This is a genomic window from Priestia sp. FSL W8-0524 (assembly GCF_038005965.1).
GTDB classification, from domain to species: Bacteria; Bacillota; Bacilli; order Bacillales; family Bacillaceae_H; genus Priestia; species Priestia zanthoxyli.
Genome location: NZ_JBBOUG010000001.1, coordinates 3,844,566 through 3,902,236 on the forward strand (window position 1 = coordinate 3,844,566; position 57,671 = coordinate 3,902,236).

The 57,671-nt window shown below is 39.4% G+C and carries 61 protein-coding genes (2 of these 61 cut by a window edge); 1 reads left to right on the forward strand and 60 read right to left on the reverse strand.

Annotation, left to right across the window (positions count from 1 at the left end; translation table 11 throughout):
- From NST66_RS20110 to NST66_RS20405, 60 genes are all read right to left on the reverse strand, one after another.
- Positions 1–227, reverse strand: partial view of a protein-glutamate methylesterase/protein-glutamine glutaminase gene (locus NST66_RS20110; protein WP_033579791.1) — the 5' portion only. The gene continues 817 nt to the left of window position 1, outside the view; the window shows 227 of its 1,044 coding nt (coding positions 1–227); the start codon lies at positions 225–227; its stop codon lies off the left edge, out of view.
- A 9-nt stretch (positions 228–236) separates the two neighbouring features.
- On the reverse strand, positions 237–1,106 hold the full coding sequence (locus tag NST66_RS20115; RefSeq protein WP_028411415.1) for a MinD/ParA family protein: 870 nt from the start codon (positions 1,104–1,106) through the stop codon (positions 237–239).
- The gene (flhF, locus tag NST66_RS20120; protein ID WP_310877783.1) at positions 1,099–2,196 is read right to left on the reverse strand and encodes a flagellar biosynthesis protein FlhF; all 1,098 of its coding nucleotides are present in this window, start codon (positions 2,194–2,196) and stop codon (positions 1,099–1,101) included. The genes NST66_RS20115 and flhF overlap by 8 nt, the downstream gene beginning before the upstream one ends.
- A complete protein-coding gene (gene flhA / locus NST66_RS20125; RefSeq protein WP_310877784.1) occupies positions 2,196–4,232 on the reverse strand; it encodes a flagellar biosynthesis protein FlhA in 2,037 nt (678 codons plus the stop codon). The genes flhF and flhA overlap by 1 nt, the downstream gene beginning before the upstream one ends.
- A 30-nt stretch (positions 4,233–4,262) precedes the next feature.
- Positions 4,263–5,345, reverse strand: coding sequence for a flagellar biosynthesis protein FlhB (gene flhB / locus NST66_RS20130; RefSeq protein WP_310877785.1), 1,083 nt, complete (start codon positions 5,343–5,345; stop codon positions 4,263–4,265).
- A 2-nt stretch (positions 5,346–5,347) separates the two neighbouring features.
- Positions 5,348–6,124, reverse strand: a complete 777-nt coding sequence (gene fliR, locus NST66_RS20135) for a flagellar biosynthetic protein FliR (protein WP_221779294.1) — start codon at positions 6,122–6,124, stop codon at positions 5,348–5,350.
- Between the two features lie 2 nt (positions 6,125–6,126).
- A complete protein-coding gene (fliQ, locus tag NST66_RS20140) occupies positions 6,127–6,396 on the reverse strand; it encodes a flagellar biosynthesis protein FliQ (RefSeq protein WP_221779295.1) in 270 nt (89 codons plus the stop codon).
- 10 nt (positions 6,397–6,406) lie between these two features.
- A complete protein-coding gene (gene fliP, locus NST66_RS20145) occupies positions 6,407–7,075 on the reverse strand; it encodes a flagellar type III secretion system pore protein FliP (RefSeq protein ID WP_221779296.1) in 669 nt (222 codons plus the stop codon).
- Positions 7,068–7,709 carry a flagellar biosynthetic protein FliO gene (locus NST66_RS20150; protein WP_340843665.1) on the reverse strand — a complete coding sequence of 214 codons (642 nt, stop codon included), beginning with the start codon at positions 7,707–7,709 and terminating at the stop codon, positions 7,068–7,070. Before NST66_RS20150 ends, fliP begins: the two co-directional genes overlap by 8 nt.
- Positions 7,710–7,772: 63 nt before the next feature.
- Positions 7,773–8,135 (reverse strand): response regulator, encoded by a 363-nt coding sequence (locus NST66_RS20155; protein ID WP_310877788.1) that lies wholly within the window; start codon positions 8,133–8,135, stop codon positions 7,773–7,775.
- A 19-nt stretch (positions 8,136–8,154) separates the two neighbouring features.
- On the reverse strand, positions 8,155–9,285 hold the full coding sequence (gene fliY, locus NST66_RS20160) for a flagellar motor switch phosphatase FliY (RefSeq protein ID WP_340843666.1): 1,131 nt from the start codon (positions 9,283–9,285) through the stop codon (positions 8,155–8,157).
- Positions 9,286–9,289: 4 nt separating this feature from the next.
- Positions 9,290–10,276, reverse strand: coding sequence for a flagellar motor switch protein FliM (fliM, locus tag NST66_RS20165; protein ID WP_221779299.1), 987 nt, complete (start codon positions 10,274–10,276; stop codon positions 9,290–9,292).
- Positions 10,277–10,296: 20 nt separating this feature from the next.
- Entirely contained in the window at positions 10,297–10,728 is a 432-nt protein-coding gene (fliL, locus tag NST66_RS20170) for a flagellar basal body-associated protein FliL (RefSeq protein ID WP_221779300.1), read from the reverse strand.
- A gap of 3 nt (positions 10,729–10,731) precedes the next feature.
- Positions 10,732–10,941 carry a flagellar FlbD family protein gene (locus NST66_RS20175; RefSeq protein ID WP_221779301.1) on the reverse strand — a complete coding sequence of 70 codons (210 nt, stop codon included), beginning with the start codon at positions 10,939–10,941 and terminating at the stop codon, positions 10,732–10,734.
- Positions 10,942–10,976: 35 nt separating this feature from the next.
- Positions 10,977–11,771 carry a flagellar basal body rod protein FlgG gene (gene flgG, locus NST66_RS20180; RefSeq protein WP_340843667.1) on the reverse strand — a complete coding sequence of 265 codons (795 nt, stop codon included), beginning with the start codon at positions 11,769–11,771 and terminating at the stop codon, positions 10,977–10,979.
- A gap of 25 nt (positions 11,772–11,796) precedes the next feature.
- The gene (flgD, locus tag NST66_RS20185; RefSeq protein ID WP_340843668.1) at positions 11,797–12,225 is read right to left on the reverse strand and encodes a flagellar hook assembly protein FlgD; all 429 of its coding nucleotides are present in this window, start codon (positions 12,223–12,225) and stop codon (positions 11,797–11,799) included.
- Between the two features lie 9 nt (positions 12,226–12,234).
- Entirely contained in the window at positions 12,235–14,853 is a 2,619-nt protein-coding gene (locus NST66_RS20190) for a flagellar hook-length control protein FliK (protein ID WP_340843669.1), read from the reverse strand.
- Between the two features lie 17 nt (positions 14,854–14,870).
- On the reverse strand, positions 14,871–15,503 hold the full coding sequence (locus NST66_RS20195) for a MotE family protein (protein WP_033579781.1): 633 nt from the start codon (positions 15,501–15,503) through the stop codon (positions 14,871–14,873).
- Between the two features lie 9 nt (positions 15,504–15,512).
- On the reverse strand, positions 15,513–15,956 hold the full coding sequence (gene fliJ / locus NST66_RS20200) for a flagellar export protein FliJ (protein ID WP_013058874.1): 444 nt from the start codon (positions 15,954–15,956) through the stop codon (positions 15,513–15,515).
- 2 nt (positions 15,957–15,958) lie between these two features.
- Positions 15,959–17,272, reverse strand: coding sequence for a flagellar protein export ATPase FliI (fliI, locus tag NST66_RS20205; protein WP_340843670.1), 1,314 nt, complete (start codon positions 17,270–17,272; stop codon positions 15,959–15,961).
- A complete protein-coding gene (fliH, locus tag NST66_RS20210) occupies positions 17,247–18,035 on the reverse strand; it encodes a flagellar assembly protein FliH (RefSeq protein ID WP_340843671.1) in 789 nt (262 codons plus the stop codon). Before fliH ends, fliI begins: the two co-directional genes overlap by 26 nt.
- Positions 18,028–19,035 carry a flagellar motor switch protein FliG gene (gene fliG, locus NST66_RS20215; RefSeq protein WP_340843778.1) on the reverse strand — a complete coding sequence of 336 codons (1,008 nt, stop codon included), beginning with the start codon at positions 19,033–19,035 and terminating at the stop codon, positions 18,028–18,030. Before fliG ends, fliH begins: the two co-directional genes overlap by 8 nt.
- A 23-nt stretch (positions 19,036–19,058) precedes the next feature.
- Positions 19,059–20,651: a flagellar basal-body MS-ring/collar protein FliF gene (gene fliF / locus NST66_RS20220; protein ID WP_340843672.1), complete on the reverse strand. Its 1,593-nt coding sequence runs from the start codon at positions 20,649–20,651 to the stop codon at positions 19,059–19,061.
- 49 nt (positions 20,652–20,700) lie between these two features.
- On the reverse strand, positions 20,701–20,991 hold the full coding sequence (gene fliE / locus NST66_RS20225; protein WP_221779310.1) for a flagellar hook-basal body complex protein FliE: 291 nt from the start codon (positions 20,989–20,991) through the stop codon (positions 20,701–20,703).
- Positions 20,992–21,003: 12 nt separating this feature from the next.
- Positions 21,004–21,453: a flagellar basal body rod protein FlgC gene (gene flgC / locus NST66_RS20230; RefSeq protein ID WP_221779311.1), complete on the reverse strand. Its 450-nt coding sequence runs from the start codon at positions 21,451–21,453 to the stop codon at positions 21,004–21,006.
- A gap of 2 nt (positions 21,454–21,455) precedes the next feature.
- Positions 21,456–21,845, reverse strand: a complete 390-nt coding sequence (gene flgB, locus NST66_RS20235; RefSeq protein ID WP_340843673.1) for a flagellar basal body rod protein FlgB — start codon at positions 21,843–21,845, stop codon at positions 21,456–21,458.
- Positions 21,846–22,288: 443 nt separating this feature from the next.
- Complete coding sequence (gene codY, locus NST66_RS20240; RefSeq protein ID WP_013058882.1) at positions 22,289–23,068, reverse strand: GTP-sensing pleiotropic transcriptional regulator CodY; 780 nt, start codon at positions 23,066–23,068, stop codon at positions 22,289–22,291.
- Between the two features lie 28 nt (positions 23,069–23,096).
- Positions 23,097–24,497, reverse strand: coding sequence for an HslU--HslV peptidase ATPase subunit (hslU, locus tag NST66_RS20245; protein ID WP_013084801.1), 1,401 nt, complete (start codon positions 24,495–24,497; stop codon positions 23,097–23,099).
- A gap of 16 nt (positions 24,498–24,513) precedes the next feature.
- Positions 24,514–25,056, reverse strand: coding sequence for an ATP-dependent protease subunit HslV (gene hslV / locus NST66_RS20250; protein WP_013058884.1), 543 nt, complete (start codon positions 25,054–25,056; stop codon positions 24,514–24,516).
- Positions 25,057–25,070: 14 nt separating this feature from the next.
- Positions 25,071–25,973: a tyrosine recombinase XerC gene (gene xerC, locus NST66_RS20255; RefSeq protein ID WP_014458427.1), complete on the reverse strand. Its 903-nt coding sequence runs from the start codon at positions 25,971–25,973 to the stop codon at positions 25,071–25,073.
- Between the two features lie 65 nt (positions 25,974–26,038).
- Positions 26,039–27,343 carry an FADH(2)-oxidizing methylenetetrahydrofolate--tRNA-(uracil(54)-C(5))-methyltransferase TrmFO gene (gene trmFO / locus NST66_RS20260; RefSeq protein ID WP_028411436.1) on the reverse strand — a complete coding sequence of 435 codons (1,305 nt, stop codon included), beginning with the start codon at positions 27,341–27,343 and terminating at the stop codon, positions 26,039–26,041.
- Between the two features lie 206 nt (positions 27,344–27,549).
- A complete protein-coding gene (topA, locus tag NST66_RS20265) occupies positions 27,550–29,625 on the reverse strand; it encodes a type I DNA topoisomerase (protein WP_340843674.1) in 2,076 nt (691 codons plus the stop codon).
- Between the two features lie 154 nt (positions 29,626–29,779).
- Positions 29,780–30,661: a DNA-processing protein DprA gene (dprA, locus tag NST66_RS20270; RefSeq protein ID WP_033579776.1), complete on the reverse strand. Its 882-nt coding sequence runs from the start codon at positions 30,659–30,661 to the stop codon at positions 29,780–29,782.
- A 63-nt stretch (positions 30,662–30,724) separates the two neighbouring features.
- Entirely contained in the window at positions 30,725–31,627 is a 903-nt protein-coding gene (gene sucD, locus NST66_RS20275; RefSeq protein ID WP_013058889.1) for a succinate--CoA ligase subunit alpha, read from the reverse strand.
- 18 nt (positions 31,628–31,645) lie between these two features.
- A complete protein-coding gene (gene sucC / locus NST66_RS20280) occupies positions 31,646–32,806 on the reverse strand; it encodes an ADP-forming succinate--CoA ligase subunit beta (protein ID WP_013058890.1) in 1,161 nt (386 codons plus the stop codon).
- 368 nt (positions 32,807–33,174) lie between these two features.
- Positions 33,175–33,942, reverse strand: a complete 768-nt coding sequence (locus tag NST66_RS20285) for a ribonuclease HII (protein ID WP_033579775.1) — start codon at positions 33,940–33,942, stop codon at positions 33,175–33,177.
- 107 nt (positions 33,943–34,049) lie between these two features.
- A complete protein-coding gene (gene ylqF, locus NST66_RS20290) occupies positions 34,050–34,916 on the reverse strand; it encodes a ribosome biogenesis GTPase YlqF (RefSeq protein ID WP_340843675.1) in 867 nt (288 codons plus the stop codon).
- A gap of 21 nt (positions 34,917–34,937) precedes the next feature.
- Positions 34,938–35,489, reverse strand: coding sequence for a signal peptidase I (lepB, locus tag NST66_RS20295; protein ID WP_013058893.1), 552 nt, complete (start codon positions 35,487–35,489; stop codon positions 34,938–34,940).
- A 180-nt stretch (positions 35,490–35,669) separates the two neighbouring features.
- Positions 35,670–36,014 (reverse strand): 50S ribosomal protein L19, encoded by a 345-nt coding sequence (gene rplS / locus NST66_RS20300; RefSeq protein WP_013084808.1) that lies wholly within the window; start codon positions 36,012–36,014, stop codon positions 35,670–35,672.
- Between the two features lie 161 nt (positions 36,015–36,175).
- Positions 36,176–36,916 carry a tRNA (guanosine(37)-N1)-methyltransferase TrmD gene (trmD, locus tag NST66_RS20305; RefSeq protein WP_014458419.1) on the reverse strand — a complete coding sequence of 247 codons (741 nt, stop codon included), beginning with the start codon at positions 36,914–36,916 and terminating at the stop codon, positions 36,176–36,178.
- The gene (gene rimM / locus NST66_RS20310; RefSeq protein ID WP_028411442.1) at positions 36,916–37,428 is read right to left on the reverse strand and encodes a ribosome maturation factor RimM; all 513 of its coding nucleotides are present in this window, start codon (positions 37,426–37,428) and stop codon (positions 36,916–36,918) included. The genes trmD and rimM overlap by 1 nt, the downstream gene beginning before the upstream one ends.
- 12 nt (positions 37,429–37,440) lie before the next feature.
- Positions 37,441–37,824 carry a YlqD family protein gene (locus tag NST66_RS20315; RefSeq protein ID WP_340843676.1) on the reverse strand — a complete coding sequence of 128 codons (384 nt, stop codon included), beginning with the start codon at positions 37,822–37,824 and terminating at the stop codon, positions 37,441–37,443.
- A gap of 151 nt (positions 37,825–37,975) precedes the next feature.
- Positions 37,976–38,206 (reverse strand): KH domain-containing protein, encoded by a 231-nt coding sequence (locus tag NST66_RS20320; protein ID WP_013058898.1) that lies wholly within the window; start codon positions 38,204–38,206, stop codon positions 37,976–37,978.
- An 11-nt stretch (positions 38,207–38,217) separates the two neighbouring features.
- Positions 38,218–38,490 carry a 30S ribosomal protein S16 gene (rpsP, locus tag NST66_RS20325; RefSeq protein ID WP_013058899.1) on the reverse strand — a complete coding sequence of 91 codons (273 nt, stop codon included), beginning with the start codon at positions 38,488–38,490 and terminating at the stop codon, positions 38,218–38,220.
- A gap of 137 nt (positions 38,491–38,627) precedes the next feature.
- Positions 38,628–39,971: a signal recognition particle protein gene (gene ffh, locus NST66_RS20330; RefSeq protein WP_028411443.1), complete on the reverse strand. Its 1,344-nt coding sequence runs from the start codon at positions 39,969–39,971 to the stop codon at positions 38,628–38,630.
- Between the two features lie 12 nt (positions 39,972–39,983).
- Positions 39,984–40,316, reverse strand: a complete 333-nt coding sequence (locus tag NST66_RS20335) for a putative DNA-binding protein (RefSeq protein WP_025750337.1) — start codon at positions 40,314–40,316, stop codon at positions 39,984–39,986.
- Positions 40,317–40,589: 273 nt separating this feature from the next.
- Positions 40,590–41,588, reverse strand: a complete 999-nt coding sequence (ftsY, locus tag NST66_RS20340) for a signal recognition particle-docking protein FtsY (protein WP_013058902.1) — start codon at positions 41,586–41,588, stop codon at positions 40,590–40,592.
- A 25-nt stretch (positions 41,589–41,613) separates the two neighbouring features.
- A complete protein-coding gene (gene smc / locus NST66_RS20345; protein ID WP_328173617.1) occupies positions 41,614–45,174 on the reverse strand; it encodes a chromosome segregation protein SMC in 3,561 nt (1,186 codons plus the stop codon).
- Positions 45,175–45,251: 77 nt separating this feature from the next.
- Positions 45,252–45,998: a ribonuclease III gene (gene rnc, locus NST66_RS20350; RefSeq protein WP_013058904.1), complete on the reverse strand. Its 747-nt coding sequence runs from the start codon at positions 45,996–45,998 to the stop codon at positions 45,252–45,254.
- 181 nt (positions 45,999–46,179) lie between these two features.
- Positions 46,180–46,413 (reverse strand): acyl carrier protein, encoded by a 234-nt coding sequence (gene acpP, locus NST66_RS20355; RefSeq protein WP_013058905.1) that lies wholly within the window; start codon positions 46,411–46,413, stop codon positions 46,180–46,182.
- 138 nt (positions 46,414–46,551) lie between these two features.
- Positions 46,552–47,292 (reverse strand): 3-oxoacyl-[acyl-carrier-protein] reductase, encoded by a 741-nt coding sequence (gene fabG, locus NST66_RS20360; RefSeq protein WP_013058906.1) that lies wholly within the window; start codon positions 47,290–47,292, stop codon positions 46,552–46,554.
- Between the two features lies 1 nt (position 47,293).
- Complete coding sequence (fabD, locus tag NST66_RS20365; protein WP_034265275.1) at positions 47,294–48,238, reverse strand: ACP S-malonyltransferase; 945 nt, start codon at positions 48,236–48,238, stop codon at positions 47,294–47,296.
- A 3-nt stretch (positions 48,239–48,241) separates the two neighbouring features.
- A complete protein-coding gene (plsX, locus tag NST66_RS20370; protein ID WP_028410795.1) occupies positions 48,242–49,246 on the reverse strand; it encodes a phosphate acyltransferase PlsX in 1,005 nt (334 codons plus the stop codon).
- Between the two features lie 20 nt (positions 49,247–49,266).
- The gene (gene fapR / locus NST66_RS20375; protein WP_013058909.1) at positions 49,267–49,830 is read right to left on the reverse strand and encodes a transcription factor FapR; all 564 of its coding nucleotides are present in this window, start codon (positions 49,828–49,830) and stop codon (positions 49,267–49,269) included.
- 263 nt (positions 49,831–50,093) lie between these two features.
- On the reverse strand, positions 50,094–52,142 hold the full coding sequence (gene recG / locus NST66_RS20380; RefSeq protein ID WP_033579773.1) for an ATP-dependent DNA helicase RecG: 2,049 nt from the start codon (positions 52,140–52,142) through the stop codon (positions 50,094–50,096).
- Entirely contained in the window at positions 52,135–53,022 is an 888-nt protein-coding gene (gene sdaAA, locus NST66_RS20385; RefSeq protein WP_013084817.1) for an L-serine ammonia-lyase, iron-sulfur-dependent, subunit alpha, read from the reverse strand. Before sdaAA ends, recG begins: the two co-directional genes overlap by 8 nt.
- A 79-nt stretch (positions 53,023–53,101) precedes the next feature.
- Positions 53,102–53,764 carry an L-serine ammonia-lyase, iron-sulfur-dependent subunit beta gene (gene sdaAB / locus NST66_RS20390; RefSeq protein ID WP_028411448.1) on the reverse strand — a complete coding sequence of 221 codons (663 nt, stop codon included), beginning with the start codon at positions 53,762–53,764 and terminating at the stop codon, positions 53,102–53,104.
- Positions 53,765–53,976: 212 nt separating this feature from the next.
- Positions 53,977–55,005 (reverse strand): PTS sugar transporter subunit IIC, encoded by a 1,029-nt coding sequence (locus NST66_RS20395; protein ID WP_016765419.1) that lies wholly within the window; start codon positions 55,003–55,005, stop codon positions 53,977–53,979.
- 196 nt (positions 55,006–55,201) lie between these two features.
- A complete protein-coding gene (locus NST66_RS20400; protein WP_340843677.1) occupies positions 55,202–56,869 on the reverse strand; it encodes a DAK2 domain-containing protein in 1,668 nt (555 codons plus the stop codon).
- Positions 56,870–56,885: 16 nt separating this feature from the next.
- Positions 56,886–57,248 carry an Asp23/Gls24 family envelope stress response protein gene (locus NST66_RS20405; RefSeq protein WP_013058913.1) on the reverse strand — a complete coding sequence of 121 codons (363 nt, stop codon included), beginning with the start codon at positions 57,246–57,248 and terminating at the stop codon, positions 56,886–56,888.
- Between the two features lie 314 nt (positions 57,249–57,562).
- Here NST66_RS20405 and rpmB point away from each other — a divergent pair, with 314 nt between their 5' ends.
- On the forward strand, positions 57,563–57,671 hold the 5' portion of the coding sequence (gene rpmB / locus NST66_RS20410) for a 50S ribosomal protein L28 (protein ID WP_013058914.1). 80 nt of this gene lie beyond the right edge of the window; the window shows 109 of its 189 coding nt (coding positions 1–109); its start codon is at positions 57,563–57,565; its stop codon lies beyond the right edge, outside the window.

Consider the following 57,671-nt stretch of genomic DNA (forward strand, 5'->3'; position numbering starts at 1 on the left):
GGCTTCACACGCATAAGCTGCTTTAACATATCTAAGCCATTCATTTTAGGCATTTCGATATCAAGTGTCACAATGTCTGGCGACAGCTCGAGCGCTTTTTTCAACCCTTCTTCACCGTTACGTGCGGTACCCACAACGTGAAAACGACTGTCACATGCTAAAAAATCGCCGATTAGCTTTCGCATAAATGCAGAATCATCTACAATAAGCACCTTTATTTCATTCACTCTCATTTCCTACCTTTCAAGAAAAAATCGTTTGAGGCGCCGAATAAACATTCCCTCGTTTTTAGCCGTTATCCTATTGTCTTGAGGAATAAGAATATTCACCATTTCTATTAGTGATACACTTGCTTTAGATGTTGGGTTTTGAAGCAAAAAAGGCATTTGGCGATTGACCGCTTTCTGGACAGCTTGATCGTTTGGCACAATACCTAATAGAGAAATAGATATGTTCAAAAACTGCTGAACAGCTCGGTTAAATCGTTCATACGTCTCATTTCCTTCTTTGTCAGAAAGCGTTTTGTTAATAATAAGACGAACCGGTGCTGATACAGAATAGGAAGCTGCTAGCTTAATAGCAGCGTAAGCATCTGTGATAGATGTAGGTTCGGGTGTTGTGACCACGATCATTTCATCTACAGCTTTTAAAAACTTAAGCACACTCTCTGACATGCCCGCTCCCATATCAAAAATCATGTAATCGTATTGATTTGTCAAAGAACTCAATTCTTGTATTAAATGAGCAAGGTCCGATGGAGACCATTCAAATACAGAGGAAATTCCCGTTCCACCAGCCACATAAGCTAAATCTTCAGGACCTTTTTTAATAATTTGCTGGATGGAAAGCTTTTTTTCTAGCAAATCAACCATCGTATAGGAAGCAGTTTGTCCAATCAAAATATCAATATTTCCCATCCCTATATCCATGTCAAAAAGAAGAACTCTTTGCTTTTGCTTCGTTAGCGCAAGAGATAAGTTTAATGATAGATTCGACTTTCCAACTCCTCCTTTTCCGCTTAACACGGCTATCGTTTTACAATTTCTTAAAGAGTTTTGATGTTTCTTTAACACTTTTTCTCTTAAAACTGCTGCTTGATCATTCATCTTCCCAATCTCCAAACACATCGTCGATAAACTCTTCTATTTTAAATGACGAAACATCTTCTGGTACATCCTGCCCGTTTGTTGTAAAAGCAGCTCGTTGGCCGTAACGATACAACATATTTAAAAGCGAGCCTTTGTGAATTGTTTCATCTCGCTTCGTAAAAATCAGTTGATCAACAGGGAGACTAGCAAAACGTTCATATATAGCTTTCATATCTGATGCTTTTGACGTTAGTGCTAGAACAAGAAACGTTTGCAAATCTTCTTGAAACGTAATAATTTTCTTTAAATCATTTACATATTGCGGTTCTAAAAAGTTACGGCCTGCTGTGTCAATAAAAATCACATCGTATGCTTTTGTTTCCAGCAAAGCTTTTTTAAAATCTTCTCCGTTATAGCAAATCGTTAAAGGCGCATTTAAGATCGAAGCGTACGTCTTGAGCTGCTCAATCGCTGAAATTCTATAGGTGTCCGTTGTGATAAATGCTATTTTTTGATTTTGTTCTAGGACACACTTTGCAGCCAATTTAGCAAGAGTGGTTGTTTTACCGACACCTGTTGGCCCTACTACACTTACATATTTTTTGAAAGGACCGCTCCATTCACTTGCTTTAAACTGATTGGTAAACCAGTTTTTCGTCCACTTCATGAGTTGGTTTGAGTTAGGGCGATGTAAGTAGTAGTACTCTAGCATAGGAGCCTCCAAGTTTTCTAAAATAGCTTCGTCTATTTCTTGCAAACGCAAATAAGCAAGCACATCTTCCACTACTTTTGGATATGAACCTGAAGAAACCTTTGGCATTTGACTCATTTGTGAGACAAGAGTATTTAACTCACTGAGCTGCTGCTTCATAAAAGATTGATTATCTTCCATACTGGGTTCTGGCGGCGCTGAGTTCTTCTTTACGCTCAGCTTTTCTACGGGATCGACAGCTGCCAATACTTCTATTTTCGCCTTAGTAAATAAGCCAAGAAAACCTCCTGTTCGAATTTGTTTCGAATGTAAAATAACCGCTTCCTCACCTAAATCTGAACGAATGGCTTTCATAGCTTGCGGCATAGATTCTACTACATATTTTTTTACTTTCATCAGATATCCACCACTCCAACACTTTGAACTTCAACATTTGCTTCTAACTCGTTATATGATAAAACCGCCATATGAGGAAAATACCGCTCAGTGATTTGACGCACGTACATCCTCACTGCAGGAGAACATAACACAATTGGAGACTGTTCTTGAAAAGAAAGTGTTTCTATTTGCTTAGCTATACTTTCCACAATAGCTTGTGAAACGTTAGGGTCTAGTGATAAATAGTTCCCATGCTCCGTTTGTTGAACAGCTTCCGCCATCGTTTTTTCAACTTTTCCTGAAAGGGTAAGAACTCGAAGCAGACCTTCTTGGACCGTATATTGACTGGTAATTTGCCTTGCAAGTCCTTGCCTGACATATTCAGTTAACAAATCGGTGTCTGACGTCATTTTTCCGTAGTCGGCCAGCACCTCAAAAATAATGGGTAAATTTCGAATTGAGACGCTCTCTTTTAAAAGTTTTGCCAGTACCCTTTGAATGTCTCCAACGGAAAGCGGATTAGGCGTTACTTCCTCAATTAAAATAGGATACGTTTCTTTTGTGTGATCAATTAGTTGCTTTGTCTCCTGCCTTCCAATCAGCTCATGCGCATACGATTTTATAACTTCTGTTATGTGCGTAGACACAACCGACGGTGGGTCCACAACGGTATACCCAAACATCTCAGCCTGCTCCTTCACCGACTCGCTAATCCATTTCGCAGGCATTTTAAAAGCTGGTTCTAACGTATCAATTCCTTCAATCAACTCATCATCCATTCCGGGACTGATTGCTAAGTAGTGATCGAGCAGCAGCTCCCCTTTCGCCACTTCATTGCCCTTTATTTTAAGACAGTATTCGTTGGGCTGAAGCTGAATGTTATCTCTGATACGAACAACTGGAATGACTAATCCTAGCTCAAGTGCCAGCTGGCGCCTAATCATAACAATTCGATCGAGTAAATCGCCTCCTTGATTCGTATCAGCAAGCGGAATTAATGCATACCCAAATTCAAATTCAATCGGATCAACGCTTAATAGATTGACAACACTCTCTGGACTTTTCATTTCATTGTCTTCTAGCTCTTCTTCAGTAGGGGCCATTTCTTCACGAACCGCCTGATTTTTAGCCTGAGACAAATAATAGCCTCCCACACCTAATAAAATAGCAATAGGCATTGTAATGACATCATTAATTGGCGTGATTAAACCAAGAGCGGCAATTGTTCCTCCAGTTACATAAAGCATAACGGGAAAAGCAAACAGCTGCCGTGTAATATCTTCGCTCAAATTGCCTGTTGAAGCAGCTCTCGTGACGATAATTCCCGTCGCTGTTGAAATCATGAGGGCTGGAATTTGACTCACTAATCCATCGCCTACTGTTAACAAAGTAAACGTTTGGGATGCTTCAGTGATGGACATTCCCATTTGCAGCATGCCGATAATAATTCCAAACAAGATGTTAATAAGGGTAATGACAATCCCTGCAATGGCATCACCTTTGACAAATTTACTAGCTCCATCCATTGCTCCGTAAAAATCTGCTTCGCGCTGAATTTTTTCACGGCGGTCAATTGCTTGTTTTTCTGAAATCATACCTGCATTTAAGTCTGCATCAATGCTCATTTGCTTACCCGGCATCGCATCCAATGTGAAACGTGCGGCTACTTCAGACACACGCTCCGCTCCTTTTGTAATCACGATAAACTGAATGATAATTAAAATAGCGAAGACAACAAAGCCTACTAAAGGGTTGCCTCCAATAACGAAATGTCCAAATGTTTCAACCACTCCGCCTGCTTCTCCTGTTCCTAAAATTGAACGTGTTGTCGAAACGTTCAAACCTAATCGAAACAGTGTAAGCACCAGTAGCAAAGATGGAAACACCGATAGCTCTAAAGGTTCTTTCATATTCATGGAAACAAGAAGGACAAGCAGCGCAAGAGAAATGTTTATCATGATTAAAATACTTAATAACCATGAGGGTAAAGGAATCACAAGCATAACGATAATAAGTACAACACCTATAACAACGGGCAGTTCTCTTGCAGACATTAATTTTTCTCTCCTTACAATAGCGTAACGTTACATTTTATTTTGAATGCGGTATACGTAAGCTAATATTTCAGCGACCGCTTTAAAAAATTCTTCCGGCACCGCATCTCCTACTTTGGTTTGATCAAAAAGTGCTCTTGCTAGCGGGCGATTTTCTACCATGATGATTTCATGACTTTTGGCAATTCCTTTAATCTTCTGAGCAATGAAATCTACGCCACTAGCTACAACATAGGGAGCATCCATTTTTTCTTCATCGTATTTTAGAGCAATGGCATAATGAGTTGGGTTTGTAATAACAACATCTGCTTTTGGAACTTCTTGCATCATGCGAGACATTGCCATCTCTCGTTGCTTTTGCTTGATTTTTGATTTAATTAGAGGATCTCCTTCAATGTTTTTATGCTCATCTTTGATATCTTGCTTTGACATTCGAATATTTTTTTCAAAATCAAATTTTTGGTACAAATAATCAAGCAGCGATAAAAATAAAAGCATAAGCGAGGCTGCAAGTCCCATTTGAAAAACCAGTTTAGATAAAACAACCAGCGAGTCCCCTATACTTTTTTGAGATAAATTTAATACATCTTCTATGTGAATCCATAAAATAAAAAACGTTACGGCTCCGATACACATAATTTTCAGCGTTGACTTGATTAGTTCTACCAGCGCTCTCATGGCAAAAATTCGTTTGGCTCCGCTAATAGGGTTAATCTTTTCTAACTTAGGCTGAAGTGATTCCGTAGAAAAAAGAATGCCAACCTGCATATAATTCGCTCCGAGCGCAGCAACAAATGCTGCAAGCATAACAGGACCTGCTGCAAGAGCTATTGAAGGAAGAAGATGTGTAAACATTGCAAATACGCGTTCTGTCGTCACTTCTTCAAGCATATACGTTTGAAAAGCTTCTCTTAACAATTTCATCATTTGCTGTAAAAATTGTTTGGCTCCAAATAAAAAATAAAGAAAAACCATTAAAAGGATGAGCGAAGTTGTAACGTCTTGACTTTTAGCTACTTGACCTTTTTTTCTAGAGTCTTGTCTTTTTTTCGGTGTAGCTTTTTCCGTTTTTTCTCCTGCGAAAAATTGCAAATCGACTTTTACTAAAAACAAAGCTACACCCCTCCTAATACGCGAATCATTGTGCGCATCGCTTCTATCATTTGTTCAAATATGATTTGCATCATATAAAACATGCTCCCCATCACAACAATCAGCAAAATAAAGGCGACAATGATTTTCACTGGAAATCCCACTACGAAAATATTTAACTGCGGAACAGTTCTTGCAACGACTCCAAGTGCGATATCCACTAAAAATAGTGAACCAACCAAGGGTAAAGACATTTGAACAGCAATTAAAAACATCGTTGTAAAAACAGTCATGACGTGTGTAGCAAATGCTTGGCTTCCCACGGGAAATACGACTTTGTCTAACGGAATAATTAAATAACTATTATAAATGCCGTCTATTAATAAATGATGTCCGTTGGTCGATAATAAAAATAGAAGAGCAAATACATATAAATATTGACCTAGTATTGGGCTTTGGGCACCTGTCTGTGGATCGATTACGTTAGCAATAGCAAATCCAATTTGAAAATCAATAAGGCCTCCGGCAATTTGAATAGCCATAATAAATAGATACGCAGTCAAACCAATAAACAAGCCAACAGCACATTCTTTTAATACTAAAAGTAAAAACTGTGCATCCAGCGAAACGACGGGTAAATCAATCGTTGTCGCAATAACGACGGATAGAGCGGCAGATAAACCTACCTTATGAACTGTCGGAATCGTTTTATATGAAAATAGCGGAACCGTGACAAAAAAAGACGTTACCCTCACTAGTACTAATAAAAACGCTGGATAAGATAAAATTAACTGACTCATAGCTATCCTACGTACCGATACAGATTTGAAAGAATTTCATATGTAAATGAAATCATTTTTGATAACATCCACGGACCAAAAAATACAATTCCGACTAACACCGCCACAATCTTAGGAACAAACGCAAGAGTTTGCTCTTGAATTTGAGTAGTTGCTTGAAAAATACTAATAATGAGCCCAACTACCAGGGCCAGCAGTAACAAAGGACCGGATACAATCAAGATCGTATACACGCCTTTTTCTGCTAACGAAATGACAAATTCTCCATTCATTGTCTATCACCTATTGAAAACTTATTAATAACGATTTAATAACTAAATTCCAACCGTCCACTAGCACAAACAGTAAAATTTTAAACGGGAGGGAAATCATAACGGGAGGAAGCATCATCATCCCCATAGACATCAGCACGCTTGCTATAATCATATCGATAATGAGAAAAGGAATAAAAATCATAAATCCAATTTGAAATGCTGTCTTTAGCTCACTGATCGCATAGGCTGGTACGAGCGCTGTTAAGGGAATATCTTTAACAGATGATGGTTTATCGATATCCGCATATTCTAAAAAAAGAGCTAAATCTTTTTGTCTTGTATGAGCACTCATAAATTCTTTCATCGGCTCCGCTGCTTTTTCATAGGCTTGATTTAACGTAATTTTTTCTTTTAACAGCGGCTGAAGAGCCTGGTCATTTACCTGAGAAAAAGTTGGTGCCATAATAAAAAACGTTAAAAACAGCGATAAACCAACTAATACTTGGTTAGGAGGCATTTGCTGTGTCCCGAGCGATGTACGTACAAACGAAAGCACAATGACGATACGTGTAAAGCAAGTCATCATGATTAAAATTCCCGGAGCGACCGAAAACACCGTCAGCAGCAACAAAAGCTGGACAGACGTTGAAATATTTGTAGGACTGCTCGAGTTAAAGAGATTCATCACTTCATTCATCGTTCTTTTTGTTCCTTTCTAACTCTTTGAGTACGTTTTGCCTTTTTGTTTTCATTTCATTCATTTCTCTCTGAAAAAGCTGTTGAAAAGAATGACTAGATTTCTCTTCTTTTTTAGAAGTTAATTTTTCTAAAAAGGACGGTAGTACCACTTTGTATTCGCCTTCGTGTCTTTGTTGTTCCTCATACTGCGTGAGCAGCTGCTGTTTCTCCTGCCCCGTAATTTCTGAAAGAAGCTGCACATTTTCGCCGACTCCAATGACAAAAAGCTGTTCTCCAACTTTTACCACTTGCACCGACTTGCTGCTCCCAACATTTGTACCGCCTAAGTTTTGTACTACTTTATTTTTTTGAAGCATTCTTCCTTTTTTATTTACAAATTTCAAGAGCGCAAAAAGCAGCCCAATTACCAGTAAAAACGCCAGTACCATCTTTACAATATCCCCAGCGGAAAGGGTGGGCGTCTCTTGAAGTTCCTTTTTTTCTTTTGATTTAGTACTCTCACCCTTCGAACACTTTGCCTTGTTCTCCAAACATTCTTTTACTGATGGAGATCCACTTTCTGCATAGGCGATTTGATTTAATCCTGTTAATATGCTTGCCACCAGTGCGGCAATTACAAACTTTCGCAGCAATGTCTGCCACCTCTTACTTCTACGTAGTGTAAGATTAGCGGGAAAGACCCGCCAATCTGTTGTTTATCCAATTGCTTTTGAAATTGCCTCTAATACACGATCTGCTTGAAACGGCTTAACGATAAAATCTTTTGCCCCTGCTTGAATAGCATCAATGACCATCGCCTGCTGGCCCATCGCTGAACACATAATCACTTTAGCATCATTTTTTATGCTTTTAATTTCTTTTAAAGCCGTAATTCCATCCATTTCAGGCATGGTAATATCCATTGTGACAAGATCTGGTGCATGCTCTTTAAATAACTCCACAGCCTGCTGGCCGTCTGCAGCTTCCGCCACCACTTCATATCCATTTTTTGTTAAAATATCTTTGATCATCATGCGCATAAACGCAGCATCATCTACAATTAAAATTCGGTTTCCCATCTCTACTCCTCCAAAATCATTATTTTAGTTTATGAATACGATCTCTTTGACTGATAATATCCGTTACGCGAACGCCGAAGTTCTCGTCAATCACGACCACTTCACCTTTTGCAATTAATTTGCTATTAATTAAAATATCTACCGGTTCACCTGCCAGTTTATCAAGTTCAATAATTGAACCAGAAGATAAAGCTAAAATCTCTTGGACCGTTCGCTTCGTTCTTCCAAGCTCCACGGTAACTTGAAGCGGTATATCAAGCAGCATTTCTAAATTTCGCGAATCCCCTTTAGCAGAGGTCATATGCTCAAACTCCGCAAACGATGCGGGCTGCACATCGACGGGTGTATGAACAGATTCTGCCTGCTGCGTTTCTTGGTGCTGTACATATTCAGCTGCTTGCGATTGTGTTTGCTTCTCATTAAAATCTGGTTCTTTGTCAATCGAAGCTGCCGTATTTTCAGCGCTTGGAACTAAGAGCTCTTCAACCAAACTCTTGGCAAAAGGCAAAGATAGAAGCTGCATAATGTTCGAATCAATTAATGTGCCTACCTTTAAATTAAAAGAAACTTTCACAAAAATATCATCTTGTGGAATCAGCTCTGTTCCTTCCCCTTTTTCCATATTTAAAATATCTAGGCTCGGCGGAGAAATATCTATTTTCTTTTGAAATACCGTAGACATAGATGTCGCTGCAGACCCCATCATTTGATTCATTGCTTCCTGCACTGCACTCAGCTTAATTTCATCCATGATTTCCGTCGGATTCTCTCCAGTTCCGCCAAGCATTAAATCTGAAATAACAGCTGCATCTTCATGTTTAATGACCAACAAGTTCGTACCAGAAAAACCTTCTGTATACTGAACTTGGACAGCGACATGAGGGTTGGGAAATTCGTCCGTCAGCTCTTCTTTATGTACAAGCGATACAAATGGCGTTGTGATATCGACTTTTTGATTTAATAAAGCCGATAGCGCTGTTGCTGAACTTCCAAACGAAATATTTCCAATTTCGCCGAGCGCGTCTTTTTCCATTTCCGTAAAGTAATCGTCTACTTCACTTGACTTGTTCGTCTCCGAAGGCTCGTCAAGTGAAGAAGTTCCTTTTAACAACGCATCAATTTCATCTTGCGAAAGCATGTCATCGTTCATTCCTTTAGTTCCTCCTCTTAACATCATCTAGAATTTGCACAGCGACTTTTCGACTGACTCTTCCAGGCTGTGCAACAAATTTAGGTTGTTCTCCGACGTAAATACTTAACGGGTCTTGAACGCTTGTCTGCAGTCGGATGACATCTCCTACATCCAATGCTAGGAAATCTTCAATAGAAATATCTGCCTTTCCTAGCTCAGCTACAACCTGCAGCTCCGCATCATTAATTTGGTTCTTCAGCTGCTCAATCTCTTCTACATTAGGTTCTTTTTTCGAAGATTGCATCCAATAATGAACGGACAGTTTGGAGACAATAGGCTCAAGCGTAACGTGCGGAATACACAGATTAATCATGCCTGTTTCATCTCCAATTTGAACGTTTAATGAAATGACAATGACAATTTCATTTGGTGAAATCACCTGTAAAAACTGAGGATTCACTTCAAACTCTGATGTTTCAGGCTCAATTTCCGCAATAGAGCTCCAAGCTTCTCTCATACTTTCTAACGTTTTATCTAAAAAGTTTCGAATCAAGCTCGTTTCAATTTCCGTTAAGTTACTAATTTTCTCACTGCTCTCGCCTTGTCCTCCAAGCAAGCGGTCAAGCATCGCATAGGCAATGTTCGGATTGACTTCCATAATGATATGCCCCTCTAAAGGAGGGACAGCTATCACATTTAAGATGGTTACTTTCGGAACAGAACGGATAAACTCCTCATATGGAATTTGATCCACCGATACAACGGACACTTGTACAACGTTTCGAAGCTGCGCCGAAAAGACAGTGGTCAGCATGCGCGCGTAATTCTCATGAATTCGTGTCAAACTGCGAATTTGATCTTTTGAAAAACGCAGCGCCCGTTTAAAATCATATGTACGAATGCGCTGTTTTTTATTTTCATTTTTTAATTCATCCGCATTCATCTCTCCAGTTGATAACGCCGATAACAGCGCGTCAATTTCATTTTGTGACAATACATCCCCAGCCACTAGCTTCCCTCCTTGCTTCTTTACTGCAACACTTTAGACGTCGTATAAACTCTAACAACGTGTCCGCTTTCCATTAGCTGATCAATTTGCTTTGCAATATTCGTCTCTAACGTATTGAGCCCTTGCGTTCCTTCAAAATCTTCCCCACTCATATCTGACAGCTGGTTAATAATAATATCTTTTACTTGGAAATCTCTTTTTTGAAGCTCTTCCGCTGCTTTTTTACTATCCATTTGAATTTTGAAAGAAATGCTGATATAGTTGTTGCTTTTTAAATTTGTTTTAATATCCGTTACATCTACAGAAGTCTTAATTACATCATCAATAGATGGACCTTTTTGAGTGCTTGCCTGATCTGTATACTTCAAGGTGACAATAACCGCAATGCTTCCTATTAAAGTAAGAGAAAGTAGAATAATAATCATCTTACTAATTAGCTTATTTTTAAACACGCTTTATTCCTCCGTCGTTTGCTGCAGCCCTAATACGTTAATTCGCTGATAATAACGCGTCACTTTCTCGTTCACTTCTTCAACCGAATCCTTTACCACCAGCTTTTTATTATTCGTTAGCGTAATCGTCGTATCAGGAAATGCCTCAACCTGCTCAATATATAGAGCATTTAACGTAAATGTTTTACCGTTTAGCTTTGTTAAAGTAATCATGATTTACCGGAGTACTCGTTACTCCTTCCCCCTACCTATCGTTTTAGATTCACTAATTCCTGTAGAATCTCATCGGATGTTGTGATAATTCTTGTATTCGCTTGAAATCCACGCTGCGCCACAATCATTTCCGTGAACTCTTCCGATAAATCAACGTTAGACATTTCAAGAGCGCTTGAGACTAGCGTTCCCGTGCCGTTCTGTGTTGGGGTTCCCACTAAAGGAGCACCTGAGTTTACGCTTTGCGCAAATAAATTTCCTCCTGATTTTTCGAGACCTTCGTTATTTGCAAATTTAGCTATTCCAATTGTTGGTGTACCACCAGTTATATTTCCATCCTGATCTATGATGTTAACTGTTCCATCAGCTCCAATGCTGTAGCTTTTACTTGTTGAAGGTATGTTAATATTTCCTCCAGCAGATGACTGTACAAATAACCCTTCACCAGTTACTAAATTACCATCTCGATCCAAATAAAAATTCCCCGCTCTTGTGTAATAGTCTGATGTTCCATCACTTACCACAAAATAGCCGTCTCCAGAAATAGCAACATCGAGCGGACGTCCCGTTGACTGAATGCTTCCTGCCGTATGAATTGTATCGATTGTGCCAATTTGCGATCCTAACCCAATTTGTTTAGCGTTAACACCTCCACGGTTAGCTCCCGGTGCCGTAGCTCCTGCTACCTGCTGACTTACTAAATCTTGAAACGTTGTACGTCCTTTTTTATAGCCGTATGTATTAACATTGGCAATGTTATTTCCTAGGACATCTAATTTGGTTTGAAAATTTTTCATGCCGCTGATTCCTGAATACATCGAACGTAACATAAAATCACTCCTTAAATTTGGTTGGTTAACTGCTTACTTCTAAAATATCGTCTAGCGAAAGTACCGTATGATTTTCATCGTTGATCGTAAACGATACCTCATTGTTTTTGACGGATGCTGTTGAAATGACTCCTTGCTTTTTATTTCCTTCTTCATCTAACCATGCAGCGGTTTTACCAATTAATTCGCTTCCTTTTAAAATAGGAGAAGCCTGAGACTGCGTTACAAACGTATTGAGCGATGTGCTCATATTTGTCATTTGTTCAAGGGATGAAAACTGAGCCATTTGAGCAATAAAGTCTTTGTCTTCCATTGGATTCATTGGATCTTGATTTTGAAGCTGAGCAATCAAAAGCTTCAAAAAGTCATCTTTGCCAAGCGAGCTGTTTCCCGTCTGTTTTACCTGCGTGTTTTTGTTGCTTAAATATAAGTCAGACGTAATTTCATTTGTCATTGTTATCACCTACACGTTGTAGTTAATGAGTGCCTCTTCAAAAGAAGATAGAAAGGAAGACGATTCTTCCAATTGTCGTGCATCTTGATCTTCCTCTTCTTTTTTAAACGCCTCTTTTTCCTGTCTTTCTTTTGGCTGATCATTTTCATTGTTATATGACATCGCTTGTTCTGACAGCAGCACATCGATTTTATCAATGGATACATGCTGAGACGCGAGACCATGCCGCAAAGTTGAAAGATTGGAGTCCAATAACTCTTTTGTTTTTACTGACGATACGACAATTCGCGCAACCGTTTCGCTGTCTTTCTGAAGCATTTCAATTGAAATCGCACCTAGCTGTTTGGGAAATAACTTAATGAGAAGCTTGGATGTTCCCTCTTTAGTACTGAAAGAGGCTTTACTCCATATTTTTTCAAGCTCGTTTACTAAATTGCTAGACTGCTGATAGTCTGATTTTGCTTGCCCTAGGTAAATAGAGAACTGCTGAAGCTTAGGCATTTCTCCACTTCCAACGGACGATGGCTGGTTCTCTACTGTCGCTCCGGTTGGGTTTGTACCTGCCGAACTTTCGCTATTTTTTAAAGAGCTATCTGTATTTATACTCTCGCTGCGTACAACCACGTCTTTTTTCCATGGAAGCTGATTAAAAAACGGTACTTTTTCTTCTTTAGAAAAAGTGTTCGTGTTTTTCACAGAACTTTCTGAAGCTGTATGAACAGCGTCCATATCCACTTGATCAACCAATACGTGCTGAGACCCGAGAGCTTGCCGTAATCTGAAAAGATTGGCATCTAACAGCTCTTTTGTTTTCGCTGACATTACCACAACCTGCGCAATCGTTTCATCGTCTTGTTGAAGCACTTCAATTGATATTGTCTCTAGCTTCTTTGGAAATAGCTGAATGGAAAGCTTGGATACTCCCTCTTCAGAACCACTCGAAGCTTTACTCCATATTTTCTCCAGCTTGTTTACCAGATCGCTAGACTGTTCATAATCTGATTTCGCTTTCCCTAAATCAATAGAAAACTGCGGCCTTTTTTCTTCTTTACCAAAAGCAGTCATATCTGTTACTGAACTTTTTGGAGCTGCTTGAACAGTAGCCACATCCACTTCATCAACGGATACATGCTGAGACGTGAGAGCTTGTCGTAATCTGAAAAAGTTGGCATTTAACAGCTCTTTTGTTTTCGCTGACGATACAGCTACTTGTGCAACCGTTTCATTGTCTTGTTGAAACACTTCAATTGAAATCGTCCCTAGCTGCTTTGGAAATAACTGAATGGAAAGCTTGGATGCTCCTTCTTCAATACTGATGGAAGTTTCACTCCATATTTTCTCCAGATTATTTACCAAATCCCTAGACTGCTGATAGTCTGATTTTGCTTGGCTTAAATCAATAGAAAACTGCGGCTCTTTTTCTTCTTTACCAAAAGCATTCATCTCTGTTACAGAACTTTCTGGAGCTGCTTGAACGCCGGCCGCATCCACTTGATCAACCGCTACGCGTTGAGACGCAAGAGCTTGTCGTAAACTGAAAAGGTTGGAATTTAACAGCTCTTTTGTTTTCGCTGACGTTACCACAACCTGCGCAATTGTTTCATTGTCTTGTTGAAGCACTTCAATCGAAATCGTCCCTAGCTGCTTTGGAAACAATTTAATGGAAAGCTTAGATGCTCCTTCTTCAGTACTGATCGAAGCTTTACTCCATATTTTTTGCAGCTCATTTACCAGATCGTCAGACTGTTGATGATCAGAGTTTGCTTGCCCTAGATCAATAGAAAACTCTTGGATCTTAAGCATTTCTCCAGCTCCAAAAGCTGATGGGTTATTTTTTAACGTCAACCCGGCTGTTTTAGCAGTGAAAGAACTTTCACTATCTATACTTGGGTTACCTAAAACCACATCTTTTTTCCATGGAAGCTGATTAAATAGCGGCCCTTTTTCTTCTTTACGAACAGCGCTCATATCTTTTAGAGAATTTTTTGAAGTTGAATGAACAACGGCGAAAAAACCAGCTGAGCGCTTTTCATGTAAGGTATCGGTTAATACACGTGGTTGTTTATGAATTTTCTCTATTTTTTCAACAGCAGCTTTCCGCAAGCCTTGAAGCTGCGAATCTGAAAGCTTCACTGACTGTAGCTGCGGTTTTTGTAGTTCTTCCATCAGCTGAGCAAACTCTGTTTGAAACGCAGACGACGTGTTTTTGCATATAGTCAACAAGCTAGAAATAGAAGACAAATATTGTTCTTGACTGTCTGTTTTAGATGAAACAGGTTCCTGCTGCATTTCTGTTAACACGTGCTGCAGCTTTAGAAGCGGCTGTTCCAAATCTAGACTACTTGGAATACTACTGATCATCTCGGCTAGATGTTCGTATAAGACAGACGGTTCATCTCCTTCATATTCTGCTTCGCTTAACTGAATCGCAATTAACCCGACCGCGTTAAAGACGTCTTGATTTATCGCTTGTTCATTCAATGATTTCTCCCGGCTCGCTAAAGGTTGCGCATTTAGCTGCTGAAGCTGTTGAACGATTTCTTCAAAAAAACCCTGAGTCTGAATAACAGCCGCTTTTTCATCGCAGTTTACCTTTGATGCAGCTGCTGGACGTAGTGAAATTTCCACTGTTTTCACCTCTGCTTTTATTCATCAATCTGATCTGTTAACAATGTCGTATAGCGTGCAGCTACTTTCGGATCCATTTTTTCTAAGATTGCCGTTCTTGTACTTGCTTTGAACTGCTTAAGCATCGCGACCGCTTTGTCTTCTTTTAATTCGGCAAAAATGAGCGCTGCATTTTTAGGAGACATGTTTTCATAGGTAGCAATGACATCTTTTTTCGCCAGCTGATTGTTCTTTTGTTTTTTCGCTTCGTCATCGGCTTTTTCTTCCATATCGCGCATTTCAATTTTTAGTTCATCCATTTGACGATCTTTTGTACTGATCGTTTTCTCATAGGCTGAAATTTGCTTTTCTTTCGTGCTCAGCTTCTTTTGAAGGCTCTCAACCTGCTTTTGTATTTCTTCATTGCTTTCTTGAATATTTTCATTTTTTTGTGACTGCTCACTTGATACAAATGGAATGGCGTGTGTAACAGCAGAAACCTTATCATTTATATTGACGCCTAAAAGTGTCAGGACAATGTAAGCTGCCAAGATGAGGAACACCGCTGGAATAAAGATTAAAAATAAAAACACCTGGCTTTTACTGTAAGATTTCCCATCTTCATAGTTTTCTTCTTCGTACTCTTCTCTTAATTCTTTTCGTTTAGCCATGTTTTTCACCTAATTTCTATGCAGCATGTACTGCTGTAAAGACAGCTCATCCATTTGCTTCGCTTCTAACTGTTTTTCCGCGGTTATATAAGAATCGTAGTCTCTCTTTTTTAATTTTTCATACTTCTTTACTTCAATATTTTTTTCTTCTAGCTTCAGTTTCTTTAAGTTCATTTGCTGTCTTGCAAACATGACTTCTTGTTGCAACCTCTCAATCACTCGTTCGGCACTTGTTAAAAACTGCTGAAATGACGTAATTTCTAAAATAGAGAGCCCTTGCTTCATTTTGCCCGTATGCTGTTCAATCAGCGTTTCTTTTTCTTTTAACTTTTTATAAAGCTTTTCACCCGCTGTTTCAAACTGCTGCAAGGATTGATTATATTGAGATAGCAGTTCATCTTTTTCATTTGACTTGATTGCCATTATTTTAGATAACCTAAATTCATATGCCATATTTACTCACCTTTCACAAACAGTTCACAGAGCTTTGTTACACTTGTTTCAAATGACGGATGTTCGTTCGTTTTTTGCTTTAAAAATTCATCAATGACAGGATGATAGTGGATGGCCTCATCAATGTAAGCAGAAGATCCTCTTTTGTAGGCACCTATGTTAATTAAGTCTTCAGAATTAGCATAGGTAGCCATTAATGAACGCAGTTTTTCAGCTGCTTCTTTATGCCGTTCATTTACGATATGGTTCATCACGCGACTAACGCTTTTTAAGACATTGATGGCCGGATATTGACCTTTATTGGCCAGCTCCCGGTCTAGTACAATATGTCCGTCTATAATGCCTCTTACCGTATCCGAAATAGGTTCGTTCATATCATCACCGTCTACTAATACAGTGTAAAAAGCAGTAATAGATCCATGTTGATTAGTTCCTGTACGTTCAAGCAGCCTTGGCAAGCTAGCAAAAACAGATGGTGTATAACCTTTGGTAGTCGGTGGTTCACCTACGGCTAATCCAATTTCTCTTTGAGCCATTGCTACACGGGTAACAGAATCCATCATCATCATGACGCTCAGCCCCTCATCTCGAAAATATTCAGCAATAGAAGTAGCTGTATATGCTGCTTTCATTCGAAGTAGAGCAGGCTGATCCGAGGTAGCAACTACTACAACGGAGCGCTTTAACCCTTCCTCTCCAAGATCTCGTTCAATAAACTCTCTAACTTCTCTTCCTCTCTCACCTACAAGGGCAATGACATTGATATCTGCTTTTGTATTACGAGCAATCATCCCGAGCAGCGTACTTTTCCCAACACCGCTTCCTGCAAAAATACCTATGCGCTGCCCTCGGCCTACGGTTAACAAACTATCAATCGTTCGCACGCCTACTTCAATCGGCTGTTCAATAGGCGGGCGCTCGAGGGGATTAGGTGGGTCTTGATCCGTTAACACCGAAGGTAAGTAATGAGAAAGTTCAGATCCATCTAAAGGGTTACCTAACGAATCAAGCACTTGGCCTATCAGCTCTTTCCCTACGCTTACCTGCAAAGGTTTTTCTGTCGTTTCCACTAGGCAGCCAGGTCCGATATATCGAACAGACGTATAAGGCATTAAAACGACGTGCTCACCGTTAAAACCAACGACTTCTGCACGAATTTTATCTCCTCGTTCACTAAGATGAATAAAGCAAACATCTCCTATTGACGTTCTAGGTCCTTTAGATTCAATCATCATTCCTACTACTCGGCTGACTTTCCCGTACCGTTTAAAAGAAGATGTGCGCGGGATTTCATGAATGAGTTGTGCGACTTTCATGTTTACTCTCCTCTAACAAACGTTCTTTTAATTTTTTCTTTATTTCCGTTAACTGACTATCAAAAGAAGCAACAAGGCGTCCATAAGAGGAGTCAATGACACAATCCATTTCTTGGAGGTTTTCATCTGCATAAATAAATAACCCGGTTTCTCCATTCAATAAATCGAACAGTTCTCGTTTATGTTCACATACATATGCATATTTTTTCGGAGAAACAAAAAGCTGGATTTCTTTATGTTCTCTAACTTCTTTTAAAGACCTTGCAACAAGTGTTAAGAATGATTCATTCCGTTGAAGCTGCTCATTTAAAATCGTTTCAGCTAAGGTGAAACCTAATTCAAAGATGACTTCTTCAGATTGATTTATATATTCGTAGTACTGATTCTTTGTTTGGTCAACAATGTTTCGCGACATGGCTAATACATGCTCATACTCTTGTTTTCCTTGAAGCAGCCCTTCTTCGTATCCTTCTTCATAGCCTCGCTTTTGTTCTTGTTGAAAAAGCAGCACCTTCTCTTCTTCCCACTGCTTTTTCAAACGTTCAACTTCGTTTTGAGCTTGTTTGCGGTAAGCGTCTGCCTCGGCCTTTATTATTTCAGCTTCACTTTGCGCTTGTTCAATAACGTGCTGTGCATTTTCTTGCTGAAGATGTTCTTCTATGAGCTCAGCTTGTATCGGAAAACCAAATGGAATGACTTGAATGTGCTTAGCGTTTTTGTCTGACAGTTTGTTCGTATAAGTTGATTTAATGATATTAGACAATAATATCTTCTCCTCCACCTCGAGCTATTACAATTTCACCAGCATCTTCTAAACGTCTAATTGCAGCAACGATACGTGACTGGGCTTCCTCTACATCTTTCAAACGCACAGGGCCCATAAATTCCATTTCTTCTTTAAAGGTTCCCACCATACGGCTAGACATATTTTTAAAAATGATAGATTTCACTTCTTCACTTGCTACTTTTAAGCTCAATAATAAATCATCATTTTCTACATCTCGTATCACACGCTGAATAGAACGGTTATCAAGCGTTACGACATCTTCGAATACAAACATTCGCTGTTTAATTTCTTCTGCTAATGCTGGATCTTGAATTTCAAGCGTATCAATAATGATTTTTTCAGTCGCTCGGTCCACTCCATTTAATACTTCAACTACGGCTTCTAAACCACCTGTTTGGGTGTAATCTTGGGTAACAGTAGCAGAAAGCTTTCTCTCTAAAATTTGTTCCACTTCATTAATGACTTCCGGAGACGTACTGCCCATCGTTGCAATCCGTCTTGCAATATCCGCTTGCCTTTCTTGAGGGAGGGATGATAAGATTTGCCCTGCCTGTATAGGCTCTAAATAAGATAAAATAAGGGCAATCGTCTGCGGGTGCTCATGTTGAATAAAATTCAACAGCTGCGTAGAATCAGCTTTTCTGGCAAAGTCAAACGGACGAACTTGCAAAGAAGAAGTTAAGCGATTGATAACCATCATCGCCTGCTCTGGTCCAAGTGCTTTTTCTAACACTTGTTTTGCATAGCTTACTCCTCCTTTTTCCAGGTAGTTTTGAGCAAGCGTTATTTGTTCAAACTCTTGAAGCACAGCTTCTTTTAGAGAAGGTTCCACTTTTCTCACTGATGAAATTTCCAGAGTTAATTGTTCAATTTCATCTTCACTGAGATGTTTATAGATAGAAGCAGATACATCCGGACCAAGAGAAATCAGCAAAATGGCTGCTTTTTGTTTTCCTGTTAACTCATTTTTTTGCATAGACTTTACCACTAGCTTTCCTCCTAATCTTCACTAATCCATGTTCGCAGCAGTTTTGCAAACTCTTCCGGGTCTTGCTTCGCTAACGTTTCAAGATTATTTTTTGTTTGCTGCTCGGCACTGACAACAGAGGCTTTTGGTGTCGCTTCGTATGCTTCAAATGTTTCAACATACTCTTCATCATATTCCTCTTCATCTAAGTTTTGACGTCTTTTTCTAACTAATAGCACAATAAGAACAGCAATGATAAGCAGCAGTGCTCCTCCGATTATATACATCCACAATGGAATCGAACTTGCTGTGTTGTCAGCTGTTTCTTGTCCATTAAACGGCTGAACAGAAACGGTAATCTTATCGCTGACCGCGTTATCCGAAAGAGCTTTCGTATTTGCATCTTTTGAAATAGAAGTACGGACAATTGTACCTAACATTTTTTGAACGTCTGACTCAAGCGTATTGGACACTTGTGATTTCCCTTTTGCATTGGACGGATCTATCATTACTTGAATGCCAAGGTCTTGAATTTTGTATGGACTTTCGACGATTTCTTTATGAATTCGATTCACTTCATAATTAATTCGTTCTTCGTTTTTTTCGTAGTCTCCGTCTCCACTTGTTGTACTAGATGAGTAATTTGTTGTATCTTCTTCTCCTGTTCCAGCAACGCCACCATCTTGAGCATTTTTACCAGAAAATGTTTCATTAATTTTTTCAGCGCTAACGGCAATTCCTTGCATATTATCTTTATCAACAGGCTCTACTAGCTTTTCTTCGCGATTTTCCTGTGTAAAATCAAGATCTGCTGTAACAGAGACCATTACTTTGTCTTGACCGACCAGTCTTCCTAGCATTTGCTGTACTTGACGCTGAATATCTCGCTCAACTTCTTTTTTCGCTTCATTTTGCGAAGCAAATGAGTTAGAAGTGGAATTGGTTTCGTTACCTTTTAAATCAAAATACTCAAAATACTGGTTCATAATGACGATATTGTCTGTAGGAAGGTTTGGTACACTTTTTGAGACTAAATGATAAAGAGATTTGATTTGTTGATCATCAAACTTATACCCAGCTTTCGTGTTGAGCACAATCGATGCTGATGCTTCTCCCTGCTTTTCATTCGCCCATACGCTTTCATTGGGAAGGGTAATCATTACTTTTGCATCGTTGACTCCTTGAATGTTTTTCATTAAGTTAGCCAACTCAGTTTGCATTGCATCAAGTTTTAACACATCAAATTCATTGTCAGTCATCCCAAAGCTCGCATTTTTCCCAAAAAACGAATAATCAATACTTCCGCTATCAGGAATTCCTTGTGCAGCTAAATCGACTTTTAGCGAGTCAACGCTTTGTTCAGGCACTGAAATGGTTGTTCCGTTATCAGATATTTCTGAAGGAACACTTCTAGCATCAAGTTCTGCTTTGATTTGTCCTGTTTCCTGAGCCGATAGATTGCTATAAAGAGGGACAAATTTATCCTTGTTTAAAAAAACAGATGCTAAACTAATGACTAGAATAGCCGCAAGAGGAGCAGCGATAAGAGCTATCTTCTGTCCTTTTTTACGGTTATTCCAAAAGGCTTTCATCTTATCTCGATAGAGAGCTATTTTTTCATTCATGGTATTCCTCCGGTTATTACTATTTTCATTTTCTTTAATAACCGCTCAATTACATTTGCATTCTCATCATTTCTTGATAGGCTTCAACAGCTTTATTGCGTATTTCAAGAGCCGTTTGCATCGTAATACTTGCTTTTTGAGCAGTGATCATTACATCTTGGAGTTCAATATTTTCTCCTTTAGCAAGCTTTTCAGTCGCTATATCCGAAGCGCGTTGAGTATTGTTTAACTCATTGATTGAGTCTTTTAAAAACGTTGAAAACTGTTGCGTTGTTTGTCCAGTGCTAGTAGGGGCTGCTGTTTTTGCGATTGCTACTTGATTGCTGATGCTATTAATCATTTTATCACTCCTTTATTTTCCAATTTCTAATACTTTTGTTAACATGCTTTTATTTGTATTAAAAACCGTCACATTCGCTTCGTAGGATCGAGTAGCACTAATCAAATCTGTCATTTCCTTTAAAGGATCTACGTTTGGCATCTGCACATACCCTTGGTCATTCGCATCTGGATGGGTTGGATTGTATACCAAATTAAAAGGCGTATTATCTTCAACGATGTTTGTGACTTTTACACCATTGTTTTGGTTTTTATTGACTTCCGAGTCCAAAAAGGACGAAAAAGAAGGCGAACGATCAGACTGCATGACAACCATTTTTCTTTTATAAGGCTGCCATTCCCCGTTAACGTACGTCCCTCTTGTCGTTTCAGCGTTCGCCACATTAGATGACACCACGTCCATTCTTAAACGATTGGCAGTTAAGGCTGAAGATGTAATATTCATATTTTGAAAAATAGTCACACTTATTTACCTCCTCTTATGACAGTTTGAAGAGAATTAAATTTTCCATTTAAACGATCTACCAGTGCTTCATAGTAAATTTGATTTTCAGCCATATCCGCCATTTCTTTATCCATATCCACATTGTTTCCATTTGCTTGATAGGAAGTGTTTCCTTGCTGAGTAATCACTCTCTGTGATGAATTAGAAAATGGAATATGCTTAGAATCAGTCTGATATGCTTCTAACTCGTTATGTAATAAATCTCGAAATTCACTCGTACGCGATACTGTTTTCGATTTATAATTTGAAGTATCAACGTTTGCGATATTTTGTGCAATCGTGTGCTGCTTTTGTGACGCGTAGCTAATTCCATTTTCAATTGTTTGAAAAGTAGTTGAAAACAAACTCAATTCTTACACCTGCTTACCTATTCTATTTTTCTCAAAAATGAGACAAATTTCGACTTTAGTACCATAGAACTTATTGTAAGAAAAACTTCATGCAATGTCTATCCTTTTTTAAGAACTTTTGGACTATAAACCAAAATTTTCATTCGATTTCCAAGCATATTTTAACATCAATGCTGTACTTTAGCTCTATTTTTTTAATTTAAAATCAAAATACATACCATAAGTCCTGAACAATATGTAATAAAAGTAACGATTTGTAATCAACTAGTATCTTTTTACTATTTAAAGATTCTATAATATAATTTTTAGATTTTTATATGAAGTTTGTTAAAGATTTATAAAAATAGTGAACGAATCGTCTTAACCCAGAGCGAACCTTTTCATACTGAGAGCATATAAAAAAAGCACACGGGCTTTGCCCGTGTGCTTTTTGGTTCATAAACTTAGTTAGATTTTAATTTTTCAAGCTCTACTAAGAATTTGTTGTTAAGAACTTTAATGTAAGTTCCTTTCATTCCTAGCGAACGTGATTCAATAACGCCAGCACTTTCTAATTTACGTAGCGCATTTACGATTACTGAACGTGTAATTCCAACGCGGTCAGCAATTTTACTTGCGACTAATAGTCCTTCATTTCCATTTAACTCTTCAAAGATGTGCTCAATAGCTTCTAACTCACTGTATGATAATGAGCTAATTGCCATTTGTACAACAGCTTTGCTACGCGCTTCTTCTTCAATCTCTTCTGCTTTTTCACGAAGAATTTCCATACCTACTACCGTTGCACCGTATTCAGCAAGGATTAAATCATCGTCTTCGAACTGACGGTCTAAACGAGATAGTACAAGCGTACCTAGACGCTCTCCGCCTCCGATAATTGGAACGATTGTTGTTAGTCCTGCATCAAATAAGTCTTTATTTTCAACTGGGAAAGCTGTATATTGACTTTCAATGTTTAAATTAGAAGATGTTTCTTGAATGTTAAATAGGCTTTGAGTATATTCTTCTGGGAACTGGCGTGCTTCTAACATATCTTTCATGCGCGCATTCTCAATTTGCTGTTTAACAGCGATTCCTAATAATTTACCGCGACGACTTACTACGAATACGTTTGATTCGATCACTTCGCAAAGTGTTTCAGCCATTTCTTTAAAGTTTACTGGTTTACCAGCTGCTTTTTGTAGCATTGCATTAATCTTTCTAGTTTTCCCTAATAAATCCATTAGTACTCTTCCTCCTGCGATTTCAGTTCTATAAAATAAATTGACTCAAATCTTTGTTTTTAGCGATTTTTTCTAATTTTTCTTCCACATACTGCGGAGTAATCACAATTTTCTCTAATGTTACTTCTGGTGCTTCAAACGATAAATCCTCTAGCAAACGTTCTAAAATCGTATGAAGCCTTCTTGCACCAATATTGTCTGTATCTTGATTTACCTGATATGCAATTTCTGCAATCTTACGTATAGCATCGTCAGAAAATTCAATTTGTATACCTTCAGTTTCCAATAATGCCGCATATTGCTTTAATAACGCATTATCTGGCTCTACTAAAATGTTTATAAAATCTTCAACGGTTAGCTTCGTTAATTCAACGCGAATTGGGAATCGACCTTGCAATTCTGGAATTAAATCCGACGGTTTTGATACATGGAAAGCGCCAGCTGCTACAAATAAAACATGATCAGTTTTGACTGCACCATATTTGGTAACAATCGTTGATCCTTCTACAATTGGTAAAATATCTCGCTGCACGCCTTCACGTGAAACATCAGCGGAAGATGAATTACCACTTTTTTGAGCAATTTTATCAATTTCGTCAATGAAAATAATTCCGTATTGTTCTGCACGATTCACAGCTTCTTGCGTCACTTCATCCATATCAATCAATTTTTGCGCTTCTTCATTTGTTAATACTTTTCGTGCATCTTTAACAGTAAGTTTGCGCTTTTTTTGTTTTTTAGGCATAAAATTGCTTAAGGCATCCTGCATGTTCATGCCCATTTGTTCCATACCCGAACCTTGTAACATATCAAACATAGAAGGCTGTTGCTCTTCTACTTCAATTGTGACATAATGATTTTCAAGCTCTCCTAGAGCAAGCTGATGAGCAATCTGCTTGCGCTTCGTTGCAATATTCGTTTCCTCATCTTGATCAGGATCCGCATCGCTTGACTGTGTACCGTTTGAAAAAATCATTTCAAACGGATTTTTAAACGATTGCTGCTTCTTTTTGCTTGGAACAAGAAGCTCCACTATCCGCTTGTTTGCATTTTCTTCTGCACGATCACGCACGCCGTTCATTTTTTCTTCTTTCACAAGTCGAACTGACGTTTCCACTAAATCACGAACCATTGATTCCACATCGCGTCCTACATATCCAACTTCCGTAAATTTTGTTGCCTCAACCTTAATAAAAGGTGCACCGACAAGCTTAGCTAAGCGGCGTGCAATCTCGGTTTTACCCACACCTGTAGGACCAATCATTAAAATGTTTTTCGGCACAACTTCATCACGTAAAGATTCGTCTAGCAGACCGCGGCGATAGCGATTTCGCAGCGCAACAGCGACCGCTTTCTTTGCCTTCGTTTGACCAATAATATACTGATCGAGCTTTTCTACAATTTGTCGAGGTGTTAAATGAGAATTCATAAAAAAATCCCCTTTCCTACAGTTCTTCTACAATAATATGATCATTTGTATAAACACATATCTCACTTGCTACATCTAAAGCTGCTTTTGCAATTTCTTTAGCTGTTAAATGTTCGCCTGCATGTTGTTTTAATGCACGTCCCGCTGATAAAGCATAATTTCCGCCTGATCCAATTGCTAAAATGCCGTCGTCCGGTTCAATAACTTCACCCGTTCCTGATACTAACAGTAAGTTATCTTTGTTCATAACAATAAGCATTGCTTCTAACTTTCGCAATACTTTGTCACTTCTCCATTGTTTAGCAAGCTCCACGGCTGCACGCTGAAGATTTCCGTTATACTCTTCAAGCTTCGTTTCAAATAATTCAAAAAGAGTGAATGCATCAGCTACTGAACCTGCAAAGCCGGCAAGAACTTGCCCTTGAAATAGACGTCTTACTTTTCGAGCAGTATGTTTCATCACAACAGCATTTCCAAACGTTACTTGTCCGTCCCCAGACATGGCACATTGACCGTTATGCTGAACTGCAAAAATCGTAGTAGCATGGAAAGTAGACAAATTAACTCCTCCTTTTATGCGCGAGGATGGTGATTCATATAAACTGCCTTTAAACGATCCTTCGTCACATGTGTGTATATTTGAGTGGTTGATAAATGTTCATGACCTAGCATTTCTTGAACTGTACGTAAATCTGCCCCTTCATTTAACATATGAGTCGCAAAAGTATGCCGCAAAACGTGTGGACTAATATGTATATTCTCAGCGGTTTTCTTTACTAACTGATCAATGACTAAGCGTATGCCTCGGTCTGTCAACGGTGTCCCCTTATAATTTAAAAAGAGCGAATGAGTATCAGAAGGAGCCTTTTTTAAAAGAAGCTTTCTTCCATTATCTATATATACTCTAAGAGCGTCCTTGGCATAACAGCCAAATGGCACGTACCGTTGTTTTTTCCCTTTGCCATATACGAGCAAAGTTTGAAGTGAAAAATCTATATCGCTAAGCTTAATAGATGCACATTCACTCACTCGTATTCCGGTGGCATACAGCAATTCTAAGAGAGACTGATTACGCTGCCCTAACGGAGTTGTTAAGTCATTCATTTGAAATAATTTCACAATCTCCTCTTCATACAGGAAGCGAGGATTTCTCTCTTCCTTTTTAGGAAGGGTAACGAGCGCAAATGGATTATCTTCTACTAATTCTTCTCTATTTAAGTAACGATAAAACGTTCTCAAACAAGAAATTTTGCGTGACATCGATCTTTTTGAATACTGCTTTTCATATAGGCGTGTTAAAAACAGCCTTGCATCAGCATATGTAACACTTTGTAGGTTTTGTATTTGCTCTTCCTGCATAAAAGACATGAAGATACCTATGTCTTTTTCATAGCAGTCAACTGTATATTTTGAATAATTTTTCTCAATTTGTAAATATTCTAGAAAGGAATTTAATACATCTTTAACAAATTCCAATGTTATCACCTCACAAGGGCTACTAAATATTATCACAATTAAGTAGCCCTTGCAAACAATTTTGATTATTTTGTTGTAAAATTCTGAATAGTTTCCAATGCTCGTTTAGCCAGCGTTTCATTTCGTTCTTGTTTGTTTTTGATTCGCACTTCCAATTCTTTGAATAAGCCAAAGTTGGCATTCATCGGCTGGAAGTTTTTGGCGTTTGTATGTGTGATATAGTGAGCCATACTGCCAATCGCTGTTTCCTGCGGCAATACAACCAATTCTTCACCAAGCACGAGTCGAGCCGCGTTCATTCCTGCCATTAATCCGCTCGCAGCTGATTCTACATATCCTTCTACTCCCGTCATTTGTCCAGCAAAGAATAAGTCATCACGCTCGCGATATTGATACGTAGGCTTTAACAATTTAGGAGAATTAATAAACGTATTTCTATGCATAACTCCGTAGCGTACTACTTCTGCATTTTCTAAACCTGGGATTAAGCTTAATACTTCTTTTTGTGCTCCCCATTTTAAATGTGTTTGGAAACCTACAATATTATATAGTGTACCTGCTGCATCATCTTGACGAAGCTGAACAACTGCATAAGGTCGCTTTCCTGTTTTCGGATCTTCTAACCCAACTGGTTTCATTGGTCCAAAGAGCATTGTTTTTTCTCCGCGTGAAGCCATTACTTCAATCGGCATACATCCTTCAAAATAAATTTCCTTCTCAAATTCTTTTAAAGGAACCGTCTCTGCATTGATTAATGCTTCATGAAAGCGCTGGAATTCTTCTTTTGTCATCGGACAGTTTAAATAGGCAGCTTCCCCTTTGTCATAGCGAGATTTAAGATATACTTTATCCATATCAATGCTGTCTTTTTCAATAATAGGTGCAGCCGCATCGTAAAAATATAAATAATCTTCACTTGTTAACGCGCGCAGCTGTTCCGATAAATCTTTTGACGTTAGCGGACCTGTTGCAATAACAGTTGGTCCCTGTGGAATTTCCGTAATTTCTTCATTAACAACCGTTACGTTCGGATGGTTTTTAACGCTTTCCGTCACACGAGAGGCAAATTCGTGACGATCAACAGCCAGTGCTCCACCTGCTGGAACCGCACACTCGTCTGCTGAACGAATAATGACAGAGTCTAATAATCGCATTTCTTCTTTTAGCACACCCACTGCATTTGTTAATGTATTCGCACGCAGTGAATTACTACATACTAATTCAGCAAATTTGTCCGTATGATGAGCAGGTGTTTGCTTTACTGGTCTCATCTCATAAAGACGGACTTTCAAACCGCGCTTTGCGATTTGCCAAGCTGCTTCACTTCCAGCAAGACCTGCTCCAATAACATTAATTACTTGTTCATTCATTGTAAATCCTCCAACTTCATTTCTATCTTTTCTATCATTTTGCTTATTCATTCACTTGTCTTTTCCTTTTTTAACGGGACAAAGAAAATGCGACATTACTCAATGTCGCTAATAACGTTTCCATTTTAGCACATGAAGCAATGTCGCCGCATCTTATATAACTGCTATTTTTAAATTTAAAGTGTGGGAATTCATCCCATTCTCTTTTACTGCTGAGCTTCCTCTTTATAATCACAACTTGTACAGACGACTTGAGTTCCTTTTTTCTGTTTCTTCTCTACAAGCAGATTTTCACATTTCGGACATTTTCTTGCAATCGGTTTATCCCAAGATACGAAGTCACAGCCCGGGAATCGATCACAGCCATAAAATGTACGCTTTTTCTTCGATTTTCGCTCAACGATATTTCCTTCTTCACATTTCGGACACTTTACGCCAATCTCTTTTACAATTGGCTTCGTGTTGCGACAGTCAGGGAAATTAGAGCATGCCATAAATTTTCCGTAGCGTCCCATTTTGTATACCATAGGTGAACCGCATTCTTCACAGTCTTCTCCGGCAGGTTCATCTTTAATCTCCACTTCGCGCATTTCTTTTTCAGCATGTTCTAAGCGTTTTTCAAAATCACTGTAAAATTCGTCAATAACACGCACCCATTGAACATTGCCATCTTCCACTTCATCCAAATCGTTTTCCATTTTAGCTGTAAACTCTACATCTAAAATTTCCGGGAAAAACTCCAATACAAGCTCTAGTACAATTTCTCCAAGTTCTGTTGGAACAAAACGCTTGTTATCGAGCGCTACGTATCCGCGCTTTTGAATCGTATCAAGTGTTGGAGCATATGTAGACGGTCGGCCAATGCCTAGCTCTTCTAATGTCTTAACTAAACGAGCTTCTGTATATCTTGGCGGCGGCTGTGTGAAATGCTGCTTTTCATCGATGTCCTTAGAATAAGCTACTTCTCCTTCTTCTAAGTCTGGAAGAAGATTTTCTTTTTCCTCCACTTGATCATCATTGCCTTCAACATACACTTTCATAAAGCCTGGAAATTTAACTTTTGAGCCGTTCGCTCTAAATGTTACGTCTCCATTTTTCAAATCTACAGCCATTGTATCCATAATGGCAGGTGCCATTTGACTAGCAACGAAGCGCTCCCATACTAACTTATACAGTCGATACTGATCACGCGATAAGAACTCTTTTACCTCTCCTGGTTTACGAAGAGCTGAAGTTGGACGAATCGCTTCGTGGGCATCTTGCGCATTTGAATTCTTCTTTTCTTTACGCTTTTCCGTTGCCACAAACTGATTTCCGTACGCGTTCGTAATGTAATCTCTAGCTTCTGTTTGAGCTGTTTCTGAAATACGAGTAGAATCGGTACGCATATACGTGATAAGACCTACTGTACCTTCTTTTCCTAAATCAATTCCTTCATATAATTGCTGCGCAATCATCATCGTTTTTTTCGCTCGGAAGTTCAGTTTCCGCGCTGCCTCTTGCTGTAATGAAGACGTGGTAAAAGACGGAGCCGCATTACGCTTTCGCTCACGTTTTGTTACTTTAGAAATTGAAAATTCGTTTCCATCTAATTGTTTAACAATGTTGGTTACATCATCTGCATTCGATAGCTCTACTTTTTTCCCTTGATATTCGATTAACTGGCCTTCAAACTGGTCGTTCCCTTTTTGAAAAGTTGCTTTTACCGTCCAGTATTCTTCTGGGATAAACTTTGCAATTTCTTTTTCACGATCAATAATTAACCGCACTGCAATTGATTGAACCCTTCCGGCACTTAATCCTTTTTTCACTTTTTTCCACAGCAATGGACTGATATTGTAGCCAACCAGCCTGTCAAGAATACGTCGTGCTTGTTGAGCATCTACTAAATCCATATTAATTGCTCGTGGATGTTTAAAAGATTCTTTAATCGCTTCTTTTGTAATCTCGTTAAACACTACGCGGCAGTCCGATGCAATGTCTACATCCAAACTGTGCGCCAAATGCCATGCAATCGCTTCTCCTTCACGGTCTGGATCGGCTGCTAGGTAAATCTTTTTTGCTTTTTTAGCCGCTGTTTTTAGTTCTTTTAAAACCGGGCCTTTCCCGCGAATTGTAATATATTTCGGGTTGTAATCTTGTTCAATATCAATTCCCATTTGACTTTTAGGTAAATCGCGAACATGTCCCATCGATGCTTTTACTTTATATTTCTTTCCTAAATAACGTTCAATTGTTTTAGCCTTTGCAGGCGATTCTACAATTACTAGGTAGTCAGACATCTATTTGTTCCTCCTCAAGAGGTAGAATAAAATCTTCATTATTATTAAATACTTGGTTCTTGTTTGTCAAATGTCAAAAAGATAAGTCATACGATTTTCCTACGTATCTCACTAGTATTTCATACCATGCAAGAATATGACTACTTTGAAACATTCATCTTATATACATCATTTCATCTGTAATATCAGCAGCGCTTTGCACAAGTTTTGCCCCTAATTGGATTAACTTATTCGTTCCACATGATGTTTCTTCAAAAATAGAACCCGGTATGGCAAATACTTCTCTTCCTTGCTGAAGCGCCTGGTCGGCGGTAATAAAAGATCCACTTCTTTCTTTTGCTTGCACCACCAACGTGCCTCCTGTTAATCCGCTAATGATTCTGTTTCTGCGAGGGAAAAACCATTTCGTCGGCTTCATAAACGGGGCATATTCAGAAAGCAGCAAATGATGCTGCGCAATTTCTCTTGCTAAATTTTGGTTTCCTCTTGGGTAAATATTATAAAACCCTCCGCCTAAAACTGCAATCGTTTTAGCTTTTTCAGCGATAGCCAGTTCATGAGCAGCCTGGTCAATTCCTAAGGCTAGCCCACTCACAACGACAAATTCTTCATGCAGCATCGGCTTAACAATACGAGTTAAAGCTGCAGTTCCATATGAAGTAGGATTTCTTGTTCCTACAACACTTAAGCTTGCCGGAGCGTGTAGAAGAGACAAGTTCCCCCTTGCAAATAATACCCAAGGCGGATCATAAATATGGCGCAAAAGTTCAGGATATTCATCATCTAAGATGGTGACACATCGAATATTCTCAGCGTCATATTTATCTAGAATATCTCGTATTGGAATAGTTTGCAAATCTTTTTTTATTTGATTAGCACGTTCAATCGAGAGAGTCAATAGTTTTTGAAGCTGTGATGGAGAGTACTCGTAGAGATTTTGTAATGAAGAATTCTGTTGAAGTAGCGTAAAAATTTGTTTCCAATTAACAGATGGACAATGTGCTAAATGAATTAATTTTTCCCGTAAACCAGACATTCTACAATCTCCTTTTTAAATGGACAAAATAGCCCCCGGTCAAAGGAGGCTATATGTCTTCTATTAATGAGTCTTACACTGCTCGTAAATGCCTTGTTCTTTTAACACTTTAATAAGTGTTTCTCCCATAACAGATGGTGTTTCAGCTACTTGGATACCGCACTCATTCATTGTTTTAATTTTTTCAGACGCTGTCCCTTTACCACCTGAAATAATCGCACCAGCATGGCCCATACGTTTTCCTGGAGGCGCTGTTTGACCGCCAATGAAGCCGACAACAGGTTTTGTCATATTTGCTTTTACCCATTCTGCCGCTTCTTCTTCTGCTGTACCGCCGATTTCCCCAATCATAATTACTGCATACGTATCTTCATCTTCATTAAACGCTTTTAATACATCGATAAAGTTCGTGCCATTCACCGGGTCACCGCCGATACCAACAGCTGTTGATTGGCCAATTCCAGCTTCAGAAAGTTGGTGAACAGCTTCATATGTTAATGTACCAGAACGCGAAACTACACCTACATGACCTTTTTTGTGAATGTACCCTGGCATAATGCCAATTTTACATTCTTCCGGTGTAATAACACCTGGGCAGTTAGGCCCTACAAGACGCGTACGTTTTCCTTCCATATAACGCTTTACTTTTACCATATCTAATACTGGAATACCTTCTGTAATACAAATAACTAAATCTAAATCTGCGTCAACTGCTTCAATAATGGAGTCAGCTGCGAATGCTGGTGGAACATATACAACAGAAGCCGTTGCGCCTGTTTTTTCTTTCGCCTCGGCAACCGTATTAAATACCGGAACACCTTCTACTTCTAAGCCGCCTTTACCCGGCGTTACGCCACCAACAATTTTTGTTCCATATTCTAACATTTGCTGTGTATGAAAAAGGCCAACTCCGCCTGTAATTCCTTGTACAATTACTTTTGTATCTTGATTAATAAATACGCTCATTCCTATCCCCCAGCCTTTCTATTTCACTAGTGAAACGATTTTTTGTGCGCCGTCTGCCATAGATTCAGCAGCTGTGATATTTAAGCCTGATTTTTGTAAAATTTCTTTTCCAAGTTCAACGTTTGTTCCTTCTAAGCGAACAACTAATGGAAGGCTTAATCCAACTTGTTTTGTTGCTTCAACAACACCTGTTGCAATAACATCACATTTCATAATTCCGCCGAAAATATTAACGAAAATACCTTTTACATTTTGGTCAGATAAAATAATTTTAAATGCTTCTGTTACTTTTTCAGCAGTTGCGCCGCCCCCAACATCCAGGAAGTTAGCAGGGTCGCCTCCGTAATGCTTAATAATATCCATCGTTGCCATCGCTAAACCTGCACCGTTTACCATACAACCGATATTACCGTCTAGTGAAATGTAGCTTAAGTCGTATTTAGATGCTTCAATTTCTTTAGCATCTTCCTCTTCAAGGTCACGATATTCAAGAATATCTTTTTGACGATACAGCGCATTTGAATCAAAGTTTAACTTCGCATCCAATGCCATAACGTCTCCGTCACCTGTTACAACTAGAGGGTTAATCTCTGCAATTGAGCAGTCTTTTTCAACAAATACTGTATATAAACCTGTCATGAATTTAACTGCTTTTCCAACTAATTCTTTTGGAATATTAATATTAAATGCAAGTCTGCGAGCTTGGAATGCTTGTAAACCAATCGCAGGATCTACATATTCTTTAAAGATTTTTTCAGGCGTTTTTTCCGCCACTTCTTCAATTTCAGTTCCACCTTCTTCAGAACCCATCAATACAACTTGAGACGTTGCACGATCAAGAACTAAACCGATGTAGTATTCTTTCTTAATATCGCATCCCTCTTCAACTAACAAGCGCTTAACTTCTTTTCCTTCAGGGCCTGTTTGGTGCGTTACGAGGGTCTTTCCTAAAATATCTTGTGCATATGTACGAACTTCATCTAAGTTTTTTGCTACTTTGACACCGCCCGCTTTACCGCGTCCACCAGCATGGATTTGTGCTTTCACCACTGATACTTGTGAACCTAATTCCTTTGCTGCTTCAACTGCTTCTTCAACAGTAAAAGCTACTCGACCGTTTGGTACTGCAACCCCATATTTTCTGAGTAGTTCTTTTCCTTGATACTCATGGATATTCATTTCCCATCCTCCTAACATAATCAACCACAAAACTATACTGCACAAAATAGACTGCGCTTTCATTGTATAAAAATAATTGTCTAATTGTCTACTATTCTAGTGAAAAATATTGAAATAATAAGAAAATTGATATTTTTATGGAGATAGTACTTAACCATACCTTATGAAGTAGATGAGGCTCTGCGGACGTTAAACGTGTGGTTGATCATGTAAATCAACCTTCATAACTAAAGCAGACTGAGAGGAAAATAATTTACGAATTTTTCCCGCTGCAATATCTCCGCTTACATAGGCTATATTCTTTTTAAGCCTAGAATCCCGCATTGAAACATGCGCTAAAAAGCAGAGATATGCTCGGGTATCATGTTCTAGTTTACTTGGTTTTTTATCGGTGCAAAAGATCGGCGGTGTTCTGGCAAAATTCCATATTGTTCGATTGCTTCTAAATGTTGTTTTGTTCCATATCCCATATGTTTTTCGAATCCGTATGCAGGATAGCGTTCACCAAGTTCTTTCATCATTCGATCTCGCGTCACTTTTGCAATAACAGAACTTGCAGCAATTGAAATGCTTGTAGCATCGCCTTTAATGATTGACTGCTGCGAAATAGGCACCGGCAGCTTCATCGCATCAATGAGCAGTTCATCAGGCTGAACTGCCAGCAGTTCAATGGCTTCAGTCATAGCCTTTTTTGTTGCTTCGTAAATATTAATAGAATCAATGACCTCTGCGTCTATAATCCCTATACCGATAGCGACAGCTTTTTTACAAATTTCTTCATAAAACGCTTCTCGCTTTGCTTCTGATAACTTCTTTGAATCCGTCAGACCAGGGAGAAAAAAATCGGGAGGCAAAATAACAGCAGCTGCTACTACCGGTCCTGCTAACGGTCCCCTTCCTACTTCGTCTACTCCGGCAATATAAGTTGCTCCTTGCCTATATAATTCATTTTCATATGCCATCATTTCATCAAACTGTTGCTTCAAGCGCTCAGCCGCTTCAAATTGCCTTTGTTTTTGAATAATAACCTGCTGCACACCTTTACGCTCATCTTGCGCATATGCCTTAAATAAAGCATCTTCCGGGCTTCTCACTTGCTTTAGTTCCTCTTTTATTTCCTTAATACTCTTTTTCATTAGCTCCACCTTCTTTATATCAACATTTTCACGCGGCACTTTCACATAAAAAACGCCTCATGCTGAAAAGGCAGAGGCGTTTTTTGCTTCAGTTCGCAATGTGTTGCTTACAGCTGTTGTTCAGCTTCACTTGGATCATCAAATGTAAAGGTGCCAATTTTATCCGTTCGAATTTCTCGAAGAACAAGCTCAGCTGTTTTATCGTAATCCACCATGCCGCCACCCATTAAACAGCCGCGGCGCGACCCAATTGCATCAAAAAGCTCTACAATGTCTTCAGGGATTTCATTTAAATCATAACGCTGCTTTAATTGTTCTGGGTAATGGCTAGTTAAGAAGCGCAGCGCATAAACAGCGACATCTTGCATATTTAAAATGGTATCTTTGATAGCACCCGTTGTCGCAAGCTTATATCCAACTGTTTCATCTTCAAACTTAGGCCACAAAATACCTGGCGTATCAAGCAGCTCTAGCTCGTTTCCTACCTTAATCCACTGCTGTGCCTGCGTCACACCTGGACGATCTCCCGTCTTGGCGATTTTTTTGCTGGCAAGGCGATTAATTAGCGTTGATTTACCGACGTTAGGAATCCCTACAATCATCGCACGGATAGCGCGGGTTTTTTTAACTCCTTTTGCGCGCATGCGGTCAAACTTCTCTTGAAGAAGTTCTTTAGAAGACGAAACAATTTGTTTCATTCCTTTACCTGCTTGTGCGTCAATAGCTAAGGCATAAATACCTTGTTCTTTGTAATAATCTAACCACTGCTGAGTGACGCGCGGATCCGCTTTGTCCACTTTATTCAACAATACGATTCTGGGCTTGTTCACAATAATCTCATCAATCATTGGATTTCGCGATGATTGCGGAATGCGTGCATCAACCAGTTCGTATACAATATCAATCAATTTTAGCTTTTCAGTTACTTGTCTTCTGGCCTTGGCCATATGGCCAGGAAACCATTGAATTGTCATATTTTACTCACCTTTTATATTTTACTTTGCAAAACGCGCTTCTTTAATCGGCCAGTATACGGCACTAGTTTTACCAAGCACCTTGTCCATGCTCACAAAGCCAATCTGACGGCTGTCTTTACTGTAGCGTCGATTGTCTCCCATCACGAACAAATAGCCTTCTGGCACGGTCTTTTTACCCGTTACGTCTTCTAGTTTAAAATCTTCGGTTAAATTACCGTCAATCACTTCTTTTTTATACTGATCTAAATAGGGCTCTTTATAAGCTTTTCCATTTACATATAGCGTATCATTTCGATACTCAATATGATCACCCGGCAGTCCGATAATACGTTTTATGTAATCTTTTTCCGCTGTAGCATGAAAAACAATAATATCAAAGCGATCAGGATCACCAATCTTATAGGAGAACTTATTTACAATCATTCGATTTTGGTCATGCAGCGTAGGCATCATAGAAAGTCCATCTACTACAATCGGTGCAAACAAAAAATAGCGAATTACAACAGCTAACAGTACGGCAATGGCGATTGCTTTTATCCATTCCCACAGTTCATTTTTCTTTCGAGCCATCTTCAGTCCTCCAACTCTTATGTCATACCTTTATTTTAAACGATAATGTTTGAAACGCCTAATAAATAAATAGAATAAAAAAATGATGACTTGTACGTCTATTTTTCACTGTCAGAGAACGAATCGTTCTAAAAAAACATTTGAAAAAAGGAGCTTGTATAAACAAGCTCCCCTTTACTATTATCGAATTTCTTTAATACGCGCAGCTTTACCACGTAATTCACGTAGGTAATAAAGTTTCGCACGGCGTACTTTACCGCGGCGCATTACTTCGATTTTTGCAATTTTTGGCGTATGAAGTGGGAATGTACGCTCTACACCTACACCGTAAGAAATCTTACGTACTGTAAATGTTTCGCTGATACCACCGCCACGACGCTTAATAACAACACCTTCAAATACCTGAACACGTTCACGAGTACCCTCAACGATATTTACGTGTACACGTACAGTATCACCAGGACGGAACGTAGGAAGATCTGTTTTTAATTGTTCTTTTGTAATCTCTTCGATTAATTTTTGCATCGCGTGTTTCAACTCCTTCCAACAGACGCTCATACCAATGCTTTTCAATCATTGCAGCGGAACATCGTTATAGGTGACCAGACATCTGCCCAAGCCACAAAATCTATCTTAGCACACTCTTATACCGTATGCAACAGAGTTTATGCATAAATTTTATGGATTTATGAAAGGTTGTTTTCCTCTTTTAATTGAGCTACTAGTTTCTTTTGCTCTTCCGTTAGCTCCATCTTTTCAAGCATATCCGGTCTTCGAAGCAACGTGCGCTTTAAAGACTCTTTTTGGCGCCACTGTTCAATTTTTTTATGATTTCCTGACATAAGTACTTCAGGAACTGTTAAGCCTCTAAAATCAGCAGGACGCGTATAGTGGGGGTGCTCTAGTAAACCTGTACTGTGTGAGTCTTGTACAGCTGAATGATTATTGCCAAGCACATCAGGAAGCAGGCGAACAACGCTATCGATCACAACCATTGCACCAAGCTCTCCTCCAGTTAATACATAGTCACCAATTGAAATTTCATCAGTTACCAGCTGCTCACGAATTCGTTCATCATATCCTTCGTAATGACCGCAAATAAAAATTAAATGCTCTTCTGCTGCTAGTTCTTCTGCTTTTGCCTGTGTATAGCGTTCGCCCTGCGGACAAAGCAAAACTACCCGGGGCTTCTTAGCTGTTTCAGTCAGCTTTTCTACAGCGTCAAAAATAGGCTGAGGTGTCAATACCATTCCAGCACCTCCGCCGTAAGGATAATCGTCCACATTTTGATGTTTGTTCGTAGAATATTCTCGGAAATTAACTACATTCAGTTCAACCGCATTTTTTTCCTGTGCTTTTTTCAAAATTGATTCACCAAAAACACCGTCAAACATAGAAGGAAATAGCGATAGTACATCAATTTTCATTAGTCCAATAACCCTTCCATTACTGTAATAACAATCTCTTTTTCCTCTATATCAATAGATTGTACAACGTCGTCGATGTAAGGAATAAGAACTTCTTTTCCGCCTTTTTTAACGACCCACACATCATTAGCTCCCGGCGTTAGAATTTCTTTGACCGTTCCTACCTCTACTCCGTCTTCTGTTTTTACTGTACAGCCAATAATTTCGTGGAAATAAAATTCACCGTCTTCTAAATCCGTTAGCTGCTCCTCAGGAATTTTCACTTCGCAGTTTTTGTACTGCTCAACATCATTTACGTTGTGATAGCCTTCGAATGTAAGCAGATCAAAATTTTTATGCCTGCGATGGCTTGCTACCGTTACTTCCACCGGCTCGCTTTGCTTTTCTTTGAAGATATAAAGTTTATTTCCTTTTTCATAGCGCTCATCAGCAAAATCCGTAGTTGATACAATACGAATTTCTCCTTTTACACCATGGGTATTCACAATTTTTCCAACCTTAAACCATTTCATGCTTCTTCACCTCTATCTAATCTCAACAACTTTGCTATCTTTTATAATAATTGTTTTACTTTCTTTTATCTTTTCCCAATCATCGCCGATTTTTACCTCTACTAAGGCATCCAGTTCCGTTTCAACGAGTTCGCTCCCTAAAGGAAGCTTTTCTAATTGCGTCAGCTGAAAGTTCAACACTTCAATTTTTTCAAGGCGAGCGGATTTTTCTTTTTCAAATTGACTATGTAATAAAGAAGAACCTTTATTGGCTTTTTCCATGTGCTTTAACTGAAATTTCAGCTGTTCCATTTCCTTTTCAAGCGCCCGCTTGCGGTTTATAAAACGATTTTCAAGATCTTGTTTGCTTGCTTCAGTTAACACTTGTTTCACAACCACTTTTTGAATAATGTTCAAAACGTTCCCTCCGCCCTCAAGATAGTGACCTTGTGCTTTTTACATGCATATTGAAATAGCTGCTTCTTGCTCGCAAAAGACTTACTGTGATCAAAACGTTCATCTTATCATAACATAAAAAAAGGGGGAGGTTATCCCTCTCCCTTTTTGATTACTCTTGAATTTTCACATACACTTTTTTACCTTGCTGTGATGCTGCTGCATTCACAACAGTTCGAATCGCTTTTGCAACGCGGCCTTGTTTGCCGATTACTTTGCCGACATCTTCTTGGTGAACAGTAAGGATGTAAGTCACTTGACGTTCATCTTCTTGTTCCTCCACTTTAACATCAGCTGGATAATCAACAAGCGGCTTTACAATTGTTTCGATTAGTGATGTCATCTCGAGTGAAATTATTTTCCTAATTTAGCATTATGGAATTTTTCCATGATGCCTTCGTTAGAGAAAAGGTTACGAACTGTATCAGATGGTTTAGCACCATTTTGTAACCATTTAAGAGCTAGCTCTTCATCGATTTTAACTTCAGCTGGTTGAACTACAGGATTGTAAGTTCCAACTACTTCGATGTAACGTCCATCACGTGGTGAACGAGAGTCTGCTGCTACGATACGATAGAAAGGAGATTTTTTAGCTCCCATACGTTTTAAACGAATTTTTACTGCCATTTTATAAAGCACCTCCGAATATGTTTCAACAAGATAATATAATATCAAATAGGTAAAATGTTTGTAAAGGTTTTTTTCTTAACACTAGAAAAATATTTTATTTTCTTTGGTTTTTTCAGTTCAAATCAAGCATTTTATCATGAAAAGAATGGAAGTTTCATACCCTTTTTCTTGCCTTTTGACATATTTGTCATTTGTTTCATCATTTTTTTCATGTCTTCAAATTGTTTAAGCAAACGATTGACTTCTTGTACAGAACGTCCGCTTCCTTTTGCAATACGCTTTCTTCGACTTGAATTAATGATTTCAGGGTTTGTTTTTTCCGCTTTCGTCATCGAACGAATAATTGCTTCTACATGATTAATTTGCTTTTCATCAACCTGCAGGTTTTTGAGCCCCTTTACTTTATTGGCGCCCGGAAGCATACCAATTAGCTCATCAAGCGGTCCCATTTGACGCACCTGAGCAAGTTGATCTAAAAAGTCATCAAATGTAAATGACTGCGTGCGCAGCTTAGCTTCAAGCTCTTTTGCCTTTTCAGCATCTACATTTGCCTGAGCCTTTTCGATAAGCGTCAGCACATCACCCATACCTAAGATACGGGAAGCCATACGCTCTGGGTGGAATGCTTCAATAGCATCCATCTTTTCTCCAAGACCGACAAACTTAATTGGTGTATCAGTTACTGCACGAATAGAAAGCGCTGCACCACCGCGCGTATCGCCGTCTAGTTTCGTTAATACAACGCCAGTTAATCCTAATTGCTTATTAAAGCTATCCGCAACGTTTACTGCATCTTGACCCGTCATCGCATCGACAACAAGGAAAATTTCGTCTGGGTTAGAAAGCTCTTTGATCTGTTCTAACTCCTCCATTAGATTTTCATCAACATGCAAACGTCCCGCTGTATCAATTAATACATAATCGTGATGCTCTTCTTTCGCATGAGCAATAGCTTGTTTCGCAATCTCCACAGGACTTACTTGATCACCTAATGAAAAAACAGACATGCTAAGCTGTTTCCCTAGTGTTTCAAGCTGTTTAATAGCTGCCGGACGATAAATATCTGCTGCTACAAGCAATGGATTACGGTTATATTTTTTACGTAATAAATTGGCAAGTTTACCAGTTGTTGTTGTTTTACCTGCACCTTGAAGTCCAACCATCATAATTACAGTTGGAGCTTTTGGAGCTACTGCAATCTTGCTTTGCTCTCCGCCCATAAGTGCAGTTAATTCTTCTTGTACAACCTTAATAACTTGCTGTCCAGGCGTTAAGCTCTTAAGAACGTCTTGACCTACAGCACGTTCGCTTACGCGCTTAACAAAGTCTTTTACTACTTTAAAGTTTACATCGGCTTCTAAAAGGGCAAGTCTAACTTCACGCATCATTTCTTTAACATCAGCTTCGTTAACTTTTCCTTTTCCTTTTAACTTTTGCAGTGTGCTTTGCAAACGGTCGGCTAATCCTTCAAATGCCATATACGCCGCCCCCTAATCTAATTTCTCGAGCGAATCAAGAAGAGAAGAAAGCTTACTGTTCTTGTGTAAGTCGGCTGCAAGTTCGTCTTTCAGTTGTTGAACAATTGATTGACGCTCTTGAAACCGTTGAAATAACAATAGCTTTTCCTCATATTGTTCAAGCATTTGCTCTGTACGTTTTATATTATCATAAACTGCTTGACGACTCACATCAAATTCTTCCGCTATTTCACCGAGGGAATAATCATCCAAGTAATAAAGTGACATATAACTTCTTTGTTTGGGCGTCAACAGCGCCTGATAGAAGTCAAATAAGTAATTCATTCTTGTTGTTTTCTCGAGCATATGCACGCTCTTTTCAACCATCTGACCGCCCCCTTGTTAAGTGAAAAGCCTTTACATGTTATTAGTTTAACTAGGCGAGGTTTGAATGTCAAGTTTTTTCCTTAACACCTCACATTTTTCCACTTAAAAGAGATGGAAACATAACTAAATTACTTCAATTTAAAGACGACTAAATATGAAACCTGCGTCCACCCTACTAATAAAAAGATCCGAACGATTAATCGTTCGGATCTTCCTTCAACGAAGATACTTTTATCCCAGCCTCTTTTTAGATTACGCCTCTTTTTCTGTTTCTTCTTCTACAGCATTGGCAAATAACCCATAGATATATTGCTCCGTGTCAAACGGCTGAAGGTCGTCTACTTTTTCTCCAAGTCCAACGAATTTAACAGGAAGCTTCAGTTCGTTTCGAATGGCAAGAACAATCCCGCCTTTAGCCGTACCATCTAGTTTTGTTAACACAATTCCAGTCACGTTCGTTGCTTCTGAGAATGTTTTAGCCTGACTTAAAGCGTTTTGACCCGTCGTCGCATCAAGTACGAGAAGCACTTCATGCGGAGCACCAGGAATTTCTCGCTCAATAACACGCTTTACTTTCTCTAATTCTTTCATTAAATTCACTTTGTTTTGAAGGCGACCTGCTGTATCACATAATAAAACATCTGCTTTTCGAGCCTTGGCTGACTGAACAGCGTCATACATGACAGCGGCAGGGTCAGAGCCTGCAGATTGCTTAATAACATCAACACCAACGCGTTCTCCCCATACTTCTAACTGCTCAATCGCACCGGCACGGAACGTATCTCCTGCCGCCATTACGACTTTTTTGCCTTCTTGTTTGAATTTATGTGCAATTTTCCCAATTGTTGTTGTTTTTCCAACGCCGTTTACCCCTACAAACAAAATAACCGTTAAATCATTTTGCTGCATATTTAATTCACCAATCTGCTCTTCACCAGATTCATAAATATCAATTAATTTCTCAGAGATGACAGCCTGTACATCTTGAGGGTCCTTAATATTACGGCGTTTCACTTCCGATTTTAAGTCATCAATTAAATCCAACACGGTAGCCACGCCGACATCAGCGCTAATTAAAATTTCCTCTAATTCCTCAAAAAACTCTTCGTCTACTTGACGATAGCGAGACACTAGATCATTCACACGTTCCGAAAAAGAATTGCGTGTTTTTGATAGTCCATCTTTAAATTTTTGTGTAACAGAATCCGTTTGCATTGTAATTTTTTCTTTTAATTTCTTAAAAAAGCTCATTCGTACCACCCTTTCATTCTATGAGTTAAACATATTGCTTTGATTCTTCTAAACGAACAGAGACTAATTTCGATACGCCAGATTCTTGCATTGTCACACCGTACAGTACGTCAGCTTCTTCCATTGTACCTTTTCGGTGAGTAATAACAATGAACTGTGTTTGATTACTAAATTTGCGTAGATACGTAGCGAAGCGATGAACGTTCGCTTCATCAAGCGCCGCTTCCACTTCATCTAGCACACAAAACGGCACCGGACGTACTTTCAAAATAGAAAACAGGAGGGCAATGGCTGTTAACGAACGCTCGCCGCCTGACAGCAACCCTAGATTCTGCAGTTTTTTCCCAGGAGGCTGGGCAACAATTTCCACTCCTGTATTTAATAAATCTTTCGGATCTGTTAATTTCAAATCCGCTTTTCCTCCTCCGAATAGTGAAGAGAACACTGTACCAAATTCATTGCGGATACGAGAGAACGTATCAGAAAAACGTTTCTTCATTTCCTCGTCCATTTCTTCAATCACTTGATACAGGGTATTTTTCGCTTCGTCGAGGTCAGCTCGCTGCGTATTTAAAAATTCATAGCGTTCTGAAACGCGTTCGTATTGTTCGATAGAACCTAAGTTTACGGTTCCTAATTCATCAATTGCCAGCTTAATGAGCTTGATTTTTTTCCTTGCTTCTTGAATATCTAATGTTAAAGGATACTTTTCTTTTGCTGCTTCAAAGCTAATTTCGTACTCTTCTGTCAGCTGCTGGAGACGGCTGTCTAGCTCTACGTCAATTCGATTGATTTTGACTTCTTCATCTTTTAAAGCATCCGTAATTTGTTTGTACTGACGCTGGAGCTCTTTTACAACCCTTTCTTCGTCTTCAAGCTTATTCTGGGCTTTCAACCGCTCTGATCTGCAGTCATCCATTAATTGTAACGTTTCTGTCTTTTCTTTTATTCGCTCATGCGCCGCTTCTTCGAGCTGAAGTTCACCCGAGTCGTTGCTCGTGATTTCACTCGTTAAAAGAGAAAGATCATCTGTAGCTTCAGACAAACGCTGAATGGTTTGATCAAGCTCAAAGCACACTCTTTCGTATTTTTCTTGCTGATTTGTAAGGAACTGTTCTTTTTTCGCAAGAAGCACTTTTACTTCTGTAAGCTCATGTTGAACCGTTTCTTTAGACGTTTGCTGTGTATGCTTGCGTGCAGCTAACTCGTCAATGTTTTTCTCTAATACATTTGCCTGCTGCTGATTTCCCTGCAAACTCGTATGCAGCTCATCAATTCGAGCGGACAAGCTTGTTTGATCTTGTCTAAAGCTAGCAATATCATGATCATACATGGTTAAGCGGTCATTCACTGCTTTTTCTTCGATGTCAATTTGCTTTACTTCTCGGTCAGATTCCTGCTCTTTGTCTTTCAAGCGTTCCACAAATGCCTGCTGTTTATTAATTTCCTGTTGAAGCTCTTCAATCTGTGACTTTTTATCTTTCACATCTTGCTCGAGCACAAGCGTCTTTTGTTCCATCTCTTCTATTTTTGCCGTAATGGCTTCTACTTCACGCTGACGGCCTAACAAAGAGTTGGACTTTTGCTTCATTGAACCGCCTGTCATCGAACCACCGGGGTTGACCACATCCCCTTTAACGGTCACAAAACGATAGCGATGCTGCACAAGGCGGGCAAGTTCATTCGCGCCTTTTAAATCATTGACAACAATAACGGTTCCAAGCAAATTTTTAATAACTCGGTCGTAGGTAGCTTCGTATTTAACAAGAGATGAAGCGATTCCTACATACGCTTCGTGACTCTCTAGCATAGAAATAGTTTGCGCCGGAACATAACGGTCTTTTACAGACGTCAGTGGTAAAAATGTAGCTCTTCCGTAACCGTTTTGTTTCAAAAAGCCAATTGCCTGACGGGCACTTTGTTCGTCTTGAACGACAATGTGCTGAGCTGCTCCTCCAAGCGCAATTTCAAGCGCTGTTTCATACTCTTTTGGGACATTAATTAGCTCAGCAATGGCACCTTTAATACCTGCAAGCTTCCCATCACGCGCTTTTAATACTTCTTTTACACCGTGAAAATAACCTTCATAGTCTTCTTGCATCTCTTCAAGCATTTCTTTTCGTGATTTTGTCTGTTGCACGTACTGATAAGCTTGATAAAGCGTAGACTCTTGTTTACGATAGGCTTGCCTTAATGACTCAAGCTTCTCTCCTTGCTGCTTATACACTTGTACAGCCTGCTGAAGCTCTTGACGAAACTGAGCGAGCCTTTTGATCGCCGCTTCTTTTCGTTGCGTTAATTCACGGCGCTGTTGGACGTATTGCTCGTTGGATTTTGTTAAGCGCTGCTCTTTTTCAAACGTTTGCATTTTTTGCTGCTCTAAAAATGAAATTTCATTTCGAGCGGATGTTTGAGCGTTCGCTAATTCAAAATATTCGCTTTTCATCTGTTCAAGTTTTTCTTCTAGATTCTCACTGTACTGCCTGAACAACTGTTCCTGCTCAGTAAGCTTCAGACGTATCTCTTGCACTTCTTTTTGAGATTGCTCAAGATCTTTTCCTTCGCTGTCTTTTGCTTTACTTAGCTCTTGATGCTTATGAGTATACTCTTTTACTAAACGTTCCAGCTGCTCTTTATTTTGAAAAGCATTTTTCTTACGCTCTTTTAATACTTCTTTTTTGCCTTCTAGCTTTTCTACTTCTTCACTTACATATAGTAGTTTTTTATGTAAAGAGTCTAGCTGTTCATCGATTTGCTGAATATGCGAACGAAGGGTCTGAATTTCTCCTTCACGCGTGCGAATATTGGTCGCGAGAGATTCTTCAAGCTGCTCGTGCTGAGCCATTTCAGCTTTTAATTTTTCCCATTTCTGATGAAGATCTTCAACTTCAAATACCGTAACAGCCACATCAATGTGCTCTAATTCTTCTTTTTTCTGCAAATAATCTTTTGCAATGGACGACTGAATCTGTAAAGGCTCTAACTGACCTTCAATTTCATGAAGAATATCTACTACTCGATTTAAATTTTCTTGCGTTTCGAGAAGCCGAAGCTCCGCTTTTCGTTTACGCGTTTTGTATTTTAATACACCTGCTGCTTCTTCAAAAATTTTACGGCGCTCGTCAGATTTACTGCTTAGTACTTCTTCTACTTTTCCTTGACTGATAATCGAAAAAGCTTCTCTTCCAAGTCCTGAGTCCATAAATAAATCGACAATATCTTTTAAACGGCACGGCTGGTTGTTAATAAAAAATTCACTGTCTCCTGAGCGGTACACGCGCCGTGTAATACTAACTTCATGATAATCAAGCGGGAGAAACTGGTCATCATTTTCCAAAGTCAGCGTTACGTCAGCCACGTTTACCGCACGGCGTGATTCGCTTCCTGCAAAAATAATGTCCTCCATTTTCCCTCCACGAAGCGATTTGGCTGACTGTTCTCCAAGCACCCAGCGTATAGCATCCGTAATGTTGCTTTTTCCGCTCCCATTCGGTCCTACTACCGCCGTTACACCTGGCACAAAATCTATCGATACTTTTTCTGCAAACGATTTGAACCCTGCAATATCTAATCGTTTGAGGAACATAGAAATCCCCCCTCACACATGTAATCTTTTCATAGCAAATCCCCCTTTATAACGAATGCGTTAAGAGGGGGATCATTTTATTTCGTTTGACTTGCTCTAATTTTCGTAATAGCTACTTGAGCTGCTTTTTGCTCTGCTTCTTTTTTCGAACGGCCTACACCAACGCCGAGCTCTTCACCATTTAACGATACGCGAGATAAGAATTCGCGATTATGCGCTGGACCTTTTTCTTGCAAAACTTTGTATTCTAATTGTCCAACTCCATCACGTTGAATCACTTCTTGAAGCTGGCTTTTGAAATCCATCACATGAGAAAAAGCACCTTCATTAATTTTTGGAAAGACAACTTTTTTTAGAATCGTTACTACCGTATCAAGCCCTTGGTCTAAATAAAGAGCTCCGATAAATGCTTCAAACACATCGGCCAGTAAAGCCGGTCTAGATCGGCCGCCCGTCATCTCTTCACCTTTTCCAAGTAACACTAGTTTACCAAAATCCATTTCATTTGCAAAAGTAACAAGCGACGGTTCACACACAACTGCTGCACGAAGCTTCGTTAACTCACCTTCACTCATCGTTGGATACTTTTTAAATAAAAATTGTGATACGGTTAGCTCTAATACGGCATCTCCTAAAAACTCAAGACGCTCGTTGTCTTCATACGGTCTTCTGCGATGCTCATTCACATAGGATGAATGTGTAAATGCTTGAAAAAGAAGCGCTTCATTTGTAAACTGAATACCAATTTCCTTTTGAAACTCGGCAAAATTTTGCTTGAATTTCACGTTCATCTTTCGATCTCGATTTGAATATTGTTTAGGCATAAAATACCTCCGCTTACCTGCTTCAATTGTTTCGTAGTTTTTCCCTACCATCTCTCATTATAAAACGAGGTATCCTAAAAGATACACTACCTTTTCAAAAAAAAGAGGTCTTTTTTTGAAATTCTTAAAAAGAAGAGAAAGCCCCGCTGTTTAACGGGGCTTTTCATACATATACTACAGATTAAATTTGGCTCTGTATGTAATTAACTGCATCTCCTACAGTTGAAATTTTTTCAGCTTCTTCGTCAGAAATTTCGATATCGAATTCCTCTTCAAGCTCCATTACAAATTCAACTACGTCTAGAGAGTCAGCACCTAAGTCTTCTTTGAAACTAGATTCTAGTTTCACTTCACTTTTGTCTACACCAAGACGATCAACAATGATTGTTGTTACGCGTTCTAGTACCTCTGCCATTGTTCTTCACCTCCCCTCAAGTCATTATAGATGATTTCCATCTAAAATACTATGGTTGAATAATAAAGTTTATCGGTCGCCTAGTAAACGTCCCTTTGTACTTTATCACCAAATTGCACTTTTCGTAAAGTGCCTTTTTTACATCACCATTCCGCCGTCAACGTGAATCGTTTGACCGGTAATATAACGGCTTGCATCTGATGCTAAAAACGCAACTGCGTTCGCAACATCCTCAGGCTGGCCAAAACTTGCAAGAGGAATTTGCTTTAACATTTCCGCCTGAACTTCTTCATTCAATTTATCCGTCATGTCTGTTGCAATGAAACCAGGAGCAACTGCATTCACTGTAATATTGCGGCTTGCTAATTCTTTGGCAGTTGTTTTTGTTAAACCAATCACGCCTGATTTTGCTGCTACATAATTTGCTTGTCCAGCATTACCGCTGACGCCGACAATTGATGAAATGTTAATGATGCGTCCTGCGCGTTGCTTCATCATTTGACGAGTAACCGCTTTTGTACACAAAAACACGCCTTTTAAGTTTGTATTAATAACATCATCCCATTCGTCTTCTTTCATACGCATAAGAAGATTATCACGTGTGATGCCCGCGTTGTTTACTAAAATATCTACTGAACCAAATGTAGAAATCGCTTCTTTTATCATTGCTTGTACAGAATCACTTTCTGCCACATTTGCTTGTACAGCAATTGCATCCGTTCCTAGTCCTTTAATTTCATCCACAACTTCAAGAGCTTTCGCTTCGCTTCCAGAATAGTTTACAACTACTTTAGCACCAAGCTTTCCCAGCTCAATTGCAACGGCACGACCAATTCCGCGAGAAGCGCCTGTTACAACTGCAACTTTCCCTTGTAACATGTTATTCTCCCCCTTTTAGTGCGTCAATCGTTGATTTTAATGATGTAAGATCATTAACAGCGTAAACAGCCGCACGGCGATTTACTTTTTTCACAAGACCTGATAATACTTTTCCTGGTCCAATTTCAACAAATGTATCTACACCTTCTGCAAGAAGTGTCTCAACTGTTTCTTCCCATCTCACTGGAGAATACAGTTGTTCCACTAGCTTGTTTTGAATATCTTGACTGTCAGTAACCGGCTTTGCTGTTACGTTTGCTATGACTGGAACTTTCGCATCGCTAAAGCCCACTGTTTCTAGCGTATCACGTAATTTTTCAGCAGCTGGCTTCATTAAACTAGAGTGAAACGGACCGCTTACCACTAGAGGAATCACGCGTTTTGCACCTTTTTCTTTGGCAAGAGCTCCTGCTTTTTCTACGCCATTTACCGTACCTGAAATAACAATTTGACCCGGACAGTTAATATTTGCAAGCTGAACAGCGTCGCCTTCGTTTGTAATTTGAGCGGTAACGGCTTCTAGATCTTCCGCAGACATGCCAAGCACTGCTGCCATTGTACCTTGACCTGCTGGTACAGCTTCGTCCATATAGCGACCTCTTTTGTGAACAGCCACAACAGCATCTTTAAACGATAAAACCTCAGCAGCCACAAGCGCACTGTATTCTCCTAGACTGTGACCCGCAACAAAATCGGGTGTAATTCCGCTCGTTTTAAACGCTTCAAGCAGCATTGTACTCGTTGTTAAAAGAGCAGGTTGAGCGTGATAAGTTAAAGTCAATTCTTCTTGAGGCCCTTCAAAAATAATGTTTGAAAGACTGAACCCTAAAGCTTCGTCAGCTGTATCAATCAGCTTTTTTGCTTCCTCTGTTTCATCATATAAATCTTTTCCCATACCAACAGTTTGTGACCCTTGGCCTGGAAAGATAAAAGCAATTTTCCCCATTTCTTATCTCTCCTTTTCTTCATTAGCAGTTTGTTCGATTGCTTTTTGAATAGTGGAAGACACATTGTTTTCCACCATATTCACAGCTTGCTTAATCGCGCTAAATACTGCATTCGCATCCGACGAACCGTGCGCTTTGATAACAGGCGCATGCAATCCAAACAGCCCTGCTCCTCCATATTCACTGTAATCCATTTTCGCTTTTAAACCCTGCAGCTGAGGCTTGAGTACCGCTGCGGCTAACTTGCTTTTTAACGTGCTCATTAATTCTTGTTTAATCATTGAAAACAAGGAAAGCGCCGTTCCCTCAATGCTCTTAAGAGTCATATTTCCTGTAAAACCATCTGTTACAACCACATCGGCTACGCCGTTTAGCAAATCACGAGATTCTACGTTGCCTACAAAATTGAGATCAGCGTTTTTTAGTAGCTGAAAAGCTTGTTTGGTTAAGTCATTTCCTTTTTTATCTTCAGTTCCAATGTTCAACAGTCCCACTCTAGGAGCTTGAATGCCGCGTACTTTTTCGGCATACACCGACCCCATCACAGCGTACTGGAGCAAATGTTCAGGCTTGGCATCAACATTTGCACCAACATCTAGCATTAAAAAGCCTTTTCCATCTAGTGTCGGAAGCGTCGGAGCAAGTGCTGGGCGTTCAATGCCTTTGATGCGACCTACAATAAAAAGTCCGGCTGTCATTAACGCACCTGTATTTCCTGCTGAAATACAAGCATCGGCACGACCTTCGGCTACTTCATTTGCCATTAATACCATAGATGCTTGTTTTTTACGACGCACAGCTCGCACTGGCTCGTCAGTTGCATCAATGGTTTCTTCTGTATGAATAATCGAAATACGATCTGAATTCGTTAAATACTTTTTTATTTCTGATTCGTTTCCAATTAACGTAATATGTAATTCTTTAAATTGAGCAGTAGCTTTTTCTACACCTTCAATAATGGCTTTCGGTGCATGATCTCCGCCCATTGCATCAATAGCTAGTTTCATGTTGGGTCTCATCCTTTTTATTATTTATCCTTTGTAGAACGATACATTTTAAAAGTGCCAGAGAACACTTGCTCTTGCCCTACATAGCTGTTTACCTCAACGGTGGTTCGCACTTCACTAGTTGACAGAACTTTCGCTTTTGCTATCACTCGTTCATGAAGCTTAACAGGGCGATGATAACGGATCGACGCATCTGCTGTGAGCGCTAGTTCGTTGTTAATAACAGCGACAGCTAACGAATTAGCTTGCGCAAAAAGGTGGTGACCACGAGCAATTTGATTACGCTGAAACACATGCTCTGTTTTCACATCAAAAATAGATATCGCTGATTGATCTAGTTCAATGTCGATAACTTCTCCAATTACTTCTTCAATCGGAAGCGAACGCACTTCCTCGTCTAGTTGTTTTGAAGCTACATGCTTAATACGTTCTCGCAGTTCAGGAATCGACAACTCTAGGCGGTCTAATCGAATTGTTTGAACGCTCACTGAAAAACGGTCTGCTAGTTCTTCATCCGTAATAAATGGGTTTTCTTCAATTGTCGTTTTTAATAGCTGCTGTCTTTCTTTTTTACTGCGCTTCATTGTCCACCATCCGAACTTTTAATACTAGGTACTAATAGCAGTATATAATCATTGCCTTCTAATTGCAACATTTTTCACATGCTGTATTCTGTGCATCACACTATGGATATTCATGACTATTAACAGCCGCTAAAAGTATCTACATACATGAAACCGACGTTCACCCTGCCAATGAAAAAATCCGAACGAGTTGGATTCTTCATCAAGAATCTCGATTCATCGTTCGGATTTCCCTTCAACTAAACTACTTTCAGCCTCTTTTACTAATCAAATTTTTCTCCAGTTAATACGCCCGTTGCTTCTAATTGTATTCTCAGCAGCGCAAACTGCTCTTCTGTCCAAAAACTGTCGGAATTTACAAGCTTAGCAGCATCTTCTCGAGCTACTTCAAGCGCACGGTAATCGTGCACCATATCCGCTACTTTAAACTCAGGCATCCCGCTTTGTTTTCTACCAAAGAAATCACCAGGCCCACGAAGCTCTAAGTCTCTTTCTGATAATACAAATCCATCGTTTGTTTCCGTCATAATGGTCATTCGTTCTTTTCCAACTTCTGATTTCGGATCCGCGAGTAGAATACAATATGACTGTGCATCTCCTCGTCCTACGCGTCCTCTTAGCTGATGAAGCTGAGATAACCCAAAGCGCTCTGCATCATAAATGACCATTACGGTTGCATTCGGAACGTTCACTCCTACTTCTACAACCGTTGTTGATACTAAAATCTGCACGTCATTTACGCTAAACTGTTTCATCACTTCTTCTTTTTCATCAGGTGACAATCTTCCGTGCATGAGACCAACGCTTGCTTTTCCATTAAAATAGTGAGTGAGTGTTGCATGCACATCAATTGCATTTTGAACATCCAGCTTGTCCGATTCTTCAATCAACGGACAAATAACATAAGCTTGTCTGCCATCGTGTATTTCTTTTTCAACGAAATGTAAAATACGTTCAAGCATATCATGTTTTACCCAGTACGTTTCAATAGCCTTACGTCCTGCTGGCATTTCATCGATAATGGACACATCCATTTCTCCAAACACCGTAATAGCAAGGGTTCTTGGAATAGGAGTCGCCGTCATAAACAGTACATCCGGACTTTCTCCTTTTTCACGTAAAACCCGGCGCTGTCCAACTCCAAAGCGGTGCTGTTCATCCGTAATGACGAGCCCTAAACTATTATATATAACTTCGTCTTGAATTAAGGCATGTGTACCTACTAATACATGAACATCTCCGTCTCTCACTCGCTGAAGCAGCTCTCTTCTTGCTTTTCCTTTAACAGACCCTGTTAGCAAGCCTACGCTGATGCCTACCTTTTCAAGCATCGCAGTTAATGACTCTGCATGCTGTTCAGCTAAAATTTCAGTCGGTACCATTAAAGCACCTTGATGTCCCGCTAAAACAGTGGCGTATAAAGCAACCGCTGCTACGACTGTTTTACCTGACCCTACATCACCTTGCAGCAAGCGATTCATGCGATAAGGCGATTTCATATCGTGCGTAATTTCGTTTACTACACGTTTTTGAGCGCTTGTTAACGGAAACGGCAGCAAGTTCGTGAAGTTTACTAGCTCAGTTGAATCAAATGCTTGCTTCATTCCAGGCGTTTCTTCTCTTTCGCGCTTTCTCAGCGCCTGCATTTTTAATTGAAAAAGTAGAAATTCTTCATAGACAAATCGACGTCTCGCTTGTTTTAAATCTTCATGATCACGAGGTAAGTGAATACTTCTAACCGCTTCTTCACGCGTTACTAGTTTGTACCTAGAACGAATAGAGGCCGGGAGCATATCCTGAATGCTGCTGCCATAATTCTTCAACGCAAGAGAGACGAACTTCCGCATTCCTTTGACCGTTAAGCTGCCTTTAACTGAGTAAACAGGCTCAATCGTTTGATTTTTAACAAACGGAGAAAATTGAAGCTCCTGCAAGTTAATCGTTTGCCGATGCTGATCCCATTTCCCTGTAACCGTAACAGTTTGATCGATTTCTAACTTTGATTTATAGTAAGGGCGATTAAAACAAGTAACCGTAATCAAATAGCGGTTTACTAGCAGCCGAAACGTAAGGCGCGAACGTTTTTTGCCGTAATACGTAAGCGAGGGGACGCTGTGAACCTTTCCTTCTACGGTGACCTTTTCGTCGTGCTTTGCTTCAGCCAAATCTTTTAACTCATAATCTTCATAGCGGTATGGGAAATGTTCTAACAAGTCATGCACACTGTGAATATGCATATCCTCTAATGCTTGTGCTGTTTCATCTCCAATACCTTTAATGGTTTTAATTGAAATAGTTGTTAGTTCATTCACTTTTATTTAATGCAATACCAAAGATCTTCGCTTCAAGCTCGCGACCTGTTGGTGTTGCCGCTAAGCCTCCTTGTGCAGTTTCTCGTAATGCAACCGGCATTGTTTGACCAATTTTATACATAGCATCAATGACTTCATCACATGGAATACGACTTGTAATGCCTGCTAAGGCCATATCTGCTGCAATCATTGCATTCGCCGCTCCCATTGCGTTTCGTTTCACACATGGAACTTCTACTAGCCCCGCTACTGGGTCACATACTAATCCTAGCATATTTTTGAGAGTAATTGCCATTGCTTCAGCTGCCTGACTCGGTGTACCTCCTGCCATTTCAACAATCGCTGCCGCTGCCATACCTGAAGCTGAACCAACTTCTGCTTGACATCCGCCTGCTGCTCCTGAAATAGACGCATTATTGGCTACAACAAACCCAAAAGCACCTGATGTAAATAAAAATTCAATCATTTCTTTACGAGTTGGGTTTAGCTTATGTTGCACTGCAAACAGCGTTCCTGGCACTACCCCCGCAGATCCAGCAGTAGGCGTTGCACAGATTGTCCCCATTGCCGCATTTACTTCGTTTGTCGCTACAGCTTTGCTGACTGCATCTAAAATCAAATTTCCAGATAAAGATTTTCCGCTTTGAATATAGTTTTGAAGCAGCACTGCATCCCCGCCTGTTAAACCTGTAACAGACTGTACCCCTTTTAAACCGCGTTCAACCGCTTCTTCCATAACCGTTAAGTTCCGGTCCATTTTTTCCATGATTTCTTCACGAGTAACTCCCGTGATATCTATTTCCTGTTGAATCATAATTTCTGCAATTTTTACATTTTGACTTTCTGCTAATTCTACTAGTTCTGCTACATTTCGAAACATAGTAACCTCCGCTATTATTCTGTCTTATTTTCACTTTAGAACCATATATAATTATTCGATTTATTCTCCCAGGCCTTTCCTATTCAACCATTCTTGTTACTTGAATAATGTGAGGCAATGTTTTTAACTCTTCAATTACATCATCTTCAATATTCGTATCCATTTCAATTGCCATAAGCGCTACTTCGCCGCGCTCTTTGCGAGATACTTCCATATGTCCGATATTAATTGAATGTTTCATCAAAATATTTGTAACGGTCGCAATGGCACCAAATCGATCATTATGCACAACGAGAATAGCTGGATTCATGCCTGATAAATTTAATTCAAATCCGTTAAGCTCCGTAATTTGAATTTTTCCTCCGCCAATTGAAATTCCAACAACTTCAATTTCCTTTAATCCGTCGCTCATTTTGATGCGAGCAGTATTCGGATGGTCTGTGATTGCCGCTTCCTCAACAAATGTGACGTCAATTCCTTCTTTTTTAGCCAAGTCCAAAGACTCCGGAATACGCTGATCGAATGTATCAAAATCTAAAATACCGCCAATCAACGCTACGTCTGTTCCGTGCCCTTTATACGTTTGAGCAAAAGAACCGTACAATGAAACCACAACTTTTGTGGGCTGCTTACCAAAGAGTGTTCGGGCAACGCGTCCAATACGCGCTGCACCAGCCGTATGTGAACTAGATGGTCCAATCATTACCGGACCAATAATATCAAAGACAGATTTATATTTCATAAGGATTTTCCCCCTGCTATTTAGACATTGTTATTACTTATATGTTACTTGAGCTTTTGACTTTTTGGAAGCTTTGTTTCACGCTCTTAAAAAATTTAAAAATTCTCATTTTTGTTAGAGATTCACGCACAAAAAAAGCGGTGTATTTATCCATAAAAATAGGATAAGTACACCGCTTTTTTTGCTATGTTATGCAGGAAAAGATGAATTACTTACGCTGCTTCTTGCTCTGAAGCTACATCGTCTACTGTTTTAATTTTAAAGTTTTTAAAAACAACTGAACCTATAAACCCAGCTAATGCTCCCGCTAGTGCACAAAGTACTGCACAAATTGTGACCTTCATAGGGTCATTAAACCCAAACATCACTGCAAGTCCTGCGATTGGCGTTGCCGTGCCTGCAGCATCATTTACTAATCCGAACAGAGCCACAACTACACCCGCTAGTGCCCCTCCAACAAAGTTGGTAATGTAAATAGGAATTGGATTGGCTGAAATAATATTCGCTTGTGTTAAAGGTTCAACTGCAACTGAAATGGTTGTACGACGATCCCCAATTTTTAATCGATCAAACAGCACATAGTTCATGAAAGAAGAACCAAACACAGCAAGAGCTCCAATCGCCATAGGCAATCCCGTTAACCCTAGCATAGCCGTTAAAGCCATTGAGCTAAGCGGAGCCGTTGCTACTACTGTAATAACTCCCCCTAAAATAATTCCCATCAAAATAGGGCTAGCACTTGTTGTATCTTTAATAATTCCTCCAATATTTAAAAGCGTCGCATCTACAATAGGTGAGAATGCATTACCAATTAATCTTGTTAAAGGTGCTGCAATTAAGATATTGCCTAATAAGTCTAGACCAGCAGGTGCCTTTTTCTCAATAAATTTCACTACAAATGCCATGAGGTATCCCGCAAAAAATCCAGGGAGCAAGCCTAGTCCTGAACACACCACGCCCATCATAAGAGCATATACAGGAGATACTCCTAACGCCAAAGCAACTAGTGCAGCTGCTGCAACTCCTCCCATTCCTCCTGCAGCCTTTCCAACTTCACCTAAGAATGAAATACCTAGTAAATCTCCTCCTACATATGACTGAAAGGCCTCTACGAGAAACGCAGCCACCGCTCCGCTTGCCAGAGCCCCCATCGCTTTCATGCCATAAGGTGCCTTGTTGCTAAACAACCAAAATAAAAATAAAACTAATAACAATAAACCTGTTCCTTTTAAAATATCCACTGTTGCCTCTCCTCTCATGCTGTTTTCTTTCACATTTGACTCAATCAGTTTTCAAAACTACCATACAAACGGGTTCTTTTCAACTAATATACCTAATATAACGAACGATTACAACATGTAAAAATAAAATAGTTCGTATTTAACTTAAAAAACACAAAAAAAGAAGCGCCCCTTGAGAGGAGTGCTTCTTTTTTTGTTATTCAATTGCAAAAATGTAAGAATATAAAGGTTGATCTCCTTTATGAAGCTCTACCTCAACTTCTTCAAACGTTTCTTCTACAAACGATGTTAGCGCTTCAGCTTCATCGTCTGAGACATCCTCTCCTTGAAGAATCGTAAGGATTTCCGCTTCGTCATCAATCATATAAGTCAATAGCTTTTTCGCTGCTTCTAATTTCTCTGAATGTTTTACGACGATTTTCTTTTCGGCAATACCCATAAAATCGCCTTTAGCTAATTCAAGACCATCAATATTTGTATCGCGAACTGCATACGTTACTTGCCCTGTTTTTACGTGCTGCAGAGCTTCTGTCATTGCTTCCTCGTTTTCTTTTAAGCTTTGCTGAGGATTAAATGATAGCAGCGCTGTCATTCCTTGAGGAACCGTTTTAGACGGGACAACCGAAACGTGACTGCCGGCAACAGCAGCCGCTTGGTTAGCAGCCATTACAATATTTCCGTTATTAGGTAAAATAAGTACCTGTTCTGCATTTGTTTCTTCAATCGCTTTGACAATATCCTCCGTACTTGGATTCATTGTTTGTCCGCCTTCAATGACAACCGTTGCCCCAAGGCTCTTGAACAATTCAGCAATTCCTTTTCCCATTGATACAGTAACAATGCCAAAGGGCTGTTTTTCAGCCTTTTTTACTGCAGGCTTTTCTTCATCTGAAACAATGCTGCTATGCTGTTCTCTCATGTTTTCAATCTTCATTTTAATTAAACTTCCATATTGCTGCCCGTAGTTTAACACTTCTCCAGGATGCTCGGCGTGAATATGAACTTTCACAATTTCATCATCAGATACTACAAGCAACGAGTCGCCCCATTTACTTAAATCTTGGCGAAACGTTTCTTCAGAAAATGTTTTAGCTGCGGGCTTATCCTCTTCCAGCCTTACCATAAATTCTGTACAATAGCCAAATTCAATATCTTCTGTATTCATATGGCTTTGCGCATGCTTATGATGCTCAGCATTTACAAGTTCATTCATCGAAGGAGCTGACATGGGTACACCCGGAAGTTTTTCACCTTTTAATTCAGCTAAAAACCCTTCATAAATTAAAACAAGCCCTTGACCTCCGCTATCCACTACGCCTACTTCTTTTAACACGGGTAAAAGATCTGGCGTGCGATTTAACGAAGCATTAGCTTCCTTAAGTACTTCTTCCATGAACAGAATCATATCAGATTGCTTTTTAGCAACAGCCGCTGCTTTTTTAGCAGTATCCTTAGCTACTGTTAAAATGGTTCCTTCGATTGGTTTCATAACAGCTTTATAAGCAGTTTCTACACCAAGCTCAAGAGCTTCAGCAAACTCAACTGTTGTAATCGCTGACTTTTGCTCAACCGATTTCGCAAAACCGCGGAATAATTGAGATAAAATAACTCCTGAATTACCGCGCGCGCCCATCAATAAGCCCTTAGACAAAGCTTGACTCACTTGACCGATGTGATCAGATAGTTTATTTTTCACTTCTTTAGCACCAGACGTAATCGATAAGTTCATATTTGTTCCAGTATCACCATCTGGTACAGGAAAAACGTTCAGCGCATCCACGTAATCTGCATTGTTAGATAGATGCTGGGCTCCTTGAAGCACCATTTCTCTAAACCGCTTTCCGTCCAACGTTGTCATTGACACGAATCTTCCTCCTTAATTAAACGTTCGTTACACGAACACCCTGCACATAAATATTTACTGAATCAACCGTTAGACCAACCGTTTGTTCCAGCGTGTATTTTACTTTTGTTTGCACATTATGAGCAATTTCAGAAATTTTTGTTCCATAGCTTACGATAATGTACATGTCGATATGTACGTCATCCTCTTCTTGTCTTACCACAATACCTCGTGTAAAGTTTTCTTTGCGAAGAATTTCTGTAAGACCATCTTTAAGCTGATTTTTTGAAGCCATTCCGACAATCCCGTAACAATCAACAGCTGCTCCTCCAGCAATTGTTGCAATTACATCTGTAGAAATATCAATTTGACCATACTTCGTTTTCATTTCGATGGACATACTCGTTCCCCTTTCTACTTTCATAGGTTATAAATATTCTACTATAATCAATCTCGTTTTAAAAGAGGCGTCCAGCTTGTCCCTTTTAAAGATGACAGTATTGGGTATCAACTTGTCTTAAAATAAGTAATTGCCCAAGTTATACCTATTTCTACTCTCTATATTATTGAACATAGATTCATTTTATATGTCAAGGAAAATTTCTTGAAAGCTTTTCTCCAGAACTATTGCATTCTCTTTAAGGCTGTGATAAATTAATATAGTATTTCTCAAAACAGAATTGAGTAGTTTTTTTGGTGTTAGGAGGGAAAATCATGGCACGCAAATGTGTAGTAACTGGTAGAAAAGCTCGTTCAGGTAACGCACGTTCTCACGCAATGAACGCTACTAAGCGTAAATGGGGTGCTAACGTTCAAAAAGTAC

Excerpts from the sequence above, each read along its gene's own strand:
- NST66_RS20115 (WP_028411415.1), bottom strand. The coding sequence starts at position 1,106 with ATGAATGATCAAGCAGCAGTTTTAAGAGAAAAAGTGTTAAAGAAACAT.
- flhF (WP_310877783.1), bottom strand. The coding sequence starts at position 2,196 with ATGAAAGTAAAAAAATATGTAGTAGAATCTATGCCGCAAGCTATGAAA.
- flhA (WP_310877784.1), bottom strand. The coding sequence starts at position 4,232 with ATGTCTGCAAGAGAACTGCCCGTTGTTATAGGTGTTGTACTTATTATC.
- fliR (WP_221779294.1), bottom strand. The coding sequence starts at position 6,124 with ATGAGTCAGTTAATTTTATCTTATCCAGCGTTTTTATTAGTACTAGTG.
- fliQ (WP_221779295.1), bottom strand. The coding sequence starts at position 6,396 with ATGAATGGAGAATTTGTCATTTCGTTAGCAGAAAAAGGCGTGTATACG.
- fliP (WP_221779296.1), bottom strand. The coding sequence starts at position 7,075 with ATGAATGAAGTGATGAATCTCTTTAACTCGAGCAGTCCTACAAATATT.
- NST66_RS20155 (WP_310877788.1), bottom strand. The coding sequence starts at position 8,135 with ATGGGAAACCGAATTTTAATTGTAGATGATGCTGCGTTTATGCGCATG.
- fliY (WP_340843666.1), bottom strand. The coding sequence starts at position 9,285 with ATGAACGATGACATGCTTTCGCAAGATGAAATTGATGCGTTGTTAAAA.
- NST66_RS20175 (WP_221779301.1), bottom strand. The coding sequence starts at position 10,941 with ATGATTACTTTAACAAAGCTAAACGGTAAAACATTTACGTTAAATGCT.
- flgG (WP_340843667.1), bottom strand. The coding sequence starts at position 11,771 with ATGTTACGTTCGATGTATTCAGGAATCAGCGGCATGAAAAATTTTCAA.
- flgD (WP_340843668.1), bottom strand. The coding sequence starts at position 12,225 with ATGACAAATGAAATTACGTCTGACTTATATTTAAGCAACAAAAACACG.
- NST66_RS20195 (WP_033579781.1), bottom strand. The coding sequence starts at position 15,503 with ATGGCTAAACGAAAAGAATTAAGAGAAGAGTACGAAGAAGAAAACTAT.
- fliJ (WP_013058874.1), bottom strand. The coding sequence starts at position 15,956 with ATGGCATATGAATTTAGGTTATCTAAAATAATGGCAATCAAGTCAAAT.
- fliI (WP_340843670.1), bottom strand. The coding sequence starts at position 17,272 with ATGAAAGTCGCACAACTCATTCATGAAATCCCGCGCACATCTTCTTTT.
- fliG (WP_340843778.1), bottom strand. The coding sequence starts at position 19,035 with ATGCAAAAAAATGAGTTAACAGGAAAACAAAAAGCAGCCATTTTGCTG.
- fliF (WP_340843672.1), bottom strand. The coding sequence starts at position 20,651 with ATGAATGAAAAAATAGCTCTCTATCGAGATAAGATGAAAGCCTTTTGG.
- fliE (WP_221779310.1), bottom strand. The coding sequence starts at position 20,991 with ATGATTAATAGCATCAGCAATCAAGTAGCAATCGCAAAAACAGCAGCC.
- codY (WP_013058882.1), bottom strand. The coding sequence starts at position 23,068 with ATGGATTTATTAGGGAAAACTAGAAAGATTAATGCAATGCTACAAAAA.
- hslU (WP_013084801.1), bottom strand. The coding sequence starts at position 24,497 with ATGAATTCTCATTTAACACCTCGACAAATTGTAGAAAAGCTCGATCAG.
- trmFO (WP_028411436.1), bottom strand. The coding sequence starts at position 27,343 with ATGAATGAACAAGTAATTAATGTTATTGGAGCAGGTCTTGCTGGAAGT.
- topA (WP_340843674.1), bottom strand. The coding sequence starts at position 29,625 with ATGTCTGACTACCTAGTAATTGTAGAATCGCCTGCAAAGGCTAAAACA.
- dprA (WP_033579776.1), bottom strand. The coding sequence starts at position 30,661 with ATGTCTGGTTTACGGGAAAAATTAATTCATTTAGCACATTGTCCATCT.
- sucD (WP_013058889.1), bottom strand. The coding sequence starts at position 31,627 with ATGAGCGTATTTATTAATCAAGATACAAAAGTAATTGTACAAGGAATT.
- sucC (WP_013058890.1), bottom strand. The coding sequence starts at position 32,806 with ATGAATATCCATGAGTATCAAGGAAAAGAACTACTCAGAAAATATGGG.
- NST66_RS20285 (WP_033579775.1), bottom strand. The coding sequence starts at position 33,942 with ATGAAAAAGAGTATTAAGGAAATAAAAGAGGAACTAAAGCAAGTGAGA.
- ylqF (WP_340843675.1), bottom strand. The coding sequence starts at position 34,916 with ATGACAATTCAATGGTTTCCTGGCCATATGGCCAAGGCCAGAAGACAA.
- lepB (WP_013058893.1), bottom strand. The coding sequence starts at position 35,489 with ATGGCTCGAAAGAAAAATGAACTGTGGGAATGGATAAAAGCAATCGCC.
- rplS (WP_013084808.1), bottom strand. The coding sequence starts at position 36,014 with ATGCAAAAATTAATCGAAGAGATTACAAAAGAACAATTAAAAACAGAT.
- trmD (WP_014458419.1), bottom strand. The coding sequence starts at position 36,916 with ATGAAAATTGATGTACTATCGCTATTTCCTTCTATGTTTGACGGTGTT.
- rimM (WP_028411442.1), bottom strand. The coding sequence starts at position 37,428 with ATGAAATGGTTTAAGGTTGGAAAAATTGTGAATACCCATGGTGTAAAA.
- NST66_RS20320 (WP_013058898.1), bottom strand. The coding sequence starts at position 38,206 with ATGACATCACTAATCGAAACAATTGTAAAGCCGCTTGTTGATTATCCA.
- rpsP (WP_013058899.1), bottom strand. The coding sequence starts at position 38,490 with ATGGCAGTAAAAATTCGTTTAAAACGTATGGGAGCTAAAAAATCTCCT.
- ffh (WP_028411443.1), bottom strand. The coding sequence starts at position 39,971 with ATGGCATTTGAAGGATTAGCCGACCGTTTGCAAAGCACACTGCAAAAG.
- NST66_RS20335 (WP_025750337.1), bottom strand. The coding sequence starts at position 40,316 with ATGCTCGAGAAAACAACAAGAATGAATTACTTATTTGACTTCTATCAG.
- ftsY (WP_013058902.1), bottom strand. The coding sequence starts at position 41,588 with ATGAGCTTTTTTAAGAAATTAAAAGAAAAAATTACAATGCAAACGGAT.
- smc (WP_328173617.1), bottom strand. The coding sequence starts at position 45,174 with ATGTTCCTCAAACGATTAGATATTGCAGGGTTCAAATCGTTTGCAGAA.
- rnc (WP_013058904.1), bottom strand. The coding sequence starts at position 45,998 with ATGCCTAAACAATATTCAAATCGAGATCGAAAGATGAACGTGAAATTC.
- acpP (WP_013058905.1), bottom strand. The coding sequence starts at position 46,413 with ATGGCAGAGGTACTAGAACGCGTAACAACAATCATTGTTGATCGTCTT.
- fabG (WP_013058906.1), bottom strand. The coding sequence starts at position 47,292 with ATGTTACAAGGGAAAGTTGCAGTTGTAACAGGCGCTTCTCGCGGAATT.
- fabD (WP_034265275.1), bottom strand. The coding sequence starts at position 48,238 with ATGGGGAAAATTGCTTTTATCTTTCCAGGCCAAGGGTCACAAACTGTT.
- plsX (WP_028410795.1), bottom strand. The coding sequence starts at position 49,246 with ATGAAACTAGCTATTGATGCAATGGGCGGAGATCATGCACCGAAAGCC.
- fapR (WP_013058909.1), bottom strand. The coding sequence starts at position 49,830 with ATGAAGCGCAGTAAAAAAGAAAGACAGCAGCTATTAAAAACGACAATT.
- sdaAA (WP_013084817.1), bottom strand. The coding sequence starts at position 53,022 with ATGTTTCGAAATGTAGCAGAACTAGTAGAATTAGCAGAAAGTCAAAAT.
- sdaAB (WP_028411448.1), bottom strand. The coding sequence starts at position 53,764 with ATGAAATATAAATCTGTCTTTGATATTATTGGTCCGGTAATGATTGGA.
- NST66_RS20405 (WP_013058913.1), bottom strand. The coding sequence starts at position 57,248 with ATGTCCATCGAAATGAAAACGAAGTATGGTCAAATTGATATTTCTACA.